Source organism: Streptomyces sp. NPDC049577 (genome assembly GCF_040675635.1).
Taxonomy (GTDB): Bacteria; Actinomycetota; Actinomycetes; order Streptomycetales; family Streptomycetaceae; genus Streptomyces.
This window is the reverse complement of the sequence record NZ_JBFAPH010000015.1, coordinates 1-40,764: the sequence shown is the minus strand read 5'-3', so window position 1 is coordinate 40,764 and position 40,764 is coordinate 1. Positions and strand designations below refer to the sequence as shown.

Genomic DNA, 40,764 nt, shown 5'->3' with positions numbered 1-40,764 from the left:
CCACCGGCCGCATGAACCTCAAGCCCTACGCGGCGCAGCTCGCCGGCTTCCAGGGCCGCTGGTGGCGGGCGGAACACCTGGAACTCGTCCGCAGCCGGCTGCCCGTCTCCGGCGTCGCCGGCGAGCGACCGCGGTACGAGACGGTGGCGGCCTGGCCCCTGGGGGCTGCGCCGGACGACTGAACGCCGAAGAGGCCGGTTACGCTCAAGGGGTGGACCCCAAGACCCGAAACCGCATCATGACCGGTGCACTCGCCGTGCTGCTCGTCGTCGTCGCCGTGGTGTCGGCCCTGAAGTAGACCCTTGAGACGGAATCCCAGGGGCCCGAGGCGGCCTCCCGGGGCGGCGTAGCCCCTGGGGCGCCGGAAGCCCCCCCGCCCGTCATTCCTCGGCTCCCGTGGAGTGGGGCCTCGTGGCCCTTCTGTACCTACTGGTATGTACACTGTGATCATGAGCAGCCACACCGCCGACCGACTCATCGAAAGCACCCGCGTCCTCCTGTGGGAACGCGGCTATGTCGGCACCAGCCCCAAGGCCATCCAGCAGCACGCCGGGGCCGGGCAGGGCAGCATGTACCACCACTTCTCCGGCAAGCCCGATCTCGCGCTCGCGGCGATCCGCCGCACCGCCGACGAGATGCGCGCCAAGGCGGAGGCACAGTTCACGGCCCCCGGCACGGCCGTCGAGCGCATCGCCGCGTATCTGCGCCGCGAGCGGGACGTCCTCAAGGGCTGCCCGATCGGCCGGCTGACCCAGGACCCGGACATCATGGCCGACCCCGTGCTGCGCGCCCCCGTCGAGGAGACCTTCGCCTGGCTGCGCGGCCGGCTCGCCGGGCTCCTGGCCGAGGGCCGCGAGCGCGGCGAACTGCCGGCCGGGCTGGACCCGGCCGGCACGGCGTCGACCGTGGTCGCTGTCCTTCAGGGCGGCTACGTCCTGGCCCGCGCGGCCGGCTCGACCGAGCCGTTCGACCAGGCCGTCGACGGCGTTCTCGGCCTGCTCACCACCCACTCCACGGCCCGCTAGGGCCGTCCCGCGACTCCCGCACCGGAAGGCGGACGCACCGTCATGTACGCCAAGCAGTACGAGATCACCCTGCCCGCCGACTACGACATGGGCATCATCCGTAAGCGCGTCGCCGAGCGCGGGCACGTGCTCGACGACCGCGACGGGCTCGCCCTGAAGGCCTATCTGATCCGCGAGCAGGGCGTCGACGGCTCGCCGGTCAACCAGTACGCCCCCTTCTACCTGTGGCAGGACATCGGCCGGATGAGCGAGTTCCTGGTCGGCGGGGGCGGTTTCCAGGGCATCGTCCGCGACTTCGGCCGGCCGGCCGTGCACCACTGGGCCGGCATCGCCTCGGTGGCGGGACCGGCGCGATCGGCGGCACCCCGGGCGGCGACGCGGCACCTCACCGCGCTGCCGGCCACCGCCGACCTCACCGCCCTGGTCGAGGAGGCCCAGGCCGAGCTCGGCGAGCTGGCCGGCACCCCCGGCCTGCACACCGCCGCGCTGGCCGTCGATCCGCGTCACTGGCAGCTGCTGCGCTTCACGCTCTGGGAGCACGACGCCCCCGCCACGGACCCCGCCGTCGACCGCTACCAGGTGCTGCACCTGTCCGCGCCGCACCTGGCCGAACTGCCCGCCGGCCGGCACTGGTAGACCGTCCCGGCCGGCTCCCCGATCACCCCGCGGGGGTCACCAGGCGAAGGCCTCCGGCGCGGGCCCCGGCCCCGGGAAGATCTCGTCCAGCGAGGCCAGCAGCTCCTCCGGGAGCGTGAGCTCGACGGCCCGCAGCCCGGACTTCAGCTGCTCGACCGTGCGCGGCCCGACGATCGGCCCCGTCACGCCGGGCCGCGTCAGCAGCCAGGCCAGCGCCACCTCGCCGGGCGCCAGCCCGTGCTTGTCGACCAGGTCCTCGTAGGCCTGGATCTGCTGACGCATCTTCGTGTTCGCCAGCGCCTCCGCCGACCGCCCGCCCTCGGCGGCCCTGCGGATCGCCCCGCCGAGCAGCCCGCCCTGCAGCGGCGACCAGGGGATGACACCGAGCCCGTATGCCTCCGCGGCCGGGATGACCTCCATCTCGGCGCGGCGCTCGACCAGGTTGTACAGGCACTGCTCACTGACCAGCCCGTACGAACCGCGCCGGCGCGCCGTCTCGTTGGCCTGCGCGATGTGCCAGCCGGCGTGGTTGGACGACCCGACGTAGAGCACCTTGCCCTGCTGGACCAGGACGTCCATCGCCTGCCAGATCTCGTCCCACGGGGTGGCGCGGTCGACGTGGTGGAACTGGTAGAGGTCGATGTGGTCCGTGCCCAGCCGCTTCAGGCTGCCCTCCACGGAGCGGCGGATGTTCAGTGCCGAAAGGCGCGAGCGGTTGGGCCAGTTGTCGCCGTCGGGCGACATGCTGCCGTATCCCTTGGTGGCGAGGACGACCTTCTCCCGCCGTCCGCCGCCCTTCGCGAACCAGCTCCCGATGATCTTCTCGGTGCGTCCCTTGTTCTCCCCCCAGCCGTAGACGTTGGCGGTGTCGAAGAAGTTGACCCCCGCGTCGAGCGCGGCATCCATGATCTCGTGACTGTCCGCCTCCTCCGTCCGCGGGCCGAAGTTCATCGTCCCCAGGACGATCCGGCTGACCTTGAGTCCCGTGCGTCCGAGCTGCGTGTACTCCATGCCGCCCAAGCCAACGCCTTGGAGAGCGCTCGAAGCAAGGGTGACTCAGCGGGCGTCACCCGGTCCGCCCGGTCCACCCGGCCCGGCGAACGACCAGTCGCTCCAGCGTTCGACCTCGATGGCCACGACCGGACCCTGCGGAGGATCGGCCGCGTACTGCGGGTATTTCGCGCACAGCCGCTCGATCGCCGCGACGGACCGCGCGGGGTCGGAGCCGCGCAGGATCTCCGCCCGTCCGTCGGCCCGGGCCCACCACAGGGTGGCCCAGTCGTCGGCGTAGTGGTCGACCAGGAGTGAGACCCAGGGGTTCGCCTCGATGTTCCGCAGGCGCCGCAGGCTCTGCGGGTGGTGCGCGCCCCGGGGCTCCTGCTCCTGGTGGGGCTCCCGGTGGCGCTTCGGCTTGCGGTCGACGGCGAAGTACAGGGCGTCCCCGTCCAGGACGAACGTGACGGGCACCAGATGCGGCCGGCCCGCCGCGTCGGCCGTGGCCAGGCGGGCGACCGCGGACGAGGCGAAGCGCGCGCGGGCCCGTGCGGTTGCCGGATCCATCGCCCGACCGTACCGCCGGTGCGTGGCGCCCGAGGTCTGGCGCGGCCGGGATCCCGGCCGCAAGATGGTGACCATGACCGAGACGGCCGCGGCCGGCCTGGCGCCCTACGTCCGGCAGCGGACGATCCTGCTGACCTCCTACCGACGCGACGGCACGCCCGTGGGTACGCCGGTGAACATCGCGGTCGACGGCGACCGCGCCTATATCCGCACCTTCGGCACGGCGTGGAAGGCGAAGCGGATGCGGAACAACCCCGAGGTGGAGATCCGCCCTTCGACCGTCCGGGGTGTTCCCACCGGCCCGCCGTGCCGTGCCCGGGCACGGCTGCTCGCGCGCGGCGGCGAGGAGGACCGGCGTGCGGCCGAGTGCCTCGCCCGTAAGCACCCGCTGCTGCACGGAGTGCTGGCGCCCCTGATGCACCGCCTGAGGCGGGAGCGCACCCTGCACTACGAACTGCGGCTCCTCCCCGAGGGCTAGTCCACCGTCGGCCAGTCCCAGCCGAGCTGCAGGAACATGCCGAGGCGGTCGCTGACGGCCCGTATTTCGGAGATCCGGCCGTCGGCCAGGGTGAGCATCCAGATCTGCTCCACCTCGAAGGGGCGGTGCGTCGGCACCGGCATCCGGGGGTGCGAGCCGGTGTTCTTGCCGCTGACGGTCAGGCGGACCACCACGGTGTCCCCCTCGGCCACGCACTGCCGCAGCTCCAGCCGGAGTTCGCCGAACGCTTCCAGCTGCTGCCGGAAGCCGTCGAACGCCGCGCCGGGCTCGTCCGGCTCACCGTGAATGATCTTGTTGTGGTCGATGACGTCCGGCGCCACGTAGCGCGGCAGGTCGGACAGCCGGCGCTCGTTCAGCGCCAGGAGGAAGCCCTCCACGACCTGCTTGTTGTCCTGGATGCCGCTCCGGAGCCCGGCCTGCTGTGACTGCGCCATGTCTCTTCCCCCTGCTGATTCTTACGTTGTAAGTGTCCCGGCTCATTCAGGATGGACTTACGATGTAAGAAAGTCAATCCCCGATCCGGAGGAGAGGGCCTTGGCGAGCCCGAAGAGCCCGAAGGACCTGAAGAACCCGAAGGCCCCGAAGAGGGCGCGCGGTGAGCGCGCCGGTCTGACGCGGGAGCAGGTGCTCGACGCCGCGCTCGCCCTCGTCGACCGCGAAGGGGTCAGGGCCCTGACGATGCGCCGCCTCGGCACCGAGCTCGACGTCGAGGCCATGACGCTCTATCACTACGTCTCCAGCAAGGACGCCCTCCTCGACGGCCTGGTCGAGCGGGTGTTCGCTCAGGCGCTCCCCTTCGCCTACGCGGGCTACGAGCACGGGCACCGGCGCGGGCCCGGCCACGACCCCGGCCGTGCCCCGGGCCACGCCCCGGGCCACGACCCCGGTGCCGACTGGCGCGAGATGCTCCGTACCTACGCCGACACCCTGCGTGCGACGCTCCTGCGCCACCCCGGCGTGCTTCCCCTGGCCACCACCCGGACCGCCGTCACACCGGCAACCCTGGACGCGGTCGAGCGCGGGCTGGCCGCGCTCACGGCGGCCGGATTCCCGCTGGGCACCGCCATCGACGCGCTCAACACCCTCTCGGTCTTCGTGGTGGGACACGCGGCGGCCGAAGCCGGTCACGCGGCGGGGAACGGCGGGGCGCCGGCCTCCAGGCCCGGCTCGCCCGCCTGGCCGGCCGAGCTGGACACCACGCGGTATCCGCTGGTCGCCGAGGCCGCCCGCACCGGGGCGGGGACGGACGACGAGGCGCGGTTCCGCTTCGGGGTTGGTGCGTTGCTGGCCGGGTTCGGCCGGCAGGTGGACGCCGCCTCGTAGCCTGGGGACATGCGCCTGAGCCTGCCCGCAGCCGGAACCACCGCACTGGCCCTGCTGCTGACCGCCGTCGTGCCCGCCGTACCCGCCTCGGCCGACGGCGGTACCGGTGGTGACGGCGGCGACGGGACCCCGTCCGCCTTCACCATCGAGGACTCCCGCATCAAGGAGTCCAGCGGCCTCGCCGCCAGCCGTGCGTACCCGGGCGTCTACTGGACGCACAACGACAGCGGTGACGGTCCGTACGTCTTCGCTGTGGACGGCCGCACCGGCCGGACGCTCGCCCGCGTCACCCTCGACGGCGTGAACACCCGGGACGCCGAGGCCATCTCCCTCGGTCCGGACGGGAATCTCTACCTCGGCGACATCGGCGACAACCTCGGCGGCAGCTGGCCCGAGGTGTGGATCTACCGCTTCCCGGAGCCCAAGGAGCTCAAGGACACCACCGTCACCCCCGTCCGCTACACCGTCCGTTACGACGACGGTCCGCGCGACGCCGAATCGCTGATGGTGCACCCGAAGACCGGCAGGGTCTACATCGTCAGCAAGAAGCGCTCCGGCAAGGGCGCCCTCTACGAGGCCCCCGAGCAGCTGTCCGCCTCCGGTGTGAACACCTTCCGCCGGGTCGCCGACATCAACGTGTGGGCCACCGACGGCGCGTTCTCCCCGGACGGCACGCGCCTGGTCGTCCGGGGCTACTTCGAGGCCCGCGAGTACCGCTGGCAGAACGGCCGCCCGCAGGAGATCGGCCGCCCCGAGGTGCCGCTGCAACGGCAGGGCGAGTCGGTGACCTTCACGCCCGACGGGCGCACGCTGATGTACGGCTCGGAGGGCGCCCGCAGCCGTGTCGTTCCCATCGGGCTGACCGGCGACCTGCTGCCGGACAACGCGGCGAACCGGACGGCCGACGGCTCGAAGAACGGAACGGGCCGCAGCGACGCACAGGCCGAGGACGGCGGGGACGGCCACGCGAACACCACCCTGGCCGTCGGCGCCGGCACACTCGCACTCGGGCTCGGGCTGGTCCTCGTCCTGCGCCGCGTCCTGCGCCGGCGCCCGCAGGCGGAGAAGTAGGCGGAGAAATAGGCAGAGAGGCAAGCGGGGAAGCAGGCGGCGAAGCAGGCGGAGAACCAGCGCGTTTCCGGCGATCCGCCGCCCAGGCCTACCGCACAGGCCCCCCGCGCCACTCCGGCAGTGGCGCGCGGCCCATCGCGACATCGAGCGCGGCGTGCGCGAGCAGCCGTGTGGAGTCCAGGACGGGCAGCGGCGAGGCGTCGGGAGTCAGCAGCAACGGAATCTCCGTGCACACCAGGGCCACCGCGTCGCAGCCCCGGGCGGCCAGGCGCTCCACGACGCGGACGTACGCGCGCCGCGACGCGTCGCTGAACACGCCGTTCAGCAGCTCCTGGAAGATGACGTCGTGGACGAGTTTCCGGTCCTCCGCCTCCGGCACCTCGGCGGCGATTCCCCGGGCGGCCAAGGCCTCCGGATAGAGCCGGCCTTCCATCGTGTACCGCGTGCCGAGCACGCCGACGCGCGTGCGGCCGTCGCGGACGGCACGCCCGGCGACCACTTCGGCGATGTGCAGACCGGGCAGGGCGAGGTCCGGCCCGGGCAGTTCGAGCGCCATGTGCGCGGTGTTGTCCGGGCAGACGAAGAAATCGGCCCCCGCGCCGACCAGCCGCCGCGCGCTCTCGGCGAGCGTGGGACGGACCGCGGCGTATTGTCCGGCGTCCCAGGCCGGCATGGAGCGGGCCGTCGCGATCAAGTCCAGCGTCACGTCGGGATGGTCGTACGGGCCCAGTTCGGCTGATCCGGCCGAACAGAAGGTGCGGAAGCACAGCGCGGCGCCCTCCGCGCTGTGCGCCAGTATGCCGAGGTGTCGCATGCTTCCTCCCGCTGGTTCGTGTTCGGACCTGTCGGAATTCTTCTCACGGTGGTGAGTAGGCGGCAACGGCGATCCCAGGCGTGGTTGATCCGGTCTCAAACGATCCTCACAGGTCAGCCGAGTTCGTGTTCGATGTGTAATCCGATCACACATTCACCTAAACAGCTGTTCGTGCGAAGATTCCGCTCCCGGTTCGCTCGGACCGGGTGACAAGGGGAAAGTTCGTGAAGAAAACGTTGATCACGGCTGCCGTCGGCGTCGCCGCCGCAGCAGTCGCGTCGGCCGTGCTGCTGCCCTCCGGCGCGGACGCGGCGGAGGTCCACAACGCGGACAGAGCGACGGCCGAAGCCTTCGGCCACATAGCCGACTCGGTGCTGAACCAGCGCACGGCCGCGCTGGTGGACAGCCCGTCCGCGCAGCAGACGGCACCGCTGCACGACAAGAAGGTGCGCCTCTCCTCCGGCCTGGAGCGGACCGAGGGCAACGCCCTGTCCTCGCTGAAGGCACGCAAGAAGCGGCTCAACGCCCTCGGCGAGGCCTACAGCTCCGCCAGCACGAAGGTCAGCACCGACAAGGCCGTCATCAAGGGCGGCCGCGCCACGGTCGAGGTCACCGAGACCACGACCCTCACGTACAAGAAGGTCCACGGCGACGAGCCGAGCACGACCGGCTTCCAGGCCCACCACGAGCTGACCTTCAGCCGTGGCTCGGGCGGCAAGTGGGAGCTGAAGAGCATCAAGGACAAGGACAACGGCCTCCCGGCGATCAACCAGCCGGAGGTCGCGGCGGTGGCGAGCACGGGGTCCTTCCCCAAGGCTACGCCCGCCGGCACGTCCTGGCCGGCCCGTCCGGCGCCGAAGACGCAGAAGGCCGGCGGCTACGACTACCAGGCCATGGCCGCGTACGCCGAGCGCTACTGGAACCGCTACAACCCCGCCTACCGGTCGTTCAACAGCGCCGGCGGCGACTGCACCAACTTCATCAGCCAGTCCCTGAAGGCGGGCGGCTGGAAGGACGCGCCCGGCTCGGAGGAGGACTACCAGAAGTGGTGGTACAACTCCTCGAGCCAGTCCACGACCTGGGTCGGGGCCAACGAATGGTCCTGGTACGCGCTGTCCTCGAAGCGCGTGACCAACCTGTCCAACGTCTTCCAGATGGACGTCGGCGACATCCTGCAGATGGACTTCGACCGTGACGGCTCGAAGGACCACTCCATGATCGTCACCTACCGGAGCCGGATCGGCGTCCCGTACGTGACGTACCACTCCACGAACACGTACCGGAAGTCGGTGGCGAGCCTCGTGGCGTCGTACCCGAACGCGACCTTCTTCGCGTACCGCACCTGATGACGCGGTGGGCCCGGCCGCTTCCCGGCCGGGCCCACCCCGAAACGCCCGGACGCCGGGGCCTGCCCGGCGGCCGGGCGAAGGCGCCGGTCACGGTGGACGCGGATGCCGCCGGACGGACCCCGAGCCTCAGAGCCGCTCGATGACGTAGTCCACGCAGGCCGTCAGCGCCTCGACGTCCGCCGGGTCGATCGCCGGGAACATCGCCACGCGCAGCTGGTTGCGGCCCAGCTTGCGGTACGGGTCCGTGTCGACGATGCCGTTGGCCCGCAGGGCCTTGGCCACCGCGGCCGCATCCACCTCGTCGGCGAAGTCGATCGTGCCGATGACCTGCGAGCGCTTGGCCGGGTCCGCCACGAAGGGCGTCGCGTACTTCGACGCCTCGGCCCAGCCGTAGAGCGTGCGGGCGGAGGCCGCCGTGCGGCGGACCGCCCAGTCCAGACCGCCCTGGCCGTTGAGCCACTCCAGCTGCTCGTTCAGCAGGAAGAGCGTGGTCAGCGCAGGGGTGTTGTACGTCTGGTTCTTGAGGGAGTTGTCGATCGCGGTCGGCAGCGAGAAGAACTCGGGGATGTGCCGGCCGGAGGCGTGCACGCGCGCGGCGCGCTCCAGCGCGGCCGGGGAGAAGGCCGCCAGCCACAGGCCGCCATCGGCGGCGAAGGACTTCTGGGGCGCGAAGTAGTAGACGTCGCTCTCGGTGATGTCCACGGGCAGGCCGCCCGCGCCCGACGTGGCGTCCACCAGGACCAGCGCGCCCTCGTCGGCGCCCGGGACCCGCCGGACGGGGGCCGCGACACCGGTCGAGGTCTCGTTGTGGGTGAGGGCGTAGACGTCGACCCCCGCCTCGGCGCGCGGCTCCGGGTGAGTGCCCGGCTCGGAGGAGATCACGCTCGGCTCCTCCAGCCACGGCGCGAGCTTCGCCGCCTTGGCGAACTTCGAGGAGAACTCGCCGAACGACAGGTGCTGCGACTTCGACTCGATCAACCCGTGGGTGGCGATGTCCCAGAACGCGGTCGACCCGCCGTTCCCGAGGATCACCTCGTACCCCTCGGGCAGGGAGAAGAGCGAGCGGATGCCCTCCCGGACCCGGCCGACCAGGTTCTTCACCGGTGCCTGGCGGTGGGACGTGCCCAGCAGCGAGGAACCGGTGGCGGCCAGGGCGTCGAGCGCCTCCGTCCGTACCTTGGAGGGGCCGGCGCCGAAGCGACCGTCCGAGGGCTTGATGTCAGCGGGGATCTGGATCTCGGCCACGGGCGCAGCCTAGTGCCTGCGGACGCCCCGTGGCCTGTGATTTCAGTCGGTGAGACGTTCCGTCGGCGAGGATGGGCGCCATGGCTGACCACGGAGAACTCGCCCGTGAATTGCGGAAGGCCGTACGGGGAGAGGTCCTCTTCGACCCCGGCAGCCGCGCGCTGGCGACCATGGACGGATCGAACTACCGTCGTGTGCCGGCCGGGGTGGTCGCGCCCCGGGACGCCGACGACGTCGCGGCCGCCCTGGCCGTGTGCCGCGAGCACGGCGTGCCCGTCGTCGCGCGCGGCGGCGGTACGTCGGTCGCCGGGCAGGCGACCGGGGAGGGCGTCGTCCTCGACTTCACCCGCCACATGAACAGCGTCGTACGCATCGATCCGGACACCCGCACGGCCGTCGTCCGGCCCGGCGTCGTGCTCGACCGGCTGCGCGAGGCGGCGGCCCCGTACGGACTCACTTTCGGGCCCGATCCCGCGACCCACGGCCGCTGCACGCTCGGCGGCATGATCGGCAACAACTCGTGCGGCGCGCACTCCGTGGCGTGGGGCACCACCGCCGACAACGTCCACACCCTGGAGGTCCTCACCTACGGCGGCGAGCGCGCCCGCCTCGCGCGCGGCACGGACGGACTGCCGCCCCGTCTCGCCGCCGGCCTGCGCGCCCTCGTCACCGGCAACCTCGCGCTGCTGCGCACCGGCTGTCCGCGGGACCTGCCCCGGCGCATCTCCGGGTACGCGCTGGACGCGCTGCTGCCCGAGCACGGTATGGACGTGGCGCGCGCCTTCACCGGCAGCGAGGGCACGCTCGGCCTGCTGACCGAGGCGACCGTACGGCTCGTCGAACGGCCCGCCGCCCGTGCCCTGGCCGTCCTGGCCTACCCCGACGAGAGCACCGCGGCCGACGCCGCCCCTCTGCTGCTGCCCCACGGACCGCTGACCGTCGAGGGCATGGCCGCCGACCTGGTCACCGGAGCCGCCACCGCACTGCCCGAGGGCGCTGCCTGGCTGTTCGCCGAGACCGGCGGCGCGAGTGCCGAAGAGGCGGCCGCGCGGGCGAACGAACTGTGCCGCACAGCGGACGCCCACGCCCACACCGTCGTCACCGACCCGGCCGCGCAGCGCGCCCTGTGGCGCGTACGCGAGGACGCGGCCGGAACGGCCACCCGCATGCCGGACGGCGGCGAGGCGTGGCCCGGCTGGGAGGACTGCGCCGTCCCGCCCGTCCGGCTCGGCGCGTATCTGCGCGACTTCCGCGCCCTGCTCGCACAGTACGGCCTGCGCGGCACGCCGTACGGGCACTTCGGGGAGGGCTGCGTGCACGTACGGATCGACGTCGACCTGCTGACCGCCGACGGGGTGCGGCGCTACCGGGCGTTCTCCCGGGACGTGGCCGACCTGGTCGTCGCGCACGGCGGCTCGCTGTCCGGCGAGCACGGCGACGGCCAGGCGCGCGCCGAACTGCTGCCGCGCATGTACGGACCGGAGATGGTGCGGCTCTTCGAGCACGCCAAGGACCTGTGGGACCCGGCGGGCGGGCTGAACCCCGGCATGCTCGTCCGCCCGTACCGGCTCGACCAGAACCTCCGCTTCGCCGCGCTGCCGGCGGGGCCCGTGGACGTCGCGTTCGGCTACCCGGACGACGGCGGGGACTTCCGGGCGGCCGTACGACGCTGCGTGGGCGTCGCCAAGTGCCGTGAGACGACGGCCGGAACGGGCGTGATGTGCCCCTCCTACCGTGTCACCGCGGAGGAGCGGCATTCCACGCGCGGGCGGGCCCGCCTGCTGCACGAAATGCTCGCCGGGGAGGTCGTCACGGACGGCTGGCGTTCCGCGGAGGTGCGTGAGGCGCTGGACCTCTGCCTGTCGTGCAAGGGCTGCCGCAGCGACTGCCCGGTCGGTGTCGACATGGCCACCTACAAGGCGGAGTTCCTGCACCATCACTACGCGGGACGGTTGCGCCCCGCGTCCCACTACGCGATGGGCCGGCTGCCGCTGTGGCTGCGCGCGGCGGCCCCGGCGGCGCCCGCCCTGAACGCCCTGGCGCGCGTACCGCCCCTGGCGGCCCTGGCGAAACGCGCGGCGGGCATCGCGCCGGAGCGCGATCTGCCGGAGCTGGCGGAGGAGACATTTCTGCACTGGTGGCGTGGACGCCGGCGCCCGGCCCGGGCGGGTGCCGCGGAGACGGTCGTCCTGTGGCCCGACACGTTCACCAACCATCTCGCCCCCTCGGCGGGGCGCGCGGCCGTGACCGTCCTCGAAGCCGCCGGCCTGCATGTCGTCGTGCCGCCCGGACGGCCCTGCTGCGGCCTGACGTACGTCTCCACCGGCCAACTCGAAGCCGCCCGGCGGGTCATGGGCCGGACCCTCGACATCATGGCGCCGGCCCTCGCGGCCGGTCTGCCCGTCGTCGGCCTCGAACCGAGCTGTACAGCGGCTCTGCGTACCGACCTCCCGGAGCTGCTTCCGGGCGACCGGCGCGCGAGACAACTCGCGGCGTCCGTCCGCACCTTCGCGGACGTACTCGTCGAGCGGAACTGGCAGCCGCCGCGCATCGACCGTCCGGTGACCGGCCAGACGCACTGCCACCAGCACGCGGTTCTGGGAGACAGCGCGGAACGCCGCCTGCGCGAACAGGCATCGCTCCGTGGCGCGTTGAACGGCGGCTGCTGCGGCCTCGCGGGAAACTTCGGCTTCGAGCGTGGCCACTACGACGTGTCCGTCGCCTGCGCGGAGGAACAGCTCCTGCCGTCCCTGCGCGCCGCGCCGGCCGAAGCGGTCGTCCTCGCCGACGGCTTCTCCTGCCGCACCCAGATCGCCCAACTGGGCGGCGGCCGCCGGGCCCGGCACCTGGCCGAGGTGCTGGCCGACGCGCTCGGCGGCCGGCCGCCCGCACACCGGCCGTGAAGGGCGCGGACCGTCCCGCGGGAACCGCCGGCCGGGCGGCCGAAAATCATGCAAGCGTGCTTGCTTGTTTTCCGGCCCGCTGCCACCCTCCCGTCCATGTCCGTGCTCAGGATCGGCAACGCGTCCGGCTTCTACGGCGACCGCTTCGACGCCCTCAGGGAGATGCTCACCGGCGGCCCGCTCGACGTACTGACCGGGGACTACCTCGCCGAGCTCACCATGCTGATCCTCGGGCGGGACCGGCTGAAGGACCCCGAGGCCGGTTACGCGCGGACCTTCCTCGCGCAGCTGGAGGAGGGGCTGGGGCTGGCCGTCGACCGGGGCGTCAAACTCGTCGCCAACGCCGGCGGGCTCAACCCCGCGGGGCTCGCCGAACGGATCGCACAACTCGCCGGGCGGCTCGGCATCCCCGCGCGCGTCGCGCACGTCACCGGGGACGACGTGCTGCGCGAGCGCGACTGGGGTGCGGGGGTGCTGACCGCCAACGCCTACCTCGGCGGGGCCGGGATCGCGGAGTGCCTGAAGGCCGGAGCGGACGTCGTCGTCACCGGGCGGGTCACCGACGCGGCGCTCGTCAGCGGACCCGCCGCCGCGCACTTCGGCTGGACCGGGCAGGACCTCGACGCGCTCGCCGGGGCGGTCGTCGCCGGTCACGTACTGGAATGCGGCGCCCAGGCCACGGGCGGGAACTACGCCTTCTTCGGCGAGCACGACGTCCGCCGGCCCGGCTTCCCGCTGGCGGAGATCCACCCCGACGGCTCGGCCGTCATCACCAAGCACCCCGGCACCGGCGGCGCCGTCACCGTCTCCACCGTCACCGCACAGCTGCTCTACGAGACGGCGGGGGCGCGCTACTGCGGGCCCGACGTCACCGCCCGGCTCGACACCGTGCGGCTGACGCCCGACGGGCCGGACCGGGTGCGGATCTCGGGCGTGCGCGGAGAGACGCCGCCGCCCACCCTCAAGGTCGGGCTCACCCGGTCCGGAGGGTGGCGCAACGAGGTCGTCTTCGTGCTGACCGGACTGGACATCGAGGCCAAGGCGCGGCTCGTGCAGGCGCAGTTCGACGAGGTGCTGGCCGCGCGGCGGCCCGCCGAGGCCCGCTGGACCCTCGCCCGTACCGACCGGGCCGACGCGGCGGTGCAGGAGGAGGCGAGCGCGCTGCTGCGGCTCGTCGTACGGGACCGCGACCCGGAGGCCGTCGGCCGGGCCATCAGCGCCGCCGCCGTCGAGCTCGCCCTGGGCAGCTACCCGGGCTTCCACCTCACCGCCCCGCCCGGCAAGGGCACGGCCTACGGCGTCTTCGACACCGCCTACCTGCCGCGCGAGGCCGTCCGGCACGTGGCCGTCCTGCCGGACGGCACCCGGATGCCCGTCCTGCCGCCACAGCTGCGTCCCGCGCCGCGTGCCGCACCGGCCGACCGGCTGCCCGAACCGCTGCCGCCCGGCCCGACCCGGCGCGCACCGCTCGGGCTCGTCGCCGGTGCGCGCAGCGGCGACAAGGGCGGCAGTGCCAACGTCGGCGTCTGGGTGCGCGACGAGGACGCCTGGCGCTGGCTCGCGCACGAACTCACCGTCGAGAGGTTCCGGCAACTGCTGCCCGAGACCGCCGGCTTCGCCGTCGACCGGCACGTGCTGCCCCATCTGCGCGCCCTGAACTTCGTCGTCACCGGACTGCTCGGCGAGGGCGTCGCCTCCCAGGCCCGTTTCGACCCGCAGGCGAAGGCCGTCGGCGAGTGGCTGCGCGCCCGCCATCTGGAGATACCGGAGGAGCTGTTGAGGCGGGACAGGCGGGAGACGCGGCTGTGACCGTCCTGCGTTCCGCGCTCGACACGGCGAGCCCCGAATACGCCGCCCACCGGGCCGCCATGCTCGCCAAACTCGCGGAGATCGATGCCGAGCACGCCAAGGCGGTCGCCGGGGGCGGCGAGAAGTACGTCGCCCGGCACCGGGCGCGCGGCAAGCTCCTCGCCCGGGAGCGGATCGAACTGCTCCTCGACCCCGACACGCCGTTCCTCGAACTCTCGCCCCTCGCCGGCTGGGGAAGCGATCACGCGGTCGGCGCGTCGCTCGTCACCGGCATCGGCGTCGTCGAGGGCGTCCAGTGCCTCGTCACCGCCAACGACCCCACCGTGCGGGGCGGCGCCAGCAACCCCTGGACACTCAAGAAGTCGCTGCGGGCCAACGAGATCGCCCGCGCCAACCGGCTGCCGTGCGTCAGCCTCGTCGAGTCCGGCGGCGCCGACCTGCCGAGCCAGAAGGAGATCTTCATCCCGGGCGGCGCGCTCTTCCGGGACCTCACCCGGCTCTCCGCCGCCGGCATCCCGACCGTCGCCGTCGTCTTCGGCAACTCCACCGCCGGCGGCGCGTATGTCCCCGGCATGTCGGACCACGTCATCATGGTCAAGGAGCGCGCCAAGGTCTTCCTCGGCGGGCCGCCGCTCGTCCGCATGGCCACCGGGGAGATCAGCGACGACGAGTCGCTGGGCGGCGCGGAGATGCACGCCCGGACGTCCGGACTGGCCGACTACTTCGCCGTGGACGAGGCGGACGCGATCCGCCGGGCACGCCGCGTCGTCGCCCGGCTCAACTGGCCGTCCGTCGCGCTCGGCTCCGGGGACGCCCCGCTGTACGACGAGGACGAACTGCTGGGCGTCGTCCCCGCGGACCTGAAGGTCCCCTTCGATCCGCGCGAGGTCGTCGCCCGGATCGCCGACGGGTCCGACTTCGACGAGTTCAAGCCGCTCTACGGGCCCAGCCTCGTCACTGGCTGGGCGCGGCTGTTCGGCCGGCCGGTCGGCATCCTCGCGAACGCGCAGGGCGTGCTGTTCAGCCCCGAGTCCCAGAAGGCCGCGCAGTTCATCCAGCTCGCCAACCAGCGCGACATTCCGCTCGTCTTCCTGCACAACACCACGGGCTACATGGTCGGCCGCGACTTCGAGCAGGGCGGCATCATCAAGCACGGCGCGATGATGATCAATGCGGTGTCCAACTCCCGCGTCCCCCATCTGTCCGTCCTGATGGGCGCCTCCTACGGGGCCGGGCACTACGGCATGTGCGGACGGGCCTACGACCCGCGCTTCCTGTTCGCCTGGCCGAGCGCCAAGTCCGCCGTCATGGGCCCGCAGCAGCTGGCCGGCGTGCTGTCCCTCGTCGCCCGCGCGTCCGCCGAGGCGAAGGGACGGCCGTACGACGAGACGGCCGACGCGGAACTGCGCGCCCTGGTCGAGCGGCAGATCGAGGCGGAGTCGCTGCCGCTCTTCCTGTCCGGGCGGCTGTACGACGACGGCGTCATCGACCCGCGCGACACCCGCACCGTGCTCGGCCTGTGCCTGGCCGCGGTGCACGGAGCGCCCGTGGAGGGTGCGCGGGGCGGCTTCGGGGTCTTTCGGATGTGAGACGGGGGCTGTGATCGTGATCCGTTCCGTGCTGGTCGCCAACCGCGGTGAGATCGCCTGCCGCGTCTTCCGCACCTGCCGGGAGCTCGGCATCGCCACCGTCGCCGTCCACTCGGACGCCGACGCCGGAGCACTGCATGTGCGCGAGGCCGACGCCGCCGTGCGGCTGCCCGGCGTCGCGCCCGCCGACACCTATCTGCGGGCCGACGCGCTCGTACGGGCCGCCCTCGCGGCCGGCGCCGACGCCGTGCACCCCGGGTACGGCTTCCTCGCCGAGAGCGCCGGTTTCGCGCGGGCCGTGCTGGACGCCGGGCTGGTGTGGATCGGTCCGCCGCCGGACGCGATCGCGACCATGGCCTCCAAGACGCGTGCCAAACGGATCGCCACGGACGCGGGTGTGCCGGTGCTGGAGCCGCTGGATCCCGCACGGGTGGGCCCCGGCGACCTGCCCGTCCTCGTCAAGGCGGCGGCCGGCGGCGGCGGACGCGGCATGCGGGTCGTCCGCGACCTCGCGCTGCTGGGCGGCGAGGTGGCGTCCGCCCGGGCGGAGGCCGAGGCCGCCTTCGGGGACGGTGACGTCTTCGTCGAACCCTTCGTGGAGGGCGGCCGGCATGTGGAGGTCCAGGTGCTCGCCGACGCGCACGGCGAGGTCTGGGCGCTGGGCACGCGCGACTGCTCGCTCCAGCGGCGCCACCAGAAGGTCGTGGAGGAGGCACCCGCGCCCGGCCTCACGGAGAGCGTGCGGGACGCGCTGTGCGCCTGGGCCGTCGCGGTCGCCCGGGCCGTCGGCTACGTGGGCGCGGGGACGGTCGAGTTCCTGCTGGCGGACGGCCGTCCGTACTTCCTGGAGATGAACACCCGGCTCCAGGTCGAGCACCCGGTGACCGAGGCGGTGTACGGCGGGCTGGACCTGGTGGCGCTGCAACTGCGTGTCGCGGAGGGCGCGCGACTGGCCGGACAGCCGCGGCCGGTCGCGGCCGGGCACGCCGTGGAGGCACGGCTGTACGCGGAGGACCCGGGCCGGGACTGGGCGGCGCAGACGGGGACGCTCCACCGGCTGGCCGTACCGGGGAACGTCCGGGTGGACGCCGGGTACGCGGACGGTGATTCCGTCGGTCCGCACTACGACGCGCTCCTCGCCAAGGTCGTCGCCTGGGCCCCCACGCGCGCCGAGGCCGTGCGCCGGCTCGCGCACGCGCTGGAGCGCGCGGAGATCCACGGACCGTGCACCAACCGGGACCTGTGCGTGGCCGCGCTGCGGCATCCCGAGTTCGCCGACGGCATCCCCGACACCGGCTTCCTCGACCGCCGCCTCGCCGGGCTCACCGCGCCGCAGGACGCCCGCCTCGGCGCGCTGGCGGCCGCCCTCGCCGACGCGGCGGCACACGGGCACCGCCTCGGCGCCTGGCGCAACGTGCCGTCGCAGGCGCAGACCAAGCGGTACCGCTCCGAGCCGGACGGCACCGAGCACGAGATCCGGTACCGCCGCACGCGGGACGGCCTGGTCCCCGAGGACTGCCCCGGCGTACGGGTGCTCCACGCCGGAGCCGACCGCGTCGTCCTCGACGTCGGCGGGGTCGCCCGGACGCTGCCCGTCGCCTCCTACGGCACCCGCCTGCACGCCGGCCCGTACGCCCTGACCGCCCTGCCCCGGTTCCCCGACCCCGCCGACCGGCCCCCGGAGCCCGGGGCACTGCTCGCACCCATGCCCGGCACCGTCGTGCGCGTCGCGGACGGGGTCGGGCCCGGGGCGGACGTACGGGCCGGACAGCCGCTGCTGTGGCTGGAGGCCATGAAGATGGAGCACCGCGTGGTCGCGCCCACCGATGGCACGGTCAGCGCGCTGCACGTCGCCGCCGGCCGGCAGGTCGAGGCCGGGGCCCTGCTCGCCGTCGTGACCGCAGCCGGAACCGGTGCCGGAACCGATGCCGAAGCCAGTGCCGGAACCGATGCCGACACCGCTGCCGGCGCCGATGCCCGTGCCGCCACCGAGAAGGAGATCAGCCCATGAGCCTGGTCGAGTCCGGCGAACACCGGGCCCTGCGCGCGGCCGTCGCCGCCCTGGCCGCCCGGTACGGGCGCGCGTACATGGCCGCCGCCGTGCGCGACGGTACGCATGCGCGGGAGCTGTGGGCGGAGGCCGGCAAGCTGGGCTACCTCGGCGTGAACCTGCCCGCGGAGTACGGCGGGGGAGGGGCCGGCATCACCGAGCTCACCCTCGTCCTGGAGGAGCTGGGCGCCGCCGGCTGCCCGCTGCTCATGATGGTTGTCTCGCCCGCCATCTGCGGCACGGTCATCGCCCGTTTCGGCACCGAGGAGCAGAGGCGCGCCTGGCTGCCCGGACTCTGCTCCGGCTCCCTCGTCATGGCCTTCGGCATCACCGAACCCGAGGCCGGATCCAACTCCCACCGTCTGACCACGACCGCCCGGCGGGAGGGCGGCCAGTGGGTGCTGAACGGGCGCAAGGTCTTCATCTCCGGCGTCGACGCCGCCGACGCCACGCTGATCGTCGGACGCACCGAGGACGCCCGCACCGGCACCCTCAAGCCCTGCCTGTTCATCGTCCCGCGCGACGCCCCCGGGTTCACGCGGCGGCCCATCCCCATGGAAGTCGCCTCGCCGGAGAAGCAGTTCGAGCTGGTGCTGGACGATGTGCGGCTGCCCGGTGACGCCCTGGTCGGTGACGAGGACGCCGGACTGCTGCAACTGTTCGCCGGGCTGAACCCCGAGCGCATCATGACCGCCGCCTTCGCCGTCGGCATGGGCCGCCACGCCCTCGGACGGGCCGTCGACTACGCCCGCACCCGGCGGGTGTGGCGGGAGCCTATCGGCGCCCACCAGGCGATCGCGCATCCGCTCGCGCAGGCGCACATCGAGATCGAGCTGGCCCGGCTGATGATGTACAAGGCCGCGCAGCTGTACGACGCCGGTGACGACGCGGGTGCCGGGGAGGCCGCCAACATGGCCAAGTACGCGGCCGCGGAAGCCGCCGTGCGCGCTGTCGACCAGGCCGTGCACACCCTCGGCGGCAACGGGCTGACCACGGAGTACGGCCTGGCCGCGATGATCACGGCGACCCGGGTCACGCGCGTGGCACCGGTCAGCCGCGAGATGATCCTCAACTACGTGTCGCACCAGACGCTGGGGCTTCCCAAGTCGTACTGACGGAGAACTAGGACGTGGCCCATGCTGATCCGCCGCTCCCACGAAGACGGCGTCACCACCCTGACCCTCGACTCGCCGCACAACCGCAACGCCCTCTCCGCCGCTCTCGTCGGCGAACTCCACGACGCGCTCGGTGACGCGGTGCGGGACGCCGGGACGCGGGCCGTCGTGCTGACGCACACCGGCAACACGTTCTGCGCAGGCGCCGATCTGCGCGATCGCAGGCCGACCGGACCGGACGACCTCGTGCGGCTGCTCCGCACCATCCTGGAACTGCCCAAACCGGTCGTCGCCCGGGTCGCCGGACACGTCCGGGCCGGCGGGCTCGGGCTGCTCGGGGCCTGCGACATCGCGGTCGCGGGGGAGGACGCCTCGTTCGCCTTCACCGAGGCGCGCATCGGGCTCGCCCCCGCCGTCATATCCCTGCCGCTGCTGCCGCGCATCGACGCCCGCGCGGCAGCCCGGTACTACCTGACGGGTGAACGGTTCGACGCGCGGGAAGCGGCCCGCATCGGGCTGATCAGCGCGGCGGCCGAGGACCCCGGCAAGGCCCTGGAACCGGTGCTCGACGGACTGCGGCGCGGCTCCCCGCAGGGCCTCGCCGAGTCCAAGCGCCTGGTGACGGCCGGGGTGCTGCGCGCCTTCGACCGGGACGCCGACGACCTCGCCGCGTTGTCCGCCCGGCTCTTCGCCTCCGCCGAGGCCCGCGAGGGCATGACGGCCTTCCTGGAACGGCGGGACCCGGCATGGGCACGGTGACCGCCAGGAGCCCCAAGCAGGACCGCAGCAGAGCGACCCGGCAGCGCTTGCTGGACGCCGCCATCGCCTGCCTCGCGGAGCACGGCTGGGCCGGGTCGACCGTGGCGGTCGTCGCCGAACGGGCCGGTGTCTCCCGCGGTGCCGCCCAGCACCACTTCCGCACCCGGGAAGACCTCTTCACCGCCGCCGTGGAGTTCGTCGCGGAGGAACGGACGGCGGCGCTGCGCGCCACGCTCGCGGCGGCCGCCCTCATCGTCGGCCCGGCCCGCCGCTACGCGGTGGTCGCACAGCTGGCCGAGCTGTACACCGGCCCGCTCTTCCGCGCCGCGGTGCAGCTGTGGGCGGCCGCCGCGCACGAGGACCAACTGCGGCCCCGGGTGACCGCCCTGGAGGTCCGGCTCGGCCGGGAGACGCATCGCATGGCCGTCGAGCTGCTGGGCGCGGACGAACGCCGCCCCGGCGTCCGCGAGGCCGTCCAGGGCATCCTCGACATGGCCCGCGGCCTCGGGCTCGCCGACCTGCTGACCGACGACTCCGCGCGGCGCGCACGGGTGGTCGCGCAGTGGGCCCGGATGCTGGACGACGTGCTCGACAGTGAGCCGTTGGACAGGGGCCGCTGAGGGGAGGCGAACCATGAAGTTCGCGCCGCCGGGGCGGTTCTGCGAACGGGTCGACGTTCGCATCCCGGAGCGGTGTTGACGCGGCGGAGGCGCGCGGGGTACCGGTCGGACCCGAACAGGCCGACGCACGCGTCCCCGCCGGTCCTGCCCGGCGGGGACGCGTCACGCCCTGTGCCCTCAGGCCTTGACGCCCGAGGTGTCCTCGTAGCCCTCGACCTCGCGCGGGCTGCGCGGGCCCGGGCCCACGTAGCGGGCCGACGGGCGGACGAGGCGGCCCGTGCGCTTCTGCTCCAGGATGTGGGCGCTCCAGCCGGCCGTACGGGCGCAGGTGAACATCGAGGTGAACATGTGCGCCGGCACCTCGGCGAAGTCCAGGACGATGGCCGCCCAGAACTCCACGTTCGTCGCCAGGACGCGGTCCGGGCGGCGGTTGTGCAGCTCCTCCAGCGCGGCCTTCTCCAGCGCCTCGGCGACCTCGAAGCGCGGGGCGCCGAGCTCCTTGGCCGTGCGGCGCAGCACGCGGGCGCGCGGGTCCTCGGCACGGTAGACGCGGTGGCCGAAGCCCATCAGGCGCTCGCCCTTGTCCAGCGCGCCCTTGACGTACGCCATGGCGTCGCCGGTGCGCTCGATCTCCTCGATCATGCCGAGGACGCGGGACGGCGCGCCGCCGTGCAGCGGGCCGGACATGGCGCCGACCGCGCCGGAGAGGGCGGCGGCCACGTCGGCGCCGGTGGAGGCGATGACGCGGGCGGTGAAGGTGGAGGCGTTCATGCCGTGCTCGGCGGCCGAGGTCCAGTAGGCGTCGACGGCCTTGACGTGGCGGGGGTCGGGCTCGCCGCGCCAGCGCTTCATGAAGCGCTCGACCACGGTCTCCGCCTTGTCGATCTCGCGCTGCGGCACCATCGGCAGGCCCTGGCCGCGCGCCGACTGGGCGACGTACGACAGGGCCATGACGGCGGCGCGGGCGAGGTTGTCGCGGGCGGTGGCCTCGTCGATGTCCAGCAGCGGCTTCAGGCCCCAGACCGGGGCGAGCATCGCGAGCGCGGACTGGACGTCGACGCGGATGTCACCCGAGTGGACCGGGATCGGGAAGGGCTCGGCGGGCGGCAGCCCCGGGTTGAACGAGCCGTCGACGAGCAGTCCCCAGACGTTCCCGAAGGAGACGTTGCCGACCAGGTCCTCGATGTCGACGCCTCGGTAGCGGAGCGAGCCGCCTTCCTTGTCGGGTTCGGCGATCTCCGTTTCGAACGCGACGACTCCCTCGAGTCCGGGTACGAAGTCGGACATCAGGCGGCTCCTCATGATGTGTGCGACAAGCGACTGCTGACCGTGCCGGGATCTCCGGCCGGGCAAAAGACGTCGGCTGCGGTGTCTGTTCCTTCGTCGCCGAACCGGTTACGCGTCCACCTGAGCGGTTCGCGGTCCGTTTCGGTCAACCCGGTCATGCCCCGTGGGCGGGTACTTCACCCGGTTCTTCACCCGCCCTCCGCAGGATGCCGGAGTCGGCCCGGGCCGGACACGATAGCCGGTACTGTCCGATGGCCACAGCTGTCCACCCGTGATTTTGGTGGGTCCCCCTCATGCGAGGGAAGGTGATGTGCGGCACACAGCGGCGGACGGGGGCGTCCGTCCTGCAAGATGAGGGCCGTGTCCCACGCCGACGATCTCGACCCCGCCACCATGCGTGCCCAGTACCGCTCCGAAGGGCTGACGGAACGGGAACTGGCCGACAGTCCGTACGAGCAGTTCGCGCGGTGGTTCGCGCAGACGACCGCCAGCGGGCTCCTGGAACCCAACGCCATGATCGTCTCGACCGCCGACGCGGCCGGCCGGCCCAGCTCGCGGACCGTGCTCATGAAGGGCTTCGACGAGCAGGGCTTCGTCTTCTTCACGAACTACGGCTCCCGCAAGGCCGGGGAGATCGCCGCGAATCCCTACGTGTCGCTGCTGTTCCCCTGGCACTCGCTGGCCCGCCAGGTCATCGTCACCGGGACGGCCGAGCGGGTGAGCCGCGAGGAGACGGCCGCGTACTTCCACTCGCGGCCGCACGGCTCGCAGATCGGCGCCTGGGCCAGCGCGCAGTCCTCGGTGGTCTCCTCGCGGGCCGAGATCGACGCGGCCTACGAACGGCTGGCCGCCCGCTACCCGGAGGGCGAGCCCGTGCCGCTGCCCCCGCAGTGGGGCGGCTTCCGTGTGGCGGCGGAGACCGTGGAGTTCTGGCAGGGCCGCGAGAACCGCTTGCACGACCGGCTGCGGTACGTGCGGGAAGAGGCGGAGAAGAAGGCGGAAGGGGCGGCCGGCTGGCGCGTGGAGCGGCTCTGCCCGTAGCGCCGGGCGGAGGACCCCCGAACGCAGACGATCCGTGGGCCGGTGACCGCCGCGCCTGAGCGGCGCGGCGGTGCCAAGCCGGACGGACTTGGCGGCCCACGGATCGGGTGACTGCATGGGATTGGCCGGCGGCGCCGGCACCGCGTACTACGCGACAACGGGCGCTAGCCCGCAGTCACCTCACGCGTCCGGAAAGAAATCATGTCCCGAACCACCTCCCTTCTCGTGTGCCCCACAGCCTAGGAACCGGCTTTCGCCGCGACAACCGAATTTCCGGTGGCCCGATTTCGCGGAAGACGGCGCGGTGCCGGGCGTGGTCGAGTTGAATGACCCGTCGTGCAGGACATGCAGACGCGTCCAGCAGGGGGTATCCCGTGACCGCTCCACACCACTCAGGGCCGGCCGCGGCGGCCTCCGACAGCGACGACCACGATCTGCTGGCGGCGCTCCTCGACGGCATGGACGCCGCGTTGTGCGCCTTCGACGCGGACGGCACCGTCACCCACTGGAACCGCGAGGCCGAGCGGATACTCGGCTGGTCCGCCGAGGAGGCCGTCGGCCGTCGCGGGCTCGCCGGCTGGGCCGTGCGGGAGGCGGACGCCGAGGAGGTCACCGGCCGGCTGCTGGGCGTGATGAAGTCACCGGGCCGGCAGGTCGACGAGTTCGCGCTGCTGACGAAGGACGGCGGGCGGGTCCTCGTACGCGTCCAGTCCTCCGCCGTGCCCGGCGCGGACGGCAGACCCGCCGGCGTCTACTGCGCCTTCAGCGAGGTCCACACCCAGCTCGACCTGGAGCGGTCCGTCGCGCTCAGCGAGGCGCTCTTCGGCGACGCGTCGTGGGGCGTGGTGCTGGTCGACGCGGACCTGCGCCCCGCCCTCGCCAACGCGCACGCCGCGCGGGCCCTGCGCAGCAGCCGCACGGCACTGCTGGGACGGCCGCTCGGCGATCTGCTCGACCAGGGCGTGGAGGAGGTCGAGACCGCCCTGCAGCACGTCCTGGCGGCCGGCGCGCCGCCCGCGCCCACCGAGCTGTGGGTATCCGTCCGGGGCGCCGGGGGCGGCGGCAACGACCGGCCGGAACGGCGCTGCTGGCGCAGCGGTTTCGTGCGGCTGTCCAGCCCGCTCGTCGAGGAGCCCGTGCCGCTGGGCGTCGCCTGGCTCTTCCTCGACGTCACGAAGTCGCGGCTGGCCGAACAGGAGAACGCGCGGCTGCGCTTCCGCACCAGCCAGTTGCACCGGGCGGGGCGGGCGGTCGCCGAGTGCGAGGACCCGATGGAGGCCGCCGCGCTCTACATGGACTTCGCGCTGGCCGGCTTCGCCGACCACGCGCTGATCGACCTGCTCACCGACCCGCGGCCGGCCCCGGACGCGCCGATCCGCCTGGTCCGCGCCGCGGTGACGCCGGCCGGCCCGCCGGGCCAGTGCCCGGTCGCCGGCGGCGGGCTTCCCGTGCCGTACCGGGAGGGCCACCCGGCGCTCCAGGCCGTGGAGCGGTGCGGCTCCGTACGGGCCGCCTCCGACCGCTCGCGCGACTGGGCGGCGGCCCGCAAGTGGCCCGACGGCACCCAGCACGCCCTCTCCACCGCCCTCCGCAGCCGCGGGCGCACCCTCGGCGCCCTCACCTTCCTCCGCGGCCCCTCCCGCCGCCCCTTCGACCGCGCGGACGCGACATACGCGGAAGACATCGCGGGCCGCGTGGCGGCCTCCCTCGACCTGGCCGACCGGGGCACGGCCCGGCACCCGCTGTAAGCGGCGACCCCCACGGCCCCCGGTCCGGTCCGGGTTCTCTTCTGTCCATTCCGCCGGGCCCTCGCCGTCCCGGCCGGTCGCCGTTGCGGCGGGAAGAGGGTGGGGATCGGTGATCCCCCACGGCCCCCGGGCCGGTCCAGGTTCTCTTCTCCGCCGGGGTGGTACGGGCTGAGGTGGTGTCCATTCCGCCGGGCCCTCGCCGTTTCGGCCGGTCGCCGTTGCGGCGGGAAGAGGGTGGGGATCGGTGATCCCCCGCGGCCCCCGGGCCGGTCCGGGTTCTCTTCTCCGCCGCGACGCCGAGCAGCCAGGACGTTCGTGTCCGGCGGTGCCGAACCGGCCTGACGGCCGGGGTGGTACGGGCTGAGGTGGTGTCCCTTCCGCCGGACCCTCGCCGTCCCGGCCGGTCGCCGTTGCGGCGGGGAGGGGGTGGGGGATCGGTGATCCCCCACGGCCCCCGGGGCCCGGGCCGAAACTGGGCAGCCGGCCGCACGGCCTAGCGGTGGCGGAAGAAGATGCGGTCCGCGTACGCGTCCAGGATCTGGCCGTTCCATTCGTGGCCGCCGTCCACGTTGCCGGAGCGGAGCATCGGAGGGGTGTGGCCGCGGTCGGCGAGTTCGCCGGCGGCCGTGGCGACGACGGCCTGGAGGAGGGCGGTGGCCACGACCGTGGACGCCGGGCCGAACGGGGCGTCGACGCCCTCCGCACGGAGCTCCGCGTCCCCCACCGCGATCTTGGTGTCGAGGACGAGGTCGCAGTGGTCCTTCAGGAACGTTCCGGACGCGTGCCGCGATTTCGTCTCCTCCGCGTAGGCGAGCGACGTCACACCGATGACCTTCAGCCCGAGCGCGCGGGCGTTCACGGCCATCTCCACGGGCAGGGAATTGCGCCCGGACAGCGACACGACGATCAGTACGTCGCCGGCCCGTGCCGGGCTGCTGTCGAGGACGGCGCCGGCGAGCCCGTCCACGCGCTCCAGCGCGCTGCCGAGCGTGGCCGGCACCACGTCGACGCCGACGGCGCCCGGCACGGCCAGGAGGTTCATGAGCGCGAGGCCGCCGGCTCGGTAGACCACGTCCTGGGCGGCGATCGCGGAGTGGCCGGCACCGAAGACGAAGAGCCGGCCGCCGGCCACGACGGCGTCGGCGAGCAGGGAGCCGGCGGCGGCGATGCGGCCGGCCTCCTCGTCGCGCACGCGCCGCAGCAGCGCGACCGCGGCGTCGAAGAACTGGCCGGCCAGCTCGTTCTCGCTCATCGCTGCGCAGCTCCTTTCGCGTCGGCGCGCCGATCACGTTGCGGGCTGGACCGGGGCCCTGTCAATACGACGGGCCCGGCTGAGGCGTCCACGACCCCCTTGTCGGTGCGATGCGTCAGAATTGGTGAGAGGGCCAGCGCACGACTTATCGAGGGGCACGCATGTCCGGACTGATCGACACCACGGAGATGTATCTCCGCACCATCCTTGAGCTGGAAGAGGAAGGTGTGGTCCCCATGCGCGCCCGCATCGCCGAGCGGCTCGACCAGAGCGGCCCCACTGTGAGCCAGACCGTGGCCCGCATGGAGCGGGACGGCCTGGTCACCGTCGCCGGCGACCGGCATCTGGAGCTCACCGAGGAGGGCCGCCAGCTGGCGACCCGCGTCATGCGCAAGCACCGGCTGGCCGAGTGCCTGCTGGTCGACGTGATCGGCCTGGAGTGGGAGCAGGTGCACGCCGAGGCCTGCCGCTGGGAGCACGTGATGAGCGAGGCCGTGGAGCGCCGCGTGCTGGAGCTGCTGCGCCACCCGACGGAGTCCCCGTACGGCAACCCCATCCCGGGCCTGGACGAGCTGGGCGAGAAGGCCGAGCCCGACCCGTTCCTCAACGACGGCATGGTCAGCCTCATGGACCTCGAGTCCGGCACCGAGGGCAAGACCGTGGTCGTCCGCCGTATCGGCGAGCCCATCCAGACCGACGCCCAGCTGATGTACACCCTGCGCCGCGCGGGAGTGCAGCCCGGTGCCGTGGTCAGTGTGACGGAGTCGCCCGGTGGGGTGATGGTGGGCAGCAGTGGCGAGGCCGCCGAGCTCCCGTCCGAGATCGCGGCGCACGTCTTCGTCGCCAAGCGCTGACCAGCGCCGTTGCGCGCCACCGCGTACGTATTCCGTACGTAGGGACGATACGCACGGCCGCCGGACGGGCGGCCCGCCCGGCGGGTCGCCGCCCTCCGCTTCCCGGTGGTGTCGGCTATGGTCAACGCCCTTGATTCCGGGCGGGAATCGCCGGAATCGGCGCGCATGCGCCCGCGGCATGCCACGCTGGCGCTGAGGCATATGCGCGTACGCCGCGACCTGGGGAGGGGGCATGCGCATGAGGGCAGTGGGCCGCACGTCCGCCCTGTCGCACCCCTGTGCCCTCCACGACGGCAAAGGGCCCCGGCTCCCGCACGGGCAGCCGGGGCCCCACCTCCCCGTTTTCCCCCGTGGCGACCCGGAGCCCCGAGCTCTCAGGGTGCGCCGCGCGGACCTTCTTCCCCGAGCGGTCCGCGCCCAGGTCGATTTCTCCCCTTGTCGACGCTGGCCAATCCTGTGGCCAGGTCACTCGAACGAGGGGTGTTGTGCGTCGGAGCCATGCGCTCGAATGCGAGTTCCATAGGGTTGGAGAGCTGCTCGGGGGAGAAGTGGGGGTGCCAGGACTCATGGTGCGGCGCATCGATGTGAACGGGAGCGGCGGCGTGCGTCTCGCCGCCTGGGAGTTCGCCGACCCGCCCCAGAAGGGCGACAGCCCGGTCGCCGAGGCCGGAGGCGGCGGTGTCCTGCTGCTGCACGGACTGCTGGGCCGGGCCGCGCACTGGGCGGAGACGGCCCGCTGGCTCTCGCCCCGCTATCGCGCCATCGCCCTCGACCAGCGCGGGCACGGCCGCAGTGAGAAGCCGGTCAGCGGCCCCTATGTCCTCGATGCCTATGTGGCCGATGCCGAGGCCGTCATCGAGCAGCTCGGCCTCGCGCCCGTCACCCTCATCGGGCACGCGATGGGCGCGCTCACGGCCTGGCAGCTGGCCGCCCGCCGGCCGGACCTGGTCCGGGCGCTGGTCATCCTCGACATGCGGGCCTCCGCCCTCGGCGCGGCCACCCAGCGGCAGTGGACGGAGTGGTTCAGGTCCTGGCCGGTGCCCTTCGCCACGCTGGCCGATGTGCGCCGCTGGTTCGCCGAGGAGGATCCGACGCTGGAGCGTCCCGCCCCGGCCCGGGGCGACTTCTACGCCGAGGTGATGGCCGAGCGGGCCGACGGCTGGCGTCCGCTGTTCTTCCGCCGCCAGATGCTGCTGGCCCGTGAGGCCTACGCGCACGACGCGCACTGGGAGGAGCTGGCGCTGGTCGAGTGCCCGACGCTCGTCGTGCGGGGGCTCGACGGCGCGCTGGGCCGGGCGGAGGCCCAGGAGATGGTCCGCGTCCTGCCCCGCGGACACTACGCCGAGATCCCGGACGCCGGGCATCTCGTCCACTACGAGCAGCCCGACGGCTGGCGCCGGGTCGCCGAGCCCTTTCTGGAGGCGGCGGTCCCCGCCTGAGCGCTCCGCCGGGAGTCCGCCACGTCACCCTGCGGGTGCGTGGTGGCTGGTCGCGCGGTTTCCCGCGCCCCTTCGCGGCCCCCCGGACCATCTCGGGCGCATTAATTCAACGAGCGTTGACATAAGGCGCCGCCGGGTGTGCACTGGAAGGGAGGCGGTACAGCGGACACGCCTCTGAGCGACGCACCCCCGGGAGCTGTCATGTCACCCCGAACCGATCCCCCGTTCGACGCGGATGTGCTGGTCGTCGGAGCCGGCCCGACCGGGCTGCTGCTCGCGGGAGATCTCGCCGCCGCCGGTGTGCGGGTCGTCCTGCTGGAGCGCCGCGACCAGGAGTCCAACCTCACCCGCGCCTTCGCCGTGCACGCCCGCACGCTCGAGGTGCTCGACATCCGCTCGCTCGCCGAGCGGCTGCTCGCCACCGGCGACTTCCTCTCCGGCATCCGCTTCTTCGGCCCCACCCGGGCCGATCTGACGGCGCTTCCCAGCCGTTTCGCCGGTGTCCTGATGACCCCCCAGTACGAGACCGAGCGGCTGCTGGAGGAGCGCGCCGTCGAGCACGGCGCGGAGATCCGGCGCGGCGCCCGGGTGACCGGCGTGCGCCAGGACGCGGACGGCGTCACCCTGGACGTCGGGCCCGCCGAGGGGGACGGCGGCCCCCTCGCCCTGCGCGCCCGGTACGCCGTCGGCGCGGACGGCGTGCACAGCGCCGTCCGGCAGGCGCTCGGCATGCCCTTCCCCGGCCGGTCCGTGCTGCGCTCGGTCATGCTCGCCGATGTGCGGATGGACACCGCGCCCGGTGAGGTGCCCGCCTTCCGGGGTGTCGCCGAGGGTTTCGCGTTCGTCGCCTCCTTCGGCGACGGCTGGTACCGGGTCATCGCCTGGGAGCGCGGCAGCGACCTGCCCGCCGACGCCCCCGTCGACATGGACAGCCTGCGCGCCGTCACCCGGGCCGCCTTCGGCACGGACTTCGGCATGCGGGACGCCCGCTGGACCTCCCGCTTCCACAGCGACGAGCGCCAGGTGCCCCGCTACCGCGACGGCCGCGTCTTCCTCGCGGGTGACGCCGCCCACGTCCACTCGCCCGCCGGCGGCATGGGCATGAACACCGGGATGCAGGACGCCGCCAACCTCGGCTGGAAGCTCGCCGCCGTCGTCAAGGGCCAGGCCGACGACGGCCTGCTCGACAGCTACCACGACGAGCGCCATCCCGTCGGCAGGCTCGTGCTGCGCGCCAGCGGCGGCCTGGTGCGCGCGGCCCTGGCCAACTCCCGTGCCACCCGCGGTCTGCGCAACGCGGCCATCCTCGGCGCCTACCTCACGCCCTTCGCCGTGCGCCGTGCCGCCCTCTTCGTCTCCGGGCTCGGCATCCACTACCCGGCGCCGCCCGGCTCGCACCCCCTCGTCGGCCACCGGGCGCCCGACCTGCCGCTCGCCGAGCGCGACGGCGCCCCGGCCCGGCTGTACGAGGCGCTCCGCGCCGGCACGTACGTACGCGTCCTGCCGCGCGGCGCCAACGCCCCGGCGGCGACGGGGAAGTTCCCCGTCATCACCGTCACCCGTGCCGACGCGAGCGGGACGAGTCTGCTGGTGCGGCCCGACGCGTACGTGGAGCAGGCCGCGGAGATGTCGCCCGGGTGAGCCCGGCCGGACACCCCCGGGGCCCTCAGCCCTTGGTGACCGCCGCCAGGATCTCCGGCAGGCGCCGCGCCACCTGCGGGGCCGCGAACCGCAGGCCGCACCGGGCGGCCAGCAGGCCGTAGCCGGCGCCGGCGGGCACGAGGGCCCACAGCAGGGCCGGCGAGTCCATCGAGTGCAGCCAGAGCGCCAGTCCGAGGAAGGGCAGGCACAGGGCCGCGCTCACCAGCGCGCCGAGCAGCATGCTCATCCAGGCGATGCCGGCCTGCCCGGGCGCGACGTTCTTGAACGCGCCCTCCTGCGGGATCGAGTACGGGTACCGCACCGACGCCGTCGCGCCCGTCGCGAACAGCGCGCCCACCACGGCCAGGCACAGCCCCCAGACCATCGGCATGCTCCGCCAGTCGCCCGTCAGCCCGGCCGTGACGAACACGACCAGCGTGACGTACGGGACGGCGATCAGTGCGATGGCCAGCGCGCGGGCGCGCAGTTCGGCGTACGCGTCGCGCGGCGAGGCGATCGTCTGGAGCACCATCCAGAACGCCGATCCGTCCTGGCCGAACTGGTTGGACATCTGCATGCCCAGCATGAAGGCCGCGAGGAAGGAGTAGTAGATGCTGCCGTTGCCCTGCGCGGCGTTGACGACCGGGATCACCAGGCCCATGAGCAGCGCGGACGTCCAGCCCATCTTCATCTTGGGGTCACGGGCCATGTAGCGCAGGGAGCGCTGCATGACCGTGCCGGTCCGGCCGCCGGGCAGCAGCGCGGCCGCCCCGGAACCCGGCCGCGCCTTCCGGCCGGTGGTCCGCTTCGGGTCGGCGGCGCCGATCGTGGAGGCGTCCGCCGACGTCATCGACGTGGCCAGGACGCGCTGCCACCACCACAGCACCGCGGCCAGCGCCACGGCGGTCAGGGCCAGGTCGAGCGCCGCCCGTCCGTACGCGCCCTCGCTCGCCGCGCGGACCGCGTCCAGCGCCGAGCCCGGCGGCACCCAGCGCGCCACGTCCGCCATGGGCTCCAGCCGGGCCAGCCCGTGGGTGGTGTCCAGCTTGTTCATGGCGAGGCTGACGAACTGCATCCCGACGGCCACGATCAGGCCGCTCAGCAGGGCCAGTTCGCGGCCCTTGCGGCTGGTCAGCAGCCGGACGTTGGCGGTCGCGACCGCTCGTGCCAGCGCCAGGCACAGCAGCAGGGCCAGCAGCGCGGCCGGCACGCCGACGACGAACGCGACGGCGTTGTGCGCGGTGGCGATGACGGAGCCGATGAACATGATCAGGGTGAAGCCGGGGCCGATGCCGACCACCGAGGCCGCCAGCAGCGCCACCACGAGCGGACCGGGCCGCAGCGGCAGCATCACCAGCTTGGTGGTGTCCAGGGTCTCGTCGCCGCCGGAGAAGAAGAGCGGTACGACCGCCCAGCCGAGCGCCAGCACGGCCGCGAGCGGCACGGTCAGGGCGGCGGCGTGCGCGTCGCCGCGCAGCAGGACCAGTCCGAGCAGCTGGAGCGCCGCGAAGAGCGCGGTGAGGACCAGCGAGGTGATGTAGACGGCCTTGCGGCCGGAGGACTTGAGCAGGCCGTTGCGCAGCAGAGCCAGCTTGATCCGGACGAGCGTGGAGAGGAGGACGGGGGTCGTGGCGGTGGGGGTGCTCATCGCGCGCTGCCGCCCAGCCAGTCGAGGTTCTCGTCCGTGCCCCGCGCCCGCGCGCCGACCAGTTCGAGGAAGGAGTCCTGGAGGGTCGGCGCGGAACCGCGCACCTCGGCGAGCGGACCCTGGGCGCGGATGCGGCCCGCCGCCATGACCGCGACCCAGGAGCAGAGGGATTCCACCAGCTCCATCACATGGCTGGAGAAGATCACGGTGGCGCCCGAGGCGGTGTAGCGCTCCAGCACCGTGCGGATCGTCTGTGCGGACACCGGGTCGACACCCTCGAACGGCTCGTCGAGGAAGAGGACTTCGGGGTTGTGCAGCAGCGCGGCGGCCAGACCGATCTTCTTGCGCATGCCGGTGGAGTAGTCGATCACCAGCTTGTGCTGGGCGCCGGCGAGGTCGAGTACGTCGAGGAGCTGGGTGGCCCGCTTGTCGACCTCGTCGCCGGGCAGACCGCGCAGCCGGCCGGTGTAGGCGAGCAGTTCGCGGCCGGACAGCCGCTCGAACATCCGCAGGCCCTCGGGCAGGACGCCGATCCGGGCCTTCACCGCCGCCGGGTCCTGCCAGACGTCGTGCCCCGCGATCTCCACCCGGCCGGCGTCCGGCCGGAGCAGCCCGGTGACCATGGAGAGCGTCGTCGTCTTCCCCGCGCCGTTCGGGCCGACCAGGCCGACGAACCGGCCGGCGGGTATCTCCAGGTCGATCCCCGCGACCGCCACCTGCCGGCCGAAGCTCTTCCAGAGTCCTTCGATCCGCACGGCGGCGGACCTGCCCTGCTCCGCCGCGGGCGCCGCTTCCTGTTCCACTTGCTTTCCTCGTTCCCCGTGTGGGTGTGGTGCTGTGGGGAACGCGCGTCCGGCCGGACGGCCGTTGGGCCCGCCCCCGGTCTCAGGCTAAGGGCGGGCCGGAGCGGGGGCAGCTGACAAATGTCAGCGATCGGGGGCGGGCACAGAAGGAGGAGGGCACCCGGCGGATTTCAGCGGCAGCGCGCGTCGGCCGCCTCGCGGCCGCAGGCGTACGCGAGGGCGCTGACGAGCTCCTCGGCGTCCGGCAGCCAGCGGTTGGCCGCCGTCGGCTGGCGGGCCCACTGCACGGGGCCGCGGTTGCCGACGCGGGTCGGCGGCGCCACCACGTAGTCGCCCTCGCCCCGCGGGATCAGGTCCAGCGAGGCGGGCGACCAGCCGAGCTTGCGCGCCGCGTCGGCCACCTTGAGGGCGCCGCCCGGCAGTACGAAGAACAGCATCCGGCGGAAGGGCGTGCAGGTGATCGGCCCGAGCTGGATCTCCATCCGCTCCATCCGGGCCAGCGCCAGGAAGCCGGCCGACTCGGAGACGTCCAGCGCGTCGAAGGTCCGCCCCGTGGGCAGCAGCACCGAGGCACGGGGCTGCTTGGCCCAGATCCGGCGCGCGGCCGACGCGCTGCCGGTGGCCTGGGCGGCCCAGTCCGGCCGCGACGGGTGCGCCCCCGGCGCGGGGCAGTCGAGCTCGCCGCACGAGCAGCGCTCGCGGCCGCTGTCGGCCTCCAGCCAGGTGCCGGCGAATACGTCCCAGTGCCGCTCTTCCGCGTACCGCACGGCCGCGTCGAGCACGCGCTCGCGTTCACCGCGCTGTTGGGGAATGTGCGGGGCTCCTACTCCGATGGTCTCTTCCACGTCCATCACAACTTCCCTCGTCACCGGGGGTTACGGCTCTGGGCCGGGCTTGTCCGCCTCGTCCCCCTCCGGGTGGTGACAGCACATGGGGCGCACGGATGCATGTACGGGGGCGCAGGCGGGGGTTCGCCGCCGCGAAGGGGTAGCCACTGCGGGGCACCTCGGATCCCACGGGGCCTCTCGCGTCATTCACAGCAATTCCGGCAAGTCCCGCATTCTCCGGATATTCAGGGGGCAAAGATCACGGGTGAAGGCGTTCACAGCCGTCTTGGCCGTCTCAGTCGCTCCGCCTCGCGCGGTCCACGTCGTGATCGCGTTCGGCATTGCGAACGCATAGCAGTCTCAGGGGGTACACCATGGCCGCACGGCCACTCGTCGCCCGGCAGCCGAACGAACGGCTGCAGGCGCTGATCCAGGAGGCCGGCTGTTCCAACGCCGGTCTGGCGCGCCGCGTCAACATGTGCGGCGCCGAGCACGGTCTCGATCTGCGGTACGACAAGACGTCCGTGGCGCGCTGGCTGCGCGGGCAGCAGCCGAGGGGGCGGGCGCCGGCCGTCATCGCCGAGGCGCTCGGGCGCAAGCTCGGCCGCACCGTCACGATCGACGAGATCGGCATGGCCAACGGGAAGAACCTCGCGTCCGGCGTCGGACTGCAGTTCTCTCCCACTGTTCTGGGGGCTATCGAGCAGGTTTGCGAGCTGTGGCGCAGTGACGTCGGACGGCGGGACTTCCTGAGCGGAACGTCCGTCGCGTCGTCCGCCCTTGTCGAACCGAGCCGGGACTGGCTGATCACCGCCGCCGATCCGCAGGTCGCGCGCAGCGCGGGCGCCCGGGTCGGGGTGTCCGACGTCGAGGCGGTGCGGGCCACCACCGAGGCGCTCGTCGAGCTCGACCACCGGTACGGCAGCGGGCATGTACGCCCCGTCGTCGTCCACTATCTGAACAGCGTCGTCTCCGGTTTGCTGGCGGGCTCGTACCGGGAGGCCGTCGGGCGGGAGCTGTTCGCCGCCGTCGCGCGGCTGACCGAGCTCGCGGGGTACATGGCCGTCGACACCGGGCAGCCCGGGCTCGCCCAGCGCTACTACATCCAGGCGCTGCGGCTCGCCCAGGCCGCGGGGGACCGCGGATACGGGGGGTACGTGCTGGCCGCCAGCATGAGCCACCTCGCCGCCTCCCTCGGCAACCCGCGCGAGATCGCGCAGTTGGCGAAGGCCGCGCAGGAGGGGGCACGGGGGCACGTCACGCCCCGGGCCGAGGCCATGTTCTACGCCGCCGAGGCGCGCGGCCACGCGCTGCTCGGCGACGCGCGCTCCTGCCAGACCGTCGCCGCCAAGGCCGTCTCGCGGCTGGAGGCCGCCGACAACGACACGGACTCGGGCGACGACCCGTCCTGGATCCGCCACTTCGACCAGGCGTACCTCGCCGACGAACTGGCGCACTGCCACCGCGATCTCGGCCAGGCCGAGGCCGCGCGGCGGCACGCGGAGGAGGCCATCGCGGGGCATCCGCGCGGCCGTGTGCGACGGCGGGCGATCGGCATGCTGCTGCTGGCCACGGCCCATGTGCAGCAGCGCGAGATCGAGGAGGCCTGTGTGACGGGCACCCGGGCGCTGGAACTGCTCGGGACGCTGCGGTCGAACCGGGGCGCGGAGTACCTGGAGGACTTCCAGCAGCGGTTGGAGCCGTACCGGGAGGAATCGGTGGTGCGGGAGTTCGGGGCGCGGATGGAGGTCCAGGCGGCGTAACAGTTCCGGGGCGGCCGTGTCACGGCCGCCCCCTCCCCGCCGGGGGGAACGGGCGAACGCGGGAGCGAACCGGTAGCGTGAGCCGCCGGTTTGGTCAGCCCGCACAGCCCTAGGAGTCCCCGTGACGCAGAGCGGACAGGGAAACGAGCCGCAGCCGCGGCCCGCGCACGACGGCGTCGCGCGTTCACCCCTCCCGCCGGAGGTGCCGGGCGGCGACTCCGAGGCCACCCAGTACCTGCCCCCGGTCGGAAACCCGGCCGGCAGCCCGCCCATACCCGGCGCACCCGGGGTGTACGGGGCCTACGGGGCATCCTCCTCCTCCGACGCCACGCAGCTGCTCCCGCCGACCAGGCCCCCCGGCGAGCCCGCGCCCTTCGGCGACGCGGATCCCACGCAGTTCCTGCCGCCGGTGGGCGGAGCCCCGTTCGAGCACAGCGAGCCCACCCAGGTCCTGCCGCCCGTCACCGGGCCGTCCGCCGAGGCCGGGCGCTCCACCCCCGCCGAGTTCGACACGCTGTTCCGCTCCTCCGCCGCCGCGGCCACCCAGCGGTTCTCGCCCCTGCCGCCCCCGCCGGGCGCCGGCCCCGCCCCCACGCCGCCGCACGGCGCGCCGCCCGCCCCCGCCACGGCGCCGCGCCCGGCCGCCGTACCGCCGCACTCGGCGCCGCCCGCCGGCCCGCACGCCGCGCAGTACGCCGCCCCGCCGCCGCCTCCGCCCGCCGCGCGGCGCAGGTTCTCGCCCGCCGTGATCGTCGGTGCGGTCGTCGCCGGCTGCGCCGTCGCCGGGCTCGGCGCCGGCGCGCTGCTCAGCGGCGGGGGCGACAAGAGCGGACCGCAGAACGCCGCCGCGGCCAGCGACGCGCCGGGCGGCGGGACCTCCCAGGACGACGGCGGTGCGAAGGACGGCGGCAAGACGGACAAACCCGCCGATCCCGCCGAGGCGCAGGCCAAGGCGCTCGACGCGCTGCTGAAGGACAGCGGCAGCAGCCGCGGCGCCGTCATCAAGGCCGTGGACGCCACCCGCGCGTGCAAGGACCTCGATAAGTCCGCGACCGATCTGCGGGACGCCGCCGGCCAGCGCAACGGGCTCGTCACGCGACTCCAGCAGACCACCGTCGACAAGCTGCCCTCGTCCACCGAGCTCACCGGAGCGCTGACCAAGGCGTGGCAGGCGTCCGCCTCCGCCGACACGCACTACGCGGCCTGGGCCGACCAGGTGCGCGGCAAGCACGGTTGCGTCAAGGGCCACGCCCGGCCCAGCGGGGACTCGGTGGCCGGCGACCGCGCCAGCGGCGATGCCACCGCTGCCAAGAAGAGGGCGGCCGACCTGTGGGCCCCGATCGCCCAGAAGTACGGACTGCCGAAGCGGGAGTGGACGCAGCTGTGAGCCGCGCCCGGCGGGAACGTACGATCGACTGCTGTGCAAGGTTCGGAGAAGTCTTCCCGCCGCGGCCGCCGCTCGACCACCATGGACGGTATGCCGCTCAATGACATGCCGTGGTGGCGCTGGCGTGCGAATGTGCGCTCCGCGCTGCACATGCTCTCGGACCCGGTCTTCCAGCGAGAGTGCTGGCTCGCCGGCCGTGCGGGGTACGGGGACGTGACCGACGCCGTCTACCGGCTGGTGGAGGACTCCTGGCTGGACAACTGGTCGGCCGAGAAGTACGTCGGCACGGTGTTCCGGGACTCGGGCGAGGCCGCGCTGGTCGACACGGCGGTACTGCGGGTGCTGCGGATCATGCACCAGGTGGGGGCGGACGCGCCGGTGTCGGCGTACCTGGAGCACCACGGCTGGGCCGAGGCCGTGCGGGCGGCACGCGAGGCGCACGTCCGGCTGGCCGTGAACGACGGCGACGATCCGGAGGCCCCGCCGCGCACGCTGGACGTGCTGGAGGCGCTGACCAGGCTCTGAGGTGTGCGACGCTATTGGGCTATGAACGCCTCGCAGCCCTCCGAACAGTACGTCCTCACCCTGTCCTGCCCGGACCGGCGGGGCATCGTGCACGCGGTGTCCAGCTACCTCTTCATGACCGGCTGCAACATCGAGGACAGCCGGCAGTTCGGCGACCAGGACACCGGGCTCTTCTTCATGCGGGTCCACTTCGCGGCGGAGCCGCCGGTGACCGTGGAGAAGCTGCGGGCCAGTTTCGCGGCGGTCGGGGACTCGTTCGGCATGGACTGGCAGATCCACCGGGCCGACGAGCGGATGCGCGTCGTGCTGATGGTGTCGAAGTTCGGGCACTGCCTGAACGACCTGCTGTTCCGCGCGAGCATCGGCGCGCTGCCGGTCGAGATCGCGGCGGTCGTCTCCAACCACACCGACTTCGCCGAGCTCGTCGGGTCGTACGGCGTCCCCTTCCACCACATTCCGGTGACGAAGGAGAACAAGGCCGAGGCGGAGGCCCGGCTCCTGGAGATCGTGCGTTCCGAGAACGTCGAGCTGGTGGTACTCGCCCGTTACATGCAGGTCCTCTCCGATCAGCTGTGCAAGGAGCTGTCGGGCCGGATCATCAACATCCACCACTCCTTCCTGCCGAGCTTCAAGGGCGCGAAGCCGTACCACCAGGCGCACGCGCGCGGTGTGAAGCTGATCGGGGCGACGGCGCACTACGTCACGGCCGACCTCGACGAGGGCCCGATCATCGAGCAGGAGGTCGAGCGCGTGGGGCACGAGGTCACGCCGGAGCAGCTGGTGGCGATCGGGCGGGACGTGGAGTGCCAGGCGCTGGCGCGGGCCGTGAAGTGGCACAGCGAGCACCGCGTTCTTCTGAACGGGACGCGGACCGTCGTGTTCGCGTAGGCGTCACATACGCGACAGCGACGCCGTCGCGTACAGGACGTCCCTCACCGCTTCCTCGTCTCCCTGCCGGCCGGCTGCCGCGTCGTGGGGTGGGACATGACCCGCGGCCAGCCGGCAGAACTCCAGGGCGTCCAGGGCCACATGGGCCACCGTCCTCTCCTCGGTGGCGCGGGCGGCCGGGGAGTCCAGCGGGATGTACCAGTGACCGCCCCCGTTGCCCTCGATCTCCAGGTGGAGGGTGCGCCCCGGCGCGCCCGCGGCGACGAGCGTGGGGGCCGGCGGGGCGAGGCCCGCGCGCCGGCGGGCCGCTATGACCTCGGGCAGGAGCCGGGCCGCCAGGTCGACCATGGGGTGGAGATGGCCGGGCACGGGCGGCGCGTACGGGTAGTCGACGGCCTCCGCGATGTCCTCGGCGTGCGTCCAGCACTCGAAGGCGCGGTCCACGAAGGCGTCGCGCAGGGGAAGCGCGAAGTCCCCGAACTCCTGGGCCCCGTACCCCTGGGCCCCGAACTCCAGGGCCCCGTAGTCCACCGTGGCGCCGGCCACGCCGCCGTCCGCGAAGGACGCCGCGCGGATCAGGGAGCGGCTCTGGCCGCGCCAGGCGCCGCGTATCGCGTCCGGCGGCGGATCACAGGGCGCGGCGGACCAGGCGGCCGCGGTGCGCCCGGCGGGGGCGCGGGGCGCCTCGGCGCCGAGCGGGTCGGGCAGACCGAGGGCGCCGGTGAGCAGTCCGTCGACGGCCGCCAGATGGTTGATCACATCGGCGACCGTCACGTCACGCGCGGCGGGGCGCCGTCCGTCGAACCAGGTGAGCCGGACCGGGGCGCGCCACTCCGCCTCGCCGATGTCGCGCAGGAGGGCGTCCAGCCGGGCGGTCTCGGCCTCGTACGGCGCCGCCCAGTCCGGCACGGGCACCCGGGCGGGGCGCCGGCCGAGCGCGCCGGCGAGCACGCGGGAGCGCAGGGAGGGGTCGAGGTCGAGACTGTCCTCGGGGTGCAGCAGGGCGACCGCCTCGCGCAGCCGGCGGGCCTCGTCGGCGCAGTCGGCGCAGTCGGTCAGATGGGCCTCGACGGCGGCCGTCTCCTCGGCGGAGCAGGCGGACAGCGCCCAGGCGCCCAGCAGCGACTTGAGCACCGGGTGCGGCAGCGGCGGAGCGGACGCGGCCGGCCTGCCGGGGGTCCATCCGGTGTGGTCGTCCGCGGCGGTGCGGGGCGGGGGTATGCGGGGCAGCGCGGTGTCGCCGTGCGGGCGCGGGGCGTCCGGGCTCATCGGGACACCGCGCGCGGCCCGTCGTGGGCGGTGGACAGCAGTTGCAGCCCGAGCCGGAGCCGGCGCCGGGCCTCCTCCTCGGTGACGCCGAGGCGGGCGGCGGTCTGCCGGTAGTCGAGGCGGCGGAAGTAGGCCAGGTCGAGCGCGGCGCGCAGGGGTGCCGGCATGGAGGTGACGATGTAGTCGGCGCGGGCCGCGGCGGACGCGGCGCGGACCTTCTCCTCGACCTCCTCCGGCGTGGACTCGCCGTCGCTCTCCTCGCGCCGCAGCCGGCCGACGGCGTGCCGGTGGGCGAGCCCGGCGAGCCAGGCGCGCAGCGAGCCCTCGTGCGGGTCGTAGGCCTCGGGGTGCTCCCAGACGTAGCCGAAGACGTCACGGGTGACGCGGTCGGCGCCGCGCTCGTCGTCCAGGACGCGGTGGGCGAGGCCGTGCACGAGCGAGGCGAAGCGGTCGTAGAGCTCGCCGAGCGCGGCGGCCTCGCCGTGCGCGAGCCGCTGCTGCATCTTGCGGTCCCACCGGGGTGGTGCGTCCTGCGCCATGCCGGCCCGGCCCCCTCCCGTCCCGTGTGCCCTCAGCCCCTGGCGTACGCACGGCCGTTGGACGGCCGTACGCCCCGAATGTAGTCGCAGGACCGGCCGCCGGCCGTCGGTTCGCGGGGAAGAACCATGAACTCCTGACCGGAAGCGGTCGCCGGTGATATGGGGGCGGTCGCTTTGGGGGGATTTCCCGTCAAGAAAGCCGATCGGTGCTGATCGTCCTTGCTCGAATGTGCCGATGTGTTATGCGGGTGTGACCGGATCCAGGGGAGTCAAGGGCCCGGGCGGGGAATGGGCCAGGCAGCGGCCGGCGTATGCCAGGCGGTGTTTCACGGGGGAGGACCCGGGCAGGTCACACCGCGGAAGGGTCCATTCCGAGCAAGGGAACACCTAGTGAAGGGGCTCGAGCACGTGACGTTGAAGGTGTTGGAGCGCGAGCGGGGGGACTGGGCCGTGCTCCAGGTCTGCGGCGAGATGGATCTGGTGACCGCGCCGGCCGTCCGCCAGCACGTGCACGACGCGGTCGCCGACGGCAGGCGGAGCCTGGTGCTCGACCTCGGCGAGGTACGGTTCTGCGACTCCAGCGGGGTGGGGGTGCTGATCGCCGCCCGGCGGCTGATGCGCTCCTGCCAGGGACGGCTGCGGCTGATCCTGCCCGCGCAGGGGGCCGTGGAGGGCTCCCACGTCAACAGGGTGCTGGCCGCGCTGGGGGTGCGCCGCCTCTTCGAGGTCTACCCGGACCTCGACAGCGCGACGGCGGAGAAGACGGACGGCCGGATGACGGCGTAGCCGCGGCCGCGTGCTCAGCGGCCGTTCTCCCGGGGGAACGCCGCCCGCACCACGAAGCCGCCGTCCTCCGTGGCGTGCGCCTCCAGCGTGCCGCCCAGGCTCTGCGCCCGCTCGCGCAGCCCCACCAGGCCGTGCCCCCCGCCCGGCAGCTCCGGAGCCGGCACGGTCGCGTCCGGCGGCCCGTTGCGGACCTCGACCAGCAGCTGCCCGTCCTCCTCGGCCACGTTCACCCGCACCCGGGCACCGGGCGCGTGCTTGCGCACATTGGTCAGCGCCTCCTGCACCGTGCGGAAGGCGGCCCGCTCCGCGGCCTCCGAACGCTCGCACCCCTCCTCCCGCGGCGCGCTGGTGTCCTCGAAGACGACGTCCAGCGCGCTCAGCTCGACCAGCCGGGGCAGGTCCGCCAGGCGCGGCTGCGGGGTGAGCTCCTCGGTGTCCGCCCCGGCCGCGCGCAGGATGCCGACCATGTGCCGCAGCTCGTCCAGGGTGCGCACCGACAGCTCGCGGATCGTCCGGGCCCCGGCGCGGGCCCGGGTGTCCTCCGTGCTGATCTGCACCGCGCCCGCCTGCAGGCTGATCAGGCTGACCTGGTGGGCGACGACGTCGGCCCTCCTTCGCCGAACGGCTGGAGGGCATCTTCGCGTTCGCCATCTGGGACGTGCGCCGCGAGGAACTGGTGCTGGTGCGCGACCGGCTGGGT

At 73.5% G+C, this 40,764-nt stretch carries 35 protein-coding genes and 3 pseudogenes; 25 read left to right on the top strand and 13 right to left on the bottom strand.

Features of this window, described 5'->3' with window-relative positions; all coding sequences use genetic code 11:
- From AB0K09_RS03880 to AB0K09_RS03870, 3 genes and pseudogenes are all read left to right on the top strand, one after another.
- A pseudogene (locus tag AB0K09_RS03880) lies at positions 1 to 182 on the top strand (RNA 2',3'-cyclic phosphodiesterase); the annotation flags it as partial.
- 252 nt (positions 183 to 434) lie between these two features.
- Positions 435 to 1,025 carry a TetR/AcrR family transcriptional regulator gene (locus AB0K09_RS03875; protein ID WP_366063646.1) on the top strand — a complete coding sequence of 197 codons (591 nt, stop codon included), beginning with the start codon at positions 435 to 437 and terminating at the stop codon, positions 1,023 to 1,025.
- Between the two features lie 42 nt (positions 1,026 to 1,067).
- Positions 1,068 to 1,661 (top strand): DUF4865 family protein, encoded by a 594-nt coding sequence (locus AB0K09_RS03870; protein ID WP_366063645.1) that lies wholly within the window; start codon positions 1,068 to 1,070, stop codon positions 1,659 to 1,661.
- A 36-nt stretch (positions 1,662 to 1,697) separates the two neighbouring features.
- Here the strand turns inward: AB0K09_RS03870 and AB0K09_RS03865 are convergent, their stop codons facing one another.
- Positions 1,698 to 2,672, bottom strand: coding sequence for an aldo/keto reductase (locus AB0K09_RS03865; RefSeq protein WP_366063644.1), 975 nt, complete (start codon positions 2,670 to 2,672; stop codon positions 1,698 to 1,700).
- 45 nt (positions 2,673 to 2,717) lie between these two features.
- Complete coding sequence (locus tag AB0K09_RS03860) at positions 2,718 to 3,221, bottom strand: TIGR03668 family PPOX class F420-dependent oxidoreductase (protein ID WP_366063643.1); 504 nt, start codon at positions 3,219 to 3,221, stop codon at positions 2,718 to 2,720.
- Positions 3,222 to 3,294: 73 nt separating this feature from the next.
- Here AB0K09_RS03860 and AB0K09_RS03855 point away from each other — a divergent pair, with 73 nt between their 5' ends.
- Positions 3,295 to 3,699: a PPOX class F420-dependent oxidoreductase gene (locus tag AB0K09_RS03855; RefSeq protein WP_366063642.1), complete on the top strand. Its 405-nt coding sequence runs from the start codon at positions 3,295 to 3,297 to the stop codon at positions 3,697 to 3,699.
- Here the strand turns inward: AB0K09_RS03855 and AB0K09_RS03850 are convergent.
- Positions 3,696 to 4,154: an ester cyclase gene (locus AB0K09_RS03850; RefSeq protein ID WP_366063641.1), complete on the bottom strand. Its 459-nt coding sequence runs from the start codon at positions 4,152 to 4,154 to the stop codon at positions 3,696 to 3,698. The genes AB0K09_RS03855 and AB0K09_RS03850 overlap by 4 nt on opposite strands.
- A 100-nt stretch (positions 4,155 to 4,254) precedes the next feature.
- Here AB0K09_RS03850 and AB0K09_RS03845 point away from each other — a divergent pair, with 100 nt between their 5' ends.
- Both AB0K09_RS03845 and AB0K09_RS03840 read left to right on the top strand, forming a co-directional pair.
- Positions 4,255 to 5,043: a TetR/AcrR family transcriptional regulator C-terminal domain-containing protein gene (locus tag AB0K09_RS03845; RefSeq protein ID WP_366063640.1), complete on the top strand. Its 789-nt coding sequence runs from the start codon at positions 4,255 to 4,257 to the stop codon at positions 5,041 to 5,043.
- 9 nt (positions 5,044 to 5,052) lie between these two features.
- Complete coding sequence (locus AB0K09_RS03840) at positions 5,053 to 6,114, top strand: hypothetical protein (RefSeq protein WP_366063639.1); 1,062 nt, start codon at positions 5,053 to 5,055, stop codon at positions 6,112 to 6,114.
- An 88-nt stretch (positions 6,115 to 6,202) separates the two neighbouring features.
- Here the strand turns inward: AB0K09_RS03840 and AB0K09_RS03835 are convergent, their stop codons facing one another.
- On the bottom strand, positions 6,203 to 6,928 hold the full coding sequence (locus AB0K09_RS03835; protein WP_366063638.1) for an amino acid racemase: 726 nt from the start codon (positions 6,926 to 6,928) through the stop codon (positions 6,203 to 6,205).
- 224 nt (positions 6,929 to 7,152) lie between these two features.
- Between AB0K09_RS03835 and AB0K09_RS03830 the strand changes: the two genes are divergently transcribed.
- Positions 7,153 to 8,274, top strand: coding sequence for an amidase domain-containing protein (locus tag AB0K09_RS03830; RefSeq protein WP_366063637.1), 1,122 nt, complete (start codon positions 7,153 to 7,155; stop codon positions 8,272 to 8,274).
- 129 nt (positions 8,275 to 8,403) lie between these two features.
- Here AB0K09_RS03830 and serC read toward each other — a convergent pair whose 3' ends face one another.
- Complete coding sequence (gene serC / locus AB0K09_RS03825) at positions 8,404 to 9,522, bottom strand: phosphoserine transaminase (RefSeq protein WP_366063636.1); 1,119 nt, start codon at positions 9,520 to 9,522, stop codon at positions 8,404 to 8,406.
- 80 nt (positions 9,523 to 9,602) lie between these two features.
- Between serC and AB0K09_RS03820 the strand changes: the two genes are divergently transcribed.
- The 7 genes from AB0K09_RS03820 (at position 9,603) to AB0K09_RS03790 (ending at position 20,367) form a co-directional block, all read left to right on the top strand.
- A complete protein-coding gene (locus tag AB0K09_RS03820; RefSeq protein ID WP_366063635.1) occupies positions 9,603 to 12,425 on the top strand; it encodes an FAD-binding and (Fe-S)-binding domain-containing protein in 2,823 nt (940 codons plus the stop codon).
- 96 nt (positions 12,426 to 12,521) lie between these two features.
- Positions 12,522 to 14,234, top strand: coding sequence for an acyclic terpene utilization AtuA family protein (locus AB0K09_RS03815; protein ID WP_366063634.1), 1,713 nt, complete (start codon positions 12,522 to 12,524; stop codon positions 14,232 to 14,234).
- Positions 14,231 to 15,823, top strand: a complete 1,593-nt coding sequence (locus AB0K09_RS03810) for a carboxyl transferase domain-containing protein (RefSeq protein WP_366063633.1) — start codon at positions 14,231 to 14,233, stop codon at positions 15,821 to 15,823. Before AB0K09_RS03815 ends, AB0K09_RS03810 begins: the two co-directional genes overlap by 4 nt.
- Before the next feature lie 16 nt (positions 15,824 to 15,839).
- Positions 15,840 to 17,834: a biotin carboxylase N-terminal domain-containing protein gene (locus AB0K09_RS03805; protein ID WP_366063632.1), complete on the top strand. Its 1,995-nt coding sequence runs from the start codon at positions 15,840 to 15,842 to the stop codon at positions 17,832 to 17,834.
- On the top strand, positions 17,831 to 18,988 hold the full coding sequence (locus AB0K09_RS03800; RefSeq protein WP_366063631.1) for an acyl-CoA dehydrogenase family protein: 1,158 nt from the start codon (positions 17,831 to 17,833) through the stop codon (positions 18,986 to 18,988). The genes AB0K09_RS03805 and AB0K09_RS03800 overlap by 4 nt, the downstream gene beginning before the upstream one ends.
- Before the next feature lie 21 nt (positions 18,989 to 19,009).
- Positions 19,010 to 19,747, top strand: coding sequence for an enoyl-CoA hydratase family protein (locus AB0K09_RS03795; RefSeq protein ID WP_366063630.1), 738 nt, complete (start codon positions 19,010 to 19,012; stop codon positions 19,745 to 19,747).
- Positions 19,735 to 20,367 carry a TetR family transcriptional regulator gene (locus tag AB0K09_RS03790; protein ID WP_366063629.1) on the top strand — a complete coding sequence of 211 codons (633 nt, stop codon included), beginning with the start codon at positions 19,735 to 19,737 and terminating at the stop codon, positions 20,365 to 20,367. The genes AB0K09_RS03795 and AB0K09_RS03790 overlap by 13 nt, the downstream gene beginning before the upstream one ends.
- Before the next feature lie 177 nt (positions 20,368 to 20,544).
- Here AB0K09_RS03790 and AB0K09_RS03785 read toward each other — a convergent pair whose 3' ends face one another.
- Positions 20,545 to 21,654 (bottom strand): citrate synthase 2, encoded by a 1,110-nt coding sequence (locus AB0K09_RS03785; RefSeq protein ID WP_366063628.1) that lies wholly within the window; start codon positions 21,652 to 21,654, stop codon positions 20,545 to 20,547.
- Positions 21,655 to 22,005: 351 nt separating this feature from the next.
- On the opposite strand from AB0K09_RS03785, the gene pdxH reads away from it, so the two are divergent.
- Together pdxH and AB0K09_RS03775 are read left to right on the top strand one after the other, a co-directional pair.
- Positions 22,006 to 22,695 carry a pyridoxamine 5'-phosphate oxidase gene (gene pdxH, locus AB0K09_RS03780; RefSeq protein WP_366063627.1) on the top strand — a complete coding sequence of 230 codons (690 nt, stop codon included), beginning with the start codon at positions 22,006 to 22,008 and terminating at the stop codon, positions 22,693 to 22,695.
- A 374-nt stretch (positions 22,696 to 23,069) separates the two neighbouring features.
- Positions 23,070 to 24,443: a PAS domain-containing protein gene (locus tag AB0K09_RS03775; RefSeq protein WP_366063626.1), complete on the top strand. Its 1,374-nt coding sequence runs from the start codon at positions 23,070 to 23,072 to the stop codon at positions 24,441 to 24,443.
- A 493-nt stretch (positions 24,444 to 24,936) separates the two neighbouring features.
- Here the strand turns inward: AB0K09_RS03775 and AB0K09_RS03770 are convergent, their stop codons facing one another.
- The gene (locus AB0K09_RS03770) at positions 24,937 to 25,695 is read right to left on the bottom strand and encodes an SIS domain-containing protein (protein WP_366063625.1); all 759 of its coding nucleotides are present in this window, start codon (positions 25,693 to 25,695) and stop codon (positions 24,937 to 24,939) included.
- 161 nt (positions 25,696 to 25,856) lie between these two features.
- Between AB0K09_RS03770 and AB0K09_RS03765 the strand changes: the two genes are divergently transcribed.
- The 3 genes from AB0K09_RS03765 to AB0K09_RS03755 all read left to right on the top strand — a co-directional run bounded on the left by AB0K09_RS03765 (position 25,857) and on the right by AB0K09_RS03755 (position 29,629).
- Entirely contained in the window at positions 25,857 to 26,549 is a 693-nt protein-coding gene (locus AB0K09_RS03765) for a metal-dependent transcriptional regulator (protein ID WP_366063624.1), read from the top strand.
- Between the two features lie 566 nt (positions 26,550 to 27,115).
- Positions 27,116 to 27,988, top strand: coding sequence for an alpha/beta hydrolase (locus tag AB0K09_RS03760; protein WP_366063647.1), 873 nt, complete (start codon positions 27,116 to 27,118; stop codon positions 27,986 to 27,988).
- Between the two features lie 201 nt (positions 27,989 to 28,189).
- Positions 28,190 to 29,629, top strand: coding sequence for an FAD-dependent monooxygenase (locus AB0K09_RS03755; RefSeq protein WP_366063622.1), 1,440 nt, complete (start codon positions 28,190 to 28,192; stop codon positions 29,627 to 29,629).
- 25 nt (positions 29,630 to 29,654) lie between these two features.
- Here AB0K09_RS03755 and AB0K09_RS03750 read toward each other — a convergent pair whose 3' ends face one another.
- The 3 genes from AB0K09_RS03750 to AB0K09_RS03740 all read right to left on the bottom strand — a co-directional run bounded on the left by AB0K09_RS03750 (position 29,655) and on the right by AB0K09_RS03740 (position 32,931).
- Positions 29,655 to 31,277, bottom strand: a complete 1,623-nt coding sequence (locus tag AB0K09_RS03750; RefSeq protein WP_366063620.1) for a transporter — start codon at positions 31,275 to 31,277, stop codon at positions 29,655 to 29,657.
- Positions 31,274 to 32,080, bottom strand: coding sequence for an ABC transporter ATP-binding protein (locus AB0K09_RS03745; RefSeq protein WP_366063618.1), 807 nt, complete (start codon positions 32,078 to 32,080; stop codon positions 31,274 to 31,276). The genes AB0K09_RS03750 and AB0K09_RS03745 overlap by 4 nt, the downstream gene beginning before the upstream one ends.
- 170 nt (positions 32,081 to 32,250) lie before the next feature.
- Entirely contained in the window at positions 32,251 to 32,931 is a 681-nt protein-coding gene (locus AB0K09_RS03740) for a bifunctional DNA primase/polymerase (RefSeq protein WP_366063617.1), read from the bottom strand.
- Positions 32,932 to 33,281: 350 nt separating this feature from the next.
- Here AB0K09_RS03740 and AB0K09_RS03735 point away from each other — a divergent pair, with 350 nt between their 5' ends.
- From AB0K09_RS03735 to purU, 4 genes are all read left to right on the top strand, one after another.
- Entirely contained in the window at positions 33,282 to 34,670 is a 1,389-nt protein-coding gene (locus AB0K09_RS03735) for a transcriptional regulator (protein WP_366063616.1), read from the top strand.
- A 121-nt stretch (positions 34,671 to 34,791) separates the two neighbouring features.
- Positions 34,792 to 36,057 carry a hypothetical protein gene (locus AB0K09_RS03730; RefSeq protein WP_366063615.1) on the top strand — a complete coding sequence of 422 codons (1,266 nt, stop codon included), beginning with the start codon at positions 34,792 to 34,794 and terminating at the stop codon, positions 36,055 to 36,057.
- A gap of 90 nt (positions 36,058 to 36,147) precedes the next feature.
- Complete coding sequence (locus tag AB0K09_RS03725; protein ID WP_366063614.1) at positions 36,148 to 36,582, top strand: hypothetical protein; 435 nt, start codon at positions 36,148 to 36,150, stop codon at positions 36,580 to 36,582.
- Between the two features lie 21 nt (positions 36,583 to 36,603).
- A complete protein-coding gene (gene purU / locus AB0K09_RS03720; RefSeq protein ID WP_366063613.1) occupies positions 36,604 to 37,470 on the top strand; it encodes a formyltetrahydrofolate deformylase in 867 nt (288 codons plus the stop codon).
- 3 nt (positions 37,471 to 37,473) lie between these two features.
- On the opposite strand, the gene AB0K09_RS03715 is transcribed toward purU, so the two are convergent.
- Complete coding sequence (locus AB0K09_RS03715; protein ID WP_366063612.1) at positions 37,474 to 38,739, bottom strand: zf-HC2 domain-containing protein; 1,266 nt, start codon at positions 38,737 to 38,739, stop codon at positions 37,474 to 37,476.
- Complete coding sequence (locus tag AB0K09_RS03710) at positions 38,736 to 39,278, bottom strand: sigma-70 family RNA polymerase sigma factor (RefSeq protein WP_366063611.1); 543 nt, start codon at positions 39,276 to 39,278, stop codon at positions 38,736 to 38,738. Before AB0K09_RS03710 ends, AB0K09_RS03715 begins: the two co-directional genes overlap by 4 nt.
- A gap of 408 nt (positions 39,279 to 39,686) precedes the next feature.
- Here AB0K09_RS03710 and AB0K09_RS03705 point away from each other — a divergent pair, with 408 nt between their 5' ends.
- Positions 39,687 to 40,064 carry an STAS domain-containing protein gene (locus tag AB0K09_RS03705; RefSeq protein ID WP_366063610.1) on the top strand — a complete coding sequence of 126 codons (378 nt, stop codon included), beginning with the start codon at positions 39,687 to 39,689 and terminating at the stop codon, positions 40,062 to 40,064.
- A gap of 14 nt (positions 40,065 to 40,078) precedes the next feature.
- On the opposite strand, the pseudogene AB0K09_RS03700 reads toward AB0K09_RS03705, so the two are convergent.
- Positions 40,079 to 40,669, bottom strand: a pseudogene (locus AB0K09_RS03700) (ATP-binding protein); the annotation flags it as partial.
- Between the two features lie 14 nt (positions 40,670 to 40,683).
- Here AB0K09_RS03700 and AB0K09_RS03695 point away from each other — a divergent pair.
- Positions 40,684 to 40,764 (top strand): annotated as a pseudogene (locus AB0K09_RS03695) (hypothetical protein); the annotation flags it as partial.

Excerpts from the sequence above, each read along its gene's own strand:
- AB0K09_RS03795 (WP_366063630.1), top strand. The coding sequence starts at position 19,010 with ATGCTGATCCGCCGCTCCCACGAAGACGGCGTCACCACCCTGACCCTC.
- AB0K09_RS03710 (WP_366063611.1), bottom strand. The coding sequence starts at position 39,278 with ATGGCGCAGGACGCACCACCCCGGTGGGACCGCAAGATGCAGCAGCGG.
- AB0K09_RS03785 (WP_366063628.1), bottom strand. The coding sequence starts at position 21,654 with ATGTCCGACTTCGTACCCGGACTCGAGGGAGTCGTCGCGTTCGAAACG.
- AB0K09_RS03750 (WP_366063620.1), bottom strand. The coding sequence starts at position 31,277 with ATGAGCACCCCCACCGCCACGACCCCCGTCCTCCTCTCCACGCTCGTC.
- AB0K09_RS03875 (WP_366063646.1), top strand. The coding sequence starts at position 435 with ATGTACACTGTGATCATGAGCAGCCACACCGCCGACCGACTCATCGAA.
- AB0K09_RS03820 (WP_366063635.1), top strand. The coding sequence starts at position 9,603 with ATGGCTGACCACGGAGAACTCGCCCGTGAATTGCGGAAGGCCGTACGG.
- AB0K09_RS03870 (WP_366063645.1), top strand. The coding sequence starts at position 1,068 with ATGTACGCCAAGCAGTACGAGATCACCCTGCCCGCCGACTACGACATG.
- AB0K09_RS03850 (WP_366063641.1), bottom strand. The coding sequence starts at position 4,154 with ATGGCGCAGTCACAGCAGGCCGGGCTCCGGAGCGGCATCCAGGACAAC.
- AB0K09_RS03715 (WP_366063612.1), bottom strand. The coding sequence starts at position 38,739 with ATGAGCCCGGACGCCCCGCGCCCGCACGGCGACACCGCGCTGCCCCGC.
- AB0K09_RS03800 (WP_366063631.1), top strand. The coding sequence starts at position 17,831 with ATGAGCCTGGTCGAGTCCGGCGAACACCGGGCCCTGCGCGCGGCCGTC.
- AB0K09_RS03735 (WP_366063616.1), top strand. The coding sequence starts at position 33,282 with ATGGCCGCACGGCCACTCGTCGCCCGGCAGCCGAACGAACGGCTGCAG.
- AB0K09_RS03765 (WP_366063624.1), top strand. The coding sequence starts at position 25,857 with ATGTCCGGACTGATCGACACCACGGAGATGTATCTCCGCACCATCCTT.
- AB0K09_RS03770 (WP_366063625.1), bottom strand. The coding sequence starts at position 25,695 with ATGAGCGAGAACGAGCTGGCCGGCCAGTTCTTCGACGCCGCGGTCGCG.
- AB0K09_RS03855 (WP_366063642.1), top strand. The coding sequence starts at position 3,295 with ATGACCGAGACGGCCGCGGCCGGCCTGGCGCCCTACGTCCGGCAGCGG.
- AB0K09_RS03835 (WP_366063638.1), bottom strand. The coding sequence starts at position 6,928 with ATGCGACACCTCGGCATACTGGCGCACAGCGCGGAGGGCGCCGCGCTG.
- AB0K09_RS03755 (WP_366063622.1), top strand. The coding sequence starts at position 28,190 with ATGTCACCCCGAACCGATCCCCCGTTCGACGCGGATGTGCTGGTCGTC.
- AB0K09_RS03725 (WP_366063614.1), top strand. The coding sequence starts at position 36,148 with ATGCCGCTCAATGACATGCCGTGGTGGCGCTGGCGTGCGAATGTGCGC.
- purU (WP_366063613.1), top strand. The coding sequence starts at position 36,604 with ATGAACGCCTCGCAGCCCTCCGAACAGTACGTCCTCACCCTGTCCTGC.
- AB0K09_RS03740 (WP_366063617.1), bottom strand. The coding sequence starts at position 32,931 with ATGGACGTGGAAGAGACCATCGGAGTAGGAGCCCCGCACATTCCCCAA.
- AB0K09_RS03860 (WP_366063643.1), bottom strand. The coding sequence starts at position 3,221 with ATGGATCCGGCAACCGCACGGGCCCGCGCGCGCTTCGCCTCGTCCGCG.
- pdxH (WP_366063627.1), top strand. The coding sequence starts at position 22,006 with ATGAGGGCCGTGTCCCACGCCGACGATCTCGACCCCGCCACCATGCGT.
- AB0K09_RS03865 (WP_366063644.1), bottom strand. The coding sequence starts at position 2,672 with ATGGAGTACACGCAGCTCGGACGCACGGGACTCAAGGTCAGCCGGATC.
- AB0K09_RS03840 (WP_366063639.1), top strand. The coding sequence starts at position 5,053 with ATGCGCCTGAGCCTGCCCGCAGCCGGAACCACCGCACTGGCCCTGCTG.
- AB0K09_RS03815 (WP_366063634.1), top strand. The coding sequence starts at position 12,522 with ATGTCCGTGCTCAGGATCGGCAACGCGTCCGGCTTCTACGGCGACCGC.
- AB0K09_RS03760 (WP_366063647.1), top strand. The coding sequence starts at position 27,116 with ATGGTGCGGCGCATCGATGTGAACGGGAGCGGCGGCGTGCGTCTCGCC.
- AB0K09_RS03790 (WP_366063629.1), top strand. The coding sequence starts at position 19,735 with ATGGGCACGGTGACCGCCAGGAGCCCCAAGCAGGACCGCAGCAGAGCG.